Origin of the sequence: Arcobacter lacus, assembly GCF_003063295.1 — a bacterium.
Lineage (GTDB): Bacteria > Campylobacterota > Campylobacteria > Campylobacterales > Arcobacteraceae > Aliarcobacter > Aliarcobacter lacus.
In genome coordinates this window covers 124,062-181,732 of sequence record NZ_MUXF01000019.1, presented here as the reverse complement: position 1 = coordinate 181,732, position 57,671 = coordinate 124,062, and the positions used below count along the sequence as shown (strand labels likewise).

Here is a 57,671-nt window from a genome sequence, read left to right as displayed (position 1 = left end):
CTCTTGAACTTTATCATAATTGATTCTTCCATCAAGTTCAACACCATAATAGAATGCTTGATAGTTTTGTCCAGAGAATGATGGTTTAGAACCATGAGTTAAATGTCCACCATGAGATAAATCCATACCTAAGATTTTATCACCAGCTTTAATTAAAGCAGCATAAACTGCACCATTAGCTTGGCTTCCTGAATGAGGTTGAACATTTGCAAATTTACAACCAAAGATTTTACAAGCTCTATCAATTGCTAATTGTTCTACTTTATCTGCTTGTTCACATCCTCCATAATATCTTTTATATGGATAACCTTCTGCATATTTATTTGTAAATACACTTCCCATTGCTTGCATTACTGCTGGAGATGTGAAATTCTCACTTGCTATCATCTCTAAGTGAGTTGTTTGTCTTTTTAACTCCTCTTCTATGATATCATATACTTCTACATCTGCCTCTTTTAATTTCGCTTCTGTTATATAACTCATTTCTTCTCCTTTTTATTTTTAAAATAGTAACTTAAAGTGAAGGAATAAAACAATCCAAAAATTGCTATTTTTTTAATCTTCTTTTTCGTCATTATTTTTTATAACTTTTACATCAGCAAAAGCCATAATTTCTAAATAAAAACTATCATAATCTTGAGCTGCTGCAAAATCTATTGATTTGATAATATCTGTAAATGGTATCTCTTTTGCTTCTTCTAAAGTTTTTCCAAATTTGCAATTGAATTTCCAAATGTTAAACTCTTCTGGAAGTTTTTTACTTTTTTCTCTTTTTATATATTTTCTAACTTCATTTTTGATTGAATCTACTTGTCTTGCTACATTTTTATTTGTAACTTTTAATTGAAATGTTTTTTTCATAATTTATCCTTTATGCTTGGAATTATATCAAAGTAAATATCAATTTTTGAGCGATATAAAATAACTAAGATAATTTTTGATATAATCGACCAATTTTCAAGGAAAACATAACACAATGAATCATTTTTTAATTACGCTATTTCTTGCTATTTTTGTTTCTACAGTTTTGAATATAATTTTTAAGAGATTTGGGATTTCTCAAATAATTGGATATATTTTAACTGGGACTTTGCTTAGTTATTGGTTTCATTTTAATGGAGTAAATATTGACTCCCTAGAAGCGATTGCAGAGTTTGGAATAGTGTTTTTGATGTTTACTATTGGACTTGAAATAAGTGTTGATAAAATCAAAAGAATGAAAGAAATACTTTTATTAAATGGTTTTTTACAAGTTGCAATTAGTGCTATTTTGATTTATTTAGTTGGATATTATATCTTCGAGTTAGAAGCTGAAGTTGCAGTAATTGTAGCTTTAGCATTTTCTTTATCTTCAACAGCAATTGTTTTAACATATTTAAAACAATCAAAAGATATTCATACTCCTTATGGAGAAAAAGCAACAGCAATTTTAATATTTCAAGATTTAGCTGTAATTCCAATCTTACTTTTAATCTCTTTTTTGACAAATGATACTTTAGCTATTGAGGAAGTTATCACAAAAACTTTGATTTCTGCTATTTTGATTATTTTATATATGTTTGTAATTGGTAAAAAAGTCATAAATTGGCTTTTGAAATTTGCTTCAAATAGTAGTATGGATGAGATATTTTTAGGAGCAGTTTTATCTATTGTTGTTGGTGCTTCACTTTTAGCTGAAGAGTTAGGTTTTACTTACTCTTTAGGTGCATTTATTGCGGGAATGATAATCGCTGATACAGACTTTAGTATAAAAGTTGAATCAGAAATAGCAAGCTTTAAAGATTTACTTTTAGGGACTTTCTTTTTCAGTGTTGGTGCAAAAATAGATATTTTGTATTTTTTCCATAATTTACATTTGATTTTGGCTATTTTTGTAGGAATTATGATAATAAAAGCTTTAGTTGTTTATGTGATAATTAGAAGAAAATCAGATAGAAGTATTTCTGTAAAAACTGCAATTTCTCTTTGTCAAGTCGGAGAATTTTCATTTGTTATATTTACACTTGCTTCAAGCAAAAATATAATACCTGCTCAAACAGCAGACTTTTTAATGTTGATTTCAGTTTTATCTATGATTTTAACACCATTTATTGTAAATAATATCTATAAATTATCAGCATTTATAGCAGAAGACTATTTTGAATCAGATAATATCACACCTCTAAAAGATAAAAATCACGTTGTTGTTTGTGGATTTTCTATCTTAGGAAAAGTAATAGCTATGGATTTAACGGAAAGAAATATTCCTTTTGTAATTATCACAAACGATTTAAGACAAGTTTTAACAGCTAGGAAACTAGGTTATCGTTCATATTTTGGACACTTAAATAAAAGACAAGTTTTAGAATCTTTAAAAGTAGATGAAGCTTCTAGCGTTATCGTAACTGTTAGTGATACTCCTAGAAAAAGATTGATTTGTGAAGCTGTTTTGAATTTTCATAAAGAGGCTAGTATTTTATTAAAAATTGAATCAGTGGAAGAAAAACTTCAATTAAAAGATTTAAATATAAAAAGATTTGTTCATGCTCACACTGAAGTAGGGCGATTGTTGGTTGAAGAAGCAGCAATAGATTATGAAAATTGTAAGAAGTGAAATATTTTCATTTTTTAAATCTACATAGATATAACCTAAATTTTGAATCTTTTAAAACTCTCTATAAAATAGGGCTTTGAACTATCTCAAAGACCTGTTTTATTCTCTTTAGTAACTCTATCTTAAGAAAAGCTTTGTTATTTTAGAAGACATTACATAAAAAGGAGAATTATGAAATCAACAGTTTTAAAACCTGTTTTTATACCCGCAGTCGTCTTTATTACCTTATTGGTAGTATTTACTTTTATCAATCCTGCTTTATCCAAGGATATTTTTACCACCACCAAAAATTTTATAGCTGATAAATTTGGTTGGCTTTATATGTTAAGTGTTGCAATTTTTACTATTTTCGCTCTATTTTTAGCTTTCTCACCATTTGGTAAATTCAAACTAGGTCCTGATCAATCAAAACCCGATTACTCTAATTTTTCTTGGTTTTCTATGCTTTTTTCTGCTGGAATGGGTATAGGAATAATGTTCTGGGGAGTTGCTGAACCAATAGTTCACTATACAAATCCACCCGTAGGTGAACAAAGTATTCAATCTGCAAAAGATGCTATGGGAATAGTATTTTTTCACTGGGGATTAAACGCTTGGGCTATTTATGCAATAGTTGGTTTGGTTTTAGCTTATTTTTCCTTTAGACATGGACTTCCTTTGACTATTCGTTCGGCACTTTATCCTTTAATTGGTGATAAAATATATGGAAAAATTGGACATAGTGTTGATATTATTGCAGTTTTAGGAACAATATTTGGTGTTGCTACAACTTTAGGATTTGGAGTTTTACAAATAAATTCTGGATTAAACTATGTTTTTAACATAGAAGTTGGGCTTAATACACAAATTATTTTAATTGTTCTTATTTGTGCAATAGCTTTAGCTTCGGCTGTATTAGGTCTTGATAGTGGAGTTAAAAAGTTATCTATTCTAAATGTATATTTGGCTTTTTTTTTACTTTTATTTGTATTTATTGCTGGTCCAACATTTCATCTTTTAAATGCTTTTGTTCAAAATGTTGGAACATATTTATCAAGTGTTGTAGAAAAAACTTTTAATTTATATGCTTATGAAGAAAAATCATCTTGGATTAGTTCTTGGACACTATTTTATTGGGCTTGGTGGATTTCTTGGGCTCCATTTGTAGGAATGTTTATATCTCGAATTTCAAGAGGAAGAACCATAAGAGAGTTTGTTGTTGGAGTTTTATTTGTACCTGTGGGTTTTTCTTTTCTTTGGATGACTGTGTTTGGAAATAGTGCTTTATATTCTATAATAAATGAAGGATATACTACTTTAGCATCAGCTGTTTCAAGTGATGTAACTATTGCACTTTTTAAGTTTTTAGAACACTATCCTTTTTCTACAATAACTTCATTTTTTGCAATAATTTTGGTTGGTATATTTTTTATAACATCTTCAGATAGTGGCGCTCTTGTAGTTGATACAATATCAAGTGGAGGAAAGATATATAATCCCGTTTGGCAAAGAGTTTTTTGGGCGCTTTCTCAAGGTGTTGTGGCTATTGCTATGCTTGTTGCTGGTGGGCTTGAAGCTTTACAATCAGCTGCTATTGTGGTAGCTTTACCTTTTGCTATTGTTATGCTTGTTGCTTGTTGGGGAGTTTATAAAGCTTTAAATTTAGAGTATATTAGAAGTGAAAGCTTAAAACATCATATGAATGCAGGAAGACATGGAAGTATAATTGGAAATTGGAGTTTAAGACTTAATAGAATTATAGAATTTCCAAAAGTTAAAGAGGCAAAGAAATTTATAAATGAAGATATAATTGAAGCTATGAATACGGTTAAAAATGAGCTTGAGAAACACTCTTGGATAGTTCAAGTTTCAAATGACAAGGGAAAAGCCATTTCAAAACTAAGAGTTGAACACTCAAATGATTTTGATTTTATATATGAAGTTCGAGCAAGAAATTATGATATGCCAGATTATGCCTATCCAGAAAATGAAAATCCTACCAATGAGCAAAAGAAGTATGCAAGAGCCGAAGTATTTTTGCAAGATGGAAATAAAACTTATGATATTTATGGATATGATGTAGATGCTATAATAACGGATATAATAGATCAATTTGAGAAACATAGACACTTTTTAAACAATACCTCTAGTTTAAATCCAGCTGTTCCTGTTGATTAAAAGAGAGTTTCTCTCTCTTTTAAATTTCTATTCCAAAGTAATATTTTACTAAATACCCAATCAAAAATGAGATTATTGCAACACCAAAAGTTATAGCTGACATTTGTAAAATTCTTTTTGTAAAACTTAAATCTTTTGCAACACTTATATAAAAATTATATGAAACAATAGCAATAAATGCACAAATAAACATTAAAATTAAAGATTCGATAATAGAATCAAATATGAAAAATGGAATTACTAAAATAGCAGTTGTAAGAATATATGAAACTCCAGTATAAAGTGAATACGTTAGAGGTTTTATAAGTTCACTTGGATTTTCTTTTGCTTCAAGATATGCTGAACCGGCCATTGACAGCGAAGCAGCTATTCCCATGATAAGTCCAGTAAGTCCAACAACTAAACTTTTGTCAAAAGCAAAAGCAATACCACTTAATGTCCCTGTTAACTCAACTAAAGCATCATTCATACCTAAAACTATTGCACCTGCATAAATAAGTTTTTTATCATGCAACATATCAATAAGAGCAAATTCATGTTCAGTTTCTTGTTTATAAATATTTCGTGATTCTGGATATATTTCAAAAAGTTCTTTATAAAACTCTTCTGCTCCAGCTTCTCTTTTTTCTAAAGATTTTAAAGCAAAAGATGTACCAAAAATTTTTACAAGAAAAAGATACCAAAATACTATTATATTTTGTGCTTTCAATTGTTTATTTGTGATTTTTACCCAAAAATCGTAGTGACTTTTTTCTTCATTTGCAATTTTTTCAAATATTTTTTTATTTTCTTCATTTTTTTGAAAAAGAGATAAGGCTTTATAAATAGTATAATCATTTATCTCGTTTTGTTGTTGTTTTAGAGCTTTTTTTAGTTTTTCTTTATCTGATGAGATAATATTCATTTTTTCCCTTTATAATACTGTAATTTTATTTTTCCCACTATTTTTTGATTTATACATTGCTTCATCAACTCTTATTAATGCACTTTCTTTAGTTTCTAGTTTTTTCACCATTGTTAAACCAAAACTAGCAGTAACATTAAAAGAACAAATTTCTACCAATTCCATATCTTCTTCAATGACTTTTCTTAAGTCTTCACAAATTATTTTTGAATTTTCAAGTGGTGAATCAATCAAAGCTATGATAAATTCTTCTCCACCCCATCTTGCGATTAAATCAGTTTCTCTAATACCAGAAGCCAAAATATTAGCAACTCTTTTTAAAACTAAATCACCTTTTTGATGACCAAATTGATCATTTATTCTTTTGAAGTTATCTACATCTAAAAATATTAAAGATATTTCAGTCTCTTTTCTTTTTTTCAATAATATTTGATTTTTTAGTTTTTCTTCAAAATCTCTTCTATTTGGAATATTTGTTAAAGGGTCATAAACTAAAAGATACTCTAATTTTTTACTATAGTTTTTTATTATTAAAGAAATAAGAATTGAGATAATAGATGTAACAAAAATTGAACCTAATAAGTTCAAATAAAATACATCATGAGCATCTTTTGTAAAATCACTTAAATTTGCTTCAATAGTTAAATATAAATCTAATTCAGGAATATATTTTGTATTTAAAATATATCTATTTCCTTTATTTGAATATTCAATCGTATTTGCTTTTTTTGATAAAATAACATCTTTATACTCTTTCAAACCTTCATATTCATCTAAATTTTTTTTACTATTTATTTGTCTTTCAGATAGAACAACTTTTCCATCTTCATTAAAAAAAGTAACAATAAACTTATGTTTTGATCTAAAAGATTTTAGTAAATCATCAATATACGAGATTTTGATAGCAACTCCAGTAGCTCCTAAAAAGTGATACTCTTTGTCAAAAATTTTGTAATTTATAAACATAATTAGATTATTTGATAAATGTTCATTGAAATCTAAATTTATTTCATGTTTGTTTTGAGTATTTTTAAAATTAAAATACCACTTATCCGTTGGATTATTTTCATCTACTTTTTCTACAAAACCACTTTGAGTATAGTAATTTTTTGTTTTATCTGACACTAAAAATGTATTAAACATATCATATTTATTTTTGATAGCTTCTAGGTATCTTTCTATTCTTTGATTATTTTCTTCATCATTTGCAAGCCATTCTTGAACGAAAGTATCATTTGCCATCATAGAAGAAACTAAGTATGGTTGAATGATATTTTTTTGTATATCTGTATAAATATTGTCTAAAGATAAGGGTAAAGCTTGTTCTTTTAACTGGCTTTGAGCACTTCTTAATGAAACTATATAATTTATAAATGAAAGTAATATAGAAAAAAAGATTAATAAAACAGTGATTAGTACAACAACTTTGTATTTTGATTTTAACAGCATGTATTTTCTTTTAAATTAGATAGATTAGGATACACTCTTCTTTTATAAAAAAAACTTAATTAAAATAGAACTTTTTTTAATAAATGTATATATTGTATGCATTTTTGAGAAGAATTTGAGTATTAAAAACCTGTAACTATATTTTTATAATTACAAGTTTTTTTAAAAATTAAAATGAATATTTCATGCTTATTATACCATTAACAGGATCACCATAATTATAACTAGACGTACTATATCCAATATAATATGTTTTATCAAATAAATTATTGATATTTAGTTGTGTTGATAAATTTTTACTAAATTTATATGAAGCCATCAAATCAACAACTGCATAAGCATCTTGAGTGATTTCTCTTGTAGCAGATTTACTATATCCTTTACTTTTCCAGTTTATTCCTGCTCCAAAACTAAAATCATTTATTGTATATTTTGTAAAGATATTTATATTATTTCTTGGTATAGTCGTATTCACTTTCTCTTTATTAGCATCTTTTGCTTCAAAATGAGTAAATCCTGCGCTAATATCCCAATTATCAGTGATTTCTCCACCAATTTCAAGTTCGATTCCTTTTGAAGTTACACCTTCCATACTTTTATAAGCTTGTTCTGTTCCTCCTGAACCATTTACAAATTCACCAGGTATTGATTCTGCAACATTATCTTGCTCTAATCTAAATAGAGTTAATCCAGCATTTAACTTTTTATCAAAATATTCCCCCTTGATACCAACTTCATAATTGCTTCCTTCTTTTGGATCTAAGATAGAGCCACTTTTATCTCTAACATTACCTTGTGGTAGAAAAATATCTGTATAACTCATATAAGCTGAGTGATTTTCATCTATATCATAAACTAAACCAACAAAAGGTGTAAATACATTGTCATGGTCATATTTTGTTCTGCTATTTGTATCCCAACTATAACTATCATATTCCCAAGTTGTAAGTCTTGAACCAAGAATTAGTTTTAAATCATCCACTAATTCAAATTTTCCAGTAAGATAAACCGATTTTTGTTCTGTATCTGCATCTTGTCTTAAAATATTTCTCCCCAAATTTGGCTCATTCACAAACTCACTACCATCTTGAGTGAAATAATTAGTAATATTGTATTTTCCTGTAAATTCTGGTTTATACTTTTTATCATTTTCTCTATTATATTGCGTTCCTACAATTATTTCATGTTCTTTTTTTGCTAATTCAAATGGGATAGAAGCATAAATATCTATACTATCTTTTTTAATCTTTTCAGGATATTTACCATAACCAGCAGTTAAACCAGAACCATCTTTATTTAAAGTACCTTGAATATTTGTAAAATTTCTATCTTTTGTATAAATTTCATTATGAGAGTATGCAGCATTTAATAAAATATCATTATCAAAGTAGTGTTTTATATCTGTAAAATATGAAGTTATACTTGTATTCCATTCACTCCAATCGAAGTTATAACTTTTAGAACGGCTAAAATCAGTTTTTGTTCCATCACTATAAAATGCAGGTAAAGAAGAACCTCCACCCATAATACCATCTCTATTATTCTCTTCATAGCTTGCACCAGCTGATATCGTAGTATTATCTGTAATATCAGTATCAACTACACCATAAACTAAACTATTTTCTTGACTAGTTTTATCTACAAAAGAGTTTTTATCTTTATAACTTGCTACTAATCTTGCTCTAACACTTCCATCTTCATTTAAAGGAGTTTGAATATCTGTTTTTAGTTTGTACATATCCCAAGAACCTGCACTTGCTTCTATATCACCTTTAAATACTTTACTATTTGCATGTTTTCTTACCATATTTATAGAAACAGCAGGATTTCCTGCACCTACCATAAGTCCATTTGCACCTTTTACAATTTCGACTCTATCGTAAGCATCCATATTATAATTATTTATTGTATACCAATTTTGTGTTACAGGAAGTCCATCTAGTAAATAATAATCAAGGTCAAATCCTCTTGAATAATAGGTTGCTCTTCCATCAAATCCTTCAGATACTGACACACCAGTTACTTTTTTTATCAAAGAATAAAATTCATCAGTTTTTCTATCTTCTAACATTTGTTGGCTTATTACCATAACAGATTGCGGAGTTTCTCTTATAGATAAATCAAGTTTTGTAGCAGTTCTCATACTTCCTGTTGTATATGAATCACTATTTTCTGTAATATTTCCTAAATATTTATCATTAACTGAAATTGGCTCTAAAACTGTACCTTTACCTTCAATTTTTTTTATAACAATTGTATTGTTTTTTACTACTGCTTCAAGTCCTGTTCCTTCAAACATGAGTTTTAAAGCTTCATCTAAATTTTGCACATTTTGTATTTTATTTGTATTTTTACCATTTAAAATATTTGTATCCACAATAAAAGGTATATTTGAAAGCTCTGATATTTTTTCAATAGCTTTTGTGGCATTTGTAGTATCAACAGTATAATTTGCTGAATATAAGTTTGTAGCCAGAAGTATGGCTAAGCTTGGTGCTATTAATGATTTTTTTAATAGACTCATTTTCTATCTCCTTTGACTTATAAATATAATTATGAGAATTACTCTCTATAAAAGAAGACGAAAAAGTTTACTATCTCTGACATCAAATTTTGAAATTTTTATTTTATAACAATAATATTATCTTTATTTTCAACTTTAACTGGATGTATTATAGGTAAAACTTTTAAAAAGTTATCAAAATGTTTGACTTCAAAATTCCCACTTATTGGGTATAGTTTTGCTTTTTCTTTTTCAAAAACTATATTTATATCTAAATGTTTTGAGAACTCATTTAATACTTCATTTAAACTTGTTTGTTGAAAACTATATTTTCCATCTTTCCATTGGAGCATTTTCTCGATATTTACGCTATTTTGACTAACTAAATTTGCATTTTTATCAAGTTGTAAAGATTGCCCTTTTGTAACTACTGCTAACTCTTTATCATTTTGCGCTTTTGAAACTTGAACTTTCCCTTCTAAAACATTTACTTGTAATTTATCTTCAAGATTTACAACTTCAAACTTTGTACCTAAAACTTTTACATTTATTCGTTTTGTATTTACTATAAAAGGCTGAGATTCATTTGAAGTTACTTCAAATATTGCTTTTCCATTTGATAGATTTATTACTCTTTTATTTTTATAATATTTAACATTTATAGTTGTATTTGCATCTAAATATATTTTTGAATTATCAGGTAATAAAATATCATTTTGTACTTTGTTTGAAGCTAAATACTCTTTTGAATAAGTTGGAAAATCTACAAAAAGCGAAACAGATACAACACTTAAAATACAGGCAGCAACAAGAGGAATTATTCGTCTTAAAAATCTTCTTTTTCTATTTTCTTTTTCTCTATTTAGTTTTACTTCATTTTTTAGTTCTTCTAAAAAATCTTTTGGTAAGGCTTTTATTTGAGTTATTAATTCTTCATCTCGGATATCTTGATTTGACATTAGATTTCCTCTTTTTTTCTTAGTTTTTCTCTTAATTCTATAGTTGCTCTTGAAATATGTTTTTCTACTGCTAAATATGAGATATTCATTATTTTTGCTATTTCTTCTTTTGTATAGCCTTCTAATATATGTAATACAAAAGCTTCTTTTCTTTTTGGTGGTAGTTTTTTTAGTTCTTTCATCAAAATATCTTGTTGATTTTGTTCTATTGCTAAATCTTCAGGTGCTTTCGATTGTGATATGAAATTTTCTTCTTCATAAGAAATCTCTTTGTAATTTTTGTTTTTTCTTAGTCTATCTATGATGATATTTTTTGCCACTTTGTAAAGTAGGGCTCTTTCATTTTCTATTTCTTGAGTATTTTTTATAGATATAACTTTTTCATAAGTTTCTTGAACTATATCTTGTGCATTATCTTTATTTGGAATTTTATCTTTGATATATAAAAGTAGTTCTTTATAATATTTCAACATAGTTTGTTTAAGTTTTTCACTTTCTTATTTTATATAATTGATAATTATAATCAAAAAATAGTGAGTAAAAACTTAAAACAGGAGTACTTATCAGAAATCTTTTAAGATTTCTGATGTTTTATAGAGTAAACCTCTAGCATTCTCATGATAATTGCTGATAAGTAAGGAATACTTTGAATAAATATAGTTACTGCAAATACATAAATTTCTGTAATTCCAGTTTTATTTGTGAAAATTAGTGCAAAAAATGCAATCAATAATAATACAGCTAAGATTGATTCATATTTTATAGGGTTTGCACTTTTTTTAGCTTTTCCACCTTTTTGAGTTCTTTTAAATGGTAAACCATCTTTTATAAACCCATCAAATACAGCTTTGAAAATAATCAACTGTAAACTCATAGAAGCAATTGAACTTAAAAGTATCTCTTTAAAAGTTGCTTTTACTTTTGTTCTATACAAAATAAATGTATGTAAAATATTTACTAAAAATGCTGTAATAATTGGAATAGTAAGTGGAATTGTAGGAATAGTAACACCTACAAAAATAATAACAGGAACCCAAATGATATTCATAACAGCCATTATTGGACCCATTGCATCACTTAACCAGAAGAACCAACCTGTAACAAATTTATTTTTTTGTCTAGGTGTAAGTCTATTTGCACTTGGTTTAAACTCTCTCCAGTGTTTTTTTAGAATTTGAATAGCACCATAAGCCCATCTGTGTCTTTGAGTTTTAAATGCTTCTAAAGTATCAGGAAGTAAACCATAACCATATCTTCTATTTGTATAGTGAGCTGTATATCCTGCTTCAAATAGTCTTAATCCTAATTCACTATCTTCAACAATTGTATCAGTTCCCCAACCACCAACTTCCATCATAGCACTAAGTCTTACCATAACCATAGTTCCATGAACAACTATTGCATTTTCTTCATTTCTATCAACCATACCAATATCAAAGAATCCTGCATATTCTGCATTCATAGCAGCTTTCATAATAGACTCTTTTCCATCTCTATGATCTTGTGGAGCTTGAACGATAGCAACTTTTGGATCATCAAATAACGGAACTAAATCAACAAGCCAAGGTGATTCAACTTTATAATCTGCATCAATAACAGCTACAATTTCAGCATCTTTGTTTGTTCTTTCTAATGCAGCATTAAGTGCACCAGCTTTAAATCCAGTACAAGTAATATTCATAAATACAAATTTATCACCTAACTCTTCACATAGTTTTTCAATAGGTTTCCAGTAATACTCTTCAGGAGTATTATTTATGATAACTAAAACTTCATAGTTTGGATATTTTAGTTGTGATAAACTTCTTAAAGTTTCTTCTAAAACATGAGGCTCTTCTTTATATGCAGGAACGTGTATTGAAACAAGTGGTGCATTTTGTGATTTTAGATCAAGAGGAACAAGTCTTGAAGGTGGCACTCCTATAGAAGATCTAAATAACTCATTTGCTTTTGCTAAAGTTATAATTACAAGAGGTATCATAAGGAAAGTTCCCATTCCCCACATTACCCACATACCAAAGTTCATATAGTTAATAAATGGATAAATTGCAGCCATAACTATACCAAATGCCATACCTTGTGCAGTTACAGCATAAGCTAGTGCATGACTTATATTTACTCTTTGATTTCTAAGTCCCAATAAAGTTATTATTGCTCCAAGGATTGTTGCTACAATCATTTGATACAACCAATATTGATTTAATTCAATGTCTCCATTTAATTGGAATTTTAACTCTCTATTTGAAGTGAAAATACCCCAATATTGACCAACATTTCCTTCATCATAACCTTTCCATTGTTGGTCAAAAGCTTCGATTATATTATAGTGCCAACCATTTTCATTTGCAAGATTTACAAAACCTCTAATAGCCATAGCTTGGTTTTTCAAACTTGGTACTGCACTTCTATTATTATATCCATGACTTGGCCAACCAGTCTCCCCAATTACTATCTTTTTATCTGGATGAATTTTATGTACTAGAGAGTATTTTTCAATAACAAACTCATTGAATCTATCTATAGGTATTTTTTCCCAATAAGGTAAGATATGTATAGTTAAAAAATCAACATGTTTTGCTAAATCTGGAACTCTTTCCCAAACATCCCAAGTTTCAGCTACTGTTATTGGTTTTTTTGTAAATTGTCTCATAAAATCAACATAAGCAAACAGCTCAACGTCATCTAAATCAGCTCTTAAAAGAACCTCATTTCCTACTATAACGCTATTTATTCTATTTGGATACTTTTCAAGTAATTTAATAGCTCGTTTGATTTCTAAATGGTTTTGCTCGTGATCACCACTTATCCAAAGTCCTAAATCAATAGGCATATTGCTATCAGGAGTTGCTTCTAAAACTGCATTTGCTTCTAATGTAGCATATGTTCTAAGTTTATTTGTGAAGTTTTCCAACATAGTCACATCATCATAAATTTGTTGTTTAGATAACAAATTTTTGTTATACCCTTCATATGGAGAGTAAGAAAGTGATTCTATTTTTTCAAATGAATCTTCTTTTAAAGTAATAAGATTATCTTGTGTTAACCAAAAAAACACTTGAAATAATCCTGCCATGATAAGACCTAAGACAATGTATCTCAACTCATTTTCCTTTTTTTATAAATAATCGCTAATATTAACATTTTTTAGTTACAATAAAACTTATTAAATAGCATAAAAAGGACTGAATTTGAATTTTATTTTTCTGGCATTTTTGACTTCTTTAGTTGCAACATTTGGAAGTTTATTTTTTTCTGAAGTTATGTACTTTATCCCTTGCTCTTTGTGTTGGTACCAAAGAATATTTATGTATCCATTAGTTTTTATATTTTTGATGAATCTTTTATATCCTGATAATAAAGTTTTTAAGTACAGTTTACCATTAGTTATTGTTGGGCTAGCAATATCTATTTATCATAATCTATTGATATTAAAAATAATTCCAGAAACTCTTTCTCCTTGTGTTCAAGGAATTCCTTGCTCTGTTGATTACTTAAATTGGCTTGGTTTTATAACAATTCCTTTGTTATCTTTTCTTAGTTATACTGTTATCCTTATTTCATTAATTTTATTTAAAAGGAAAAGTGTAGATGCAAAATAAAAAGTTAGTTTTAGGTTCTTTGGTTGTTCTTATAGCCATATTTGTTAGTTTGGCTTTTTTTTATAAAAGTGAGAAACAAAGTGAAACGGTATCGTCAGTTTCAAATATAAATGAATTATTAGTAAGAGATTACTCTATGAAACATGGTGAAAATAAAAAAAATATTTATGTAGTAGAATTTCTTGATCCTGAATGTGAATCTTGTGCAATATTTAATCCAGTAGTTAGAAAATTATATAAAGAGTATCACGAAGATATTCAAATAGTTATAAAATATTTAGCAAATCATAAAAATTCAGAATTTGCTATCAAACTTTTAGAAGCTTCAAGAGAGCAAAACAAGTATGATGAAGTTTTAGATGTGATTTTTGAAAAACAACCTTTATGGGCACAACATAACAATGAAAAACCAGAATTATTATGGGAACTTTTAACGATAATTCCAAATCTTGATATTGAAAAATTAAAAAATGATATGAATAATCCAAAATACGATGAGATTATAAATACTGATACTTCAGATGCTAGAAAACTAGGGGTTAGAGGAACGCCAACTATTTTTGTAAATGGGGTTGAATTAAAAACTTTATCTACTAAAGCTTTATTTGATTTAGTAGAAGCAGAAATTTTTAAGTAGAAAGAGAAAAAATGAAAAATATTTTAGTAATTGGTTTTATATTTTTAGGATTATTATTTAGTGGTTGTGGTTCTGAATCAATAGACAAAAGTGCTATTTCAAAAACAAAAAAAGAAGAAACAAATGTAAAGTTTCAATCAGAATCTTTTACTTTAATTTCAACAAATGAAAAATTTATTAGTCTTCAAAGTACTCCAAATGGTTTGGATTTTGATGAATTTAAAGGAAAAAAAGCTGTATTAGTTGATATTTTTGCTACTTGGTGTCCTCCTTGTATTGAATCGATACCTAAATTAAGAGATGTAAAAGAGAAATACAAAGATAACTTTGAAATAGTTTCAGTTTTATTTCAAGATGATAAAACAGCTGAAGAGATGAAAAAATTCATAGAAGAGTATAAAATCAATTATACAATTACTATGGGTGGAGATAATCAAAAATTAGCAGATGAATTTAATGTAAAAAAAATTCCTGAAATGTTTTTATTTTCAAAAGATGGAAAATTTGTAAAAAAATTTATAGGTAAAGTATCTCAAGAAGAGTTAGAAAGATATATAAAAGTAGCTATTGAGAATTAATTCAAAATAGCTTCTAACTCTTCGATTGTTTCTAAAAAATATTTAGCTTTTGAAAAGTCTTGTGTTATTGTAAATTTATTTTTTATGATAGCACAATCTATTTTTGCATTTACTGCTGAAATAAGTCCTCTTTGTGAATCTTCAACTACAATAGTTTCTTCATTCTTTGCACCAAACTTTTCTAATCCTTTTAAATATGGTTCTGGATTTGGTTTAGCTTTTGCATAGTCTTCTACACAAAGAATAAACTCCATAAAGTCACTTATTCCTCTATTTTTATGAATTAACTCAAAATCAACTCTTCTTGAAGTTGTAACTATTGCCATTTTATATTTTTTTGAAAGGTTATTTAGAACTTTTTTTACATTTGGAATAGCAAGGTCTTTTGTTTGTAAAAATTCTTGATAATACTCATCACGAATTTTTCTATGCTTTTCTATAACATCATTTTCAATTTGATTTATTTGAGCTAATTCAAAAGCGCTACCACCTTTTATCATTATGCTTTGGTAAAAGTCAAAATCTAAATCTAACCCAAGTTTTTTTAATGCCTTTTTATTCGCTTCATAATACCAGTTTTCAGTTTCTACTAAAACTCCATCATTATCAAAAAGTATATATTTTTTTTCCATTTTATTCCTAGTAATAATTTAAAATAAAAAAAGGGAAGCTTTTTAAAGCTTCCCTTTGACTTGTATATAGTTAGGAGAAAGTTAATTAAGTCTATTAACTCATAAAGAAATTATAAAAAACATCAGTTAATCTTTATTAAATAAATAATTAATAAAGAGTAAATATAAAATTTTTTTATATCTCCCACTTATTTTTAGGTGCTTTATAGCTCATTATTTGTTCTATTAATTTGTCTGCATCATCCGAAACTATCAGCATTTCAACAAAACTTTCTTTAATAAAACCTTCTTTTACACAATTTTTTAAAAATTCAATTAATTTGTCATAATAGCCATTTATATTATAAAAAGCACATGGTTTTTTATGATAACCTATTTGTGCAGATGTAATAACATCAAATATTTCATCAAAAGTTCCATAACCTCCTGGCATAGCAATAAAAGCATCTGAAAGTTCAGCCATCTTTTCTTTTCTTTGACTTACTGTATCAACTTTATAAATTTTTGAAATATTTTCATTTTCTAGTTCTTTTGAAGCTAAATCATAAGTAATAACACCCGTTACAGTATTTTTTAGCTTTAAAGATTCATTTGACATTATTCCCATAAGTCCTTGTTTTGAACCACCATAAACTATATTTATATTTTTTTGTGCTAATTTTTGTGCCAAAATTTTAGTGGCTTTTTCATAAATTTCATTATTTCCAAATGCAGAACCACAATAAATTGCTATATTCATTATAACTTCTCCTTTTTATTATATGGTTTTAGCATTAAAATCATTTTTGGTAATAGCAATAAATCAGCTAATAAAACACTAATCATAACAATACCTGTTAATAGTCCAAAATATATAGTAGGAACTAAATTTGATAACATCAAAATAGAAAAACCAATAACTATTATGATAGTTGTATAATACATCGCATGACCTATACCTTCGTGTGCTCTTTTTATTGCATTCATATAGTTATGGTCAAATTTATATTCTACTTCAAATCTATGAATAAAGTGAATTGTATCATCAACAGCAATTCCTAAAGCAATGGCTGCAATAGTAATAGTCATAATATCAAGGGGAATTCCAATCCACCCCATAATTCCAAAAACCAAAGAAATAGGAATTATGTTTGAAACTATTGCTATAAAAACAATTTTTGATAATCTAAATATCAAAAAAAACATTATTGATAACACTAAAAGTGATGCACCAGCTGTTGCTATTTGCGAATTAAATAAAGATTGGAGCATATTATTATATAAAACCATCAAGTTTGATAATCTATATGTTGTTTCTTTATTTTTTATAATCTCTCTTAAATCTGTTTCAATTTTTGTTAGAAGTTCATTTCTTCTTAATTTTGGATTTGAATCAACTATTCTCATTGTTATTCTAGCTTCATTTGCTTCAATATTTATAAATGGAGATAAAATTAGCTTTTTATAATCATCTGGTAGCTGAGTATAAAATAAAGCTAAAGTTATACCATCTAAATCTTTTCCATTATTTAAAAGTTGTCCTACTTTTAATAAAGTTGCAAGAGATTGAACTTTTCCAATTTCTGGAATTGTTTCTAAATAGTCATGAACAGCCATGATCGTTTGCATTTTATCTTGAGAAAACCAATATTGTTTGTCATCATCTTTTTGTGCAAATTCATTTTCAAAATCATCGATTTCACTTTGTTGAGTTTGATTATTTACATCTGTTTTTTCATCATCTTTAAATTTTATGATAATATCAAGAGGAGTTGTACCACCTAAATTTTCGTCTATTACTTTCATTCCTTTATAAATCTCTGTTGATTGTTTAAAGTAGTTTATAAAACTATTTTCAACAAAAAGTTTTGAGGTACCAATTACTGAAAAAATAGTAATAAAAATACTAACAATAATGATTGATTTTCCATGATTTTCAACTATATATGAGCATCTATTTATAAAAGAAATTGCACGATCTTTTTTATTGTTAAATTCATATTTTTTACCAATAAGCAATAAAATAATAGGAAAAATAATAAAAGATAATATTAACGAAATGACAATACCTATACTCATCATTAAACCTAAGTTTATAACTGGTTCAATTTTTGATAAAACTAAAGATGAAAAACCAACAACAGTTGTAATAATAGCCAAGAAACAAGGCATTAATTTTGATAAAACTGTATTCATTACAAGTTTGTATTGGTTTGCATTTTTATATCTAAAATATAATTCTCTATATCTTTCTATTAAGTGAATTACAATTGACATTGTAATGATGAGTTGAAGTGCTACAAAGTTTGATGATATAACTGTAACTTCCCAATTAAAAAAACCTAAAACACCACCATTTGAAATTATAGAAATAAAACAGATTAATAAAGGAATAACAACCCATCTAATTCGTTTAAAAATAAACCATAAAATAAATATAAAAATGATAATTAGGCTTGAACCATAAATGATTAAATCTTTTTTTACAAAACCTATAGCATCGCTTGCTATCATATTTACACCACCAAGAAATATTTTTCCTTGATTTTCATATTTTTTTATAATAGCTCGTATTTCTTGAATATTTTGGCTATCGTTATGTCTTATAAAATCCCTATAAGCTTTAAATTCTAAAATAGCATTTTCTAATTCTTGTTTTTCAGGTTTGGAAATAGTGTTATTTTTTTCTTTTGCTAAAAGAGCATTTCTTTTTTCTAAAAGTTCAAAATATCTTTTATCATCTTTTAAATCTAAAATTAAAGCAGTTGTTTTAAAATCGCTACTCACTAAAGCATTTGAATAAATTGGTGAAGTTAAAAATTCATTTTTTACCAAAGATTTATCAAATTCTTTTGTTGAAAGAGAATCAATTCCAGAAACTAAATCTGATATTGGACGAATAGGAGATTGTAAAAGTGGAACAGTCAATATTGAATCAACTTTTTTGATGTTTGAAACATTTTCAAACTCTTTTGAAATCTCTTTTATTGTATTTAAACTCTCATTTGAAAGTAAATCTTTATTTGGTGAAAAAGTTACAATTAAAAAGTTTGAATTTTCATACCTTTTATTTACTTCTCTAAAAAACATTAAATCTTTATCATCATCTAAAAGTAAAGTTTCTGCACTTGCATCTATTTCTACTTTTGTTGCATAATATCCTAAAATAGAAATAAATAAACTTGAAAGTAATAGAACTAAAATAGGATACTTAAAAATAAAAGTATCATAGAATTTTTTAAACATTATTGATTCTTAAATTGTTCAAACATCTCATCAAATGTTTTTTCTTTTAAAATACCAGCAAATTGTTGTCTATAAGTTTGAATAATACTTACTCCAACTAAATCAACATCGTAGATTAACCATTCATTAGAATCTTTTGATTTATTATAAAAGTTATAATTTATTTGATAAGTTCCATCTTTTCCTAAAAGCTCAGTTTCAAGTTGTAATCTTGTATTATTATAAGGTTTTAGACCGATAATTTTTACTTTTTGGTCATTGTAAAGTTCAAGTTTTTCGATATATGATTTTTTTAATTTATTTTCAAAAACTTTTGAAAATTCTTTTTGTTTTTCAGTTGTTATTGAAGCCCAAGCTTCTTTTCCTAAAGCTATTTTTGCCATTAATTCATAATCAAAAACATCATCAACAATTTTTATGATATCATCACCTTTTTGTGTATTTGATTTGTCTTTTTGCTGTAAAATTTCTAAAACATTATCAATCTTTTTTGTCATTTCACTTTGTATTTCATCTTCTTTTAAAGCAAAAGCATTTGATAATATTAATGTAATTAATAATAAAATTTTTGAAAAATTATATTTAATCATCTTTTATTCCTCTATTTGTTTTTGTCTAGATTGAGTATAAATATCTCTTAAAAATGGATATAAATCTAGAGCATCTTTTTTTATCATTTCATATTGGTTTGGATTAAATGAGAACTCATTAACTTTATATAAAGATACAAGACCAAACTCTTCTAAAGTGTTATTTGGAATTTTATATTTAAATGTATGTTCTCCTAATGTACTTGTTGGAGATATAATTTCTCCTGCAATTAATCCAGTTAAATCTCTTAAATTTGATGGTCCTAAAAATGGTAAAACTATATGGAAACCTTCACCCATTCCATAAAAACCTAAAGTTTGCCCAAAATCTTCTTTATGAATTTTCATATTAAGTTCATTTGTTGCCGGATCCATAAAACCACCAAGTCCCCAGATAGTATTCATCAAAAATCTACCTAATTCTTCACTTGCATTTTGAAATTTTAGTTGTAATAAATTATTTGCAAATCTAATTGGAAAAAATAAATTTGTAAAAAAGTTATCTATTCCTATTCTTGCAGTTTCTGGAACTACATATGCATAACCTCTTGCTGTTGGTGCTAAAACATATATATAAAATTTGTCATTAAATGATGTCATAACTCTATTATATCCACTAAGAGGATCAAAAACTTCTTTTGTTTTTGAAGTAAACTCTGAATCAAATTCATCTGAAATATCATTTGTATTAGCCTCATTTGCAAAACTAACAAGTGTAAATAGTAAAATAAAAATAATCTTTTTCAAATTTAAGTCCTTAAAAATAAACGTGTATTATATTCTAATATTGTAGAGAGAAACTTTAAAAGAGTTTTTTATAAACATATTATTACAAAATTGGTATAATTGCCAAAATTTTTAAAAATAGTTTGGAGTAATTTAATGGGTAGAGCCTTTGAATATAGAAAAGCAGCTAAGATGAAAAGATGGGGAAATATGTCAAGAGTTTTCCCAAAACTTGCACGTGCTATTGAAGTAGCAGCAAAAACAGGAGTTCCTGATCCAGAAATGAATTCAGCTTTAAGAACAGCTATATTAAATGCTAAAGCTGAAAATATGCCAAAAGCAAATATTGATGCAGCTATAAAAAGAGCAAGTGGTAAAGATGCAGCAAACTTTAGTGAAGTAAATTTTGAAGGTAAAGGTCCTCACGGAGTTTTAATATTTGTTGAAACTGCAACAGATAATAATACAAGAACAGTTGCAAACATAAAAATGTATTTTAATAAAACAAATGGACAAGTTGTTCCTACTGGTTCTTTAGAATTTTTCTTTGATAGAAAAGCAATTTTTGAATTTAATAAACCAAGCAATTATGAACTTGAAGATTTAGAAATGGAATTAATAGATGCTGGACTTGAAGAACTTGAAGAAGAAGATGGTTTATGTTTAGCTTATGCAAACTATACAGATTTTGGAAATATGAATAGTAAGTTTGAAGAACTTGGTATTGCTTTAACAAAAGCTGAATTAAAAAGAATTCCAAATAATCCTCAAGAGTTTACAGAAGCTCAACAAGAAGATATTGGAAAATTAATCGAAAAGCTTGAAGACGATGATGATGTTCAAGCTGTTTATACAAATATAGCTTAGATAAAGAGTTTCTTTTGAAACTCTTTTAAATTTTAATTACATAATATCCTATAAAATCCACACAAATTTCACCATCTTCTATAATCTGTGAATTTATTTTTATCGAAGCACTATTTTTCAAAAGTAATTTATTTTTTAAATTCTCAATTTCATCTTTTGTTGGTTTATATGTATGACAAATCAACTCTTTTGTTACAGGTTTTCTATATGAGTGTTCATTTTTTATAACTACAATATTTTTACTATCAATATTTAATTCCTGAGAAATCAACCAACAAATACTCCATCCAGAAATAATAGTCAATGTTGCTAAACTTCCACCAAAAGCTGTACCTTTATCATTTATGTTTTTATCTAAAGGTGCAGTTGTTATTAACTCTTTTTCATCATATTTTGTAATTTCTAAATCCATAAATTTTGTTAGGGGAATCTCATTATGTAGTTTGTCTTCTAATATTTTTATCATAATTCTCTTTTTATAATTTTTTAAATTCTAAATATACAAAAACATAGTTAAATAAAAATTAAAAATATGTACAATTTCTGAACTTATTAATTTTGGATTTTAAAATCAGTAAAAAGCTTAGCTAGGGTTGTAACTTTTATTTACACAAATAAAAACTTGTACAATTCTTTACAAAAATTGTACATAATTATTGTTTTCTTTGTGATATAATAAAGCCAACTTTCTAAAAAATATATTAAAGAGGAGATAGTAAATGAGTTTATTAGAGAACTATAAAGCACATTCACAAGAAAGATTAAATGAAGGTGGATTACCAGCTTTACCTTTAACGGCTGCACAAACTGCTGAATTAGTAGAGTTATTAAAAGCAAGTAAAGTTGTAGATGCTGAATACGCTTTAGATTTATTTAAAAATAAAATTAATCCAGGTGTTGATGATGCTGCTTATGTTAAAGCTGCATTTTTAAATGATATTGTTCAAGGTAAAGTTTCTTGTTCTGTTATTTCAAAAGTTGAGGCTATTGAAATTTTAGGAACAATGATGGGTGGATATAATGTACCACCATTAGTTGAAGCTTTAAAAATTGCTGAAGTTGCTGATGCTGCTGCAGAACAATTAAAAAATACAATTTTAGTTTATAATTCATTCAACGATGTAAAAGATTTAATGGATGCTGGAAATGCAAAAGCTAAAGAAGTTATTGAATCTTGGGCAAATGCTGAGTGGTTTACAAATAAACCTGCACTTGAAGAAGCAATCACACTAACTGTATATAAAATTCCTGGTGAAACAAATACAGATGATTTATCTCCTGCAACTGTTGCATTTACAAGAGCAGATATTCCATTACATGCAACTGCAATGTTACAATCAAGAATGGAAAAACCATTAGAAAAAATGGCTGAATTAAAACAAAAAGGTCACCCTTTAGCTTATGTTGGTGATGTTGTTGGAACAGGTTCATCAAGAAAATCAGGTATTAACTCAGTTCAATGGCATATGGGAAGAGATATTCCAGGTGTTCCAAATAAAAGAACAGGTGGAGTTGTAATTGGTTCTATTATTGCTCCAATTTTCTTTAATACTGCAGAAGATTCAGGTTGTTTACCAATTCAAGCTAATGTAGATTCAATTGAAACTGGTGATGTTATTACTTTAAAACCATACGCTGGTGTTATTGAAAAAGATGGAAAAGTTGTTTCTGAATTTAAATTAGCTCCAAATACATTAACAGATGAAATGAGAGCAGGTGGAAGAATTCCATTAATTATTGGAAAAGGTTTAACTGCAAAAGCTAGAGCTGCATTAGGATTAGGTGCTTCAACTATATTTATTGCTCCTGAACAACCAGCTAACAACGGTAAAGGTTATACTCAAGCACAAAAAATGGTTGGAAAAGCTTGTGGTGTTGAGGGTATCAAACCTGGTATGTATGTTGAACCAATCGCAACTACTGTTGGATCACAAGATACAACTGGACCAATGACTAGAGATGAGATTAAAGAACTTGCTGCATTATCTTTTGGTGCTGATATGGTTATGCAATCATTCTGTCATACTGCTGCTTATCCAAAACCAGCAGACATTAAATTAAGACACACTTTACCAGATTTCATCAATTCAAGAGGTGGAGTTACACTTAAGCCAGGTGACGGTGTTATTCACTCGTGGTTAAATAGATTATGTTTACCAGATACAGTAGGAACTGGTGGAGATTCTCATACAAGATTCCCAATTGGTATCTCATTCCCAGCTGGATCAGGATTAATCGCATTCGCAGGAGTTACAGGAATGATGCCTTTAACTATGCCAGAATCTGTATTAGTTAAATTCTCTGGAAAAATGCAACCAGGTATTACTTTAAGAGATTTAGTAAATGCAATTCCATATTATGCAATTAAACAAGGATTATTAACAGTTCCTAAAAAAAATAAAAAGAATATTTTTGCTGGAACAATTGTTGAAATTCAAGGTTTACCAGACTTAAAAGTTGAGCAAGCATTCGAATTATCAGATGCATCTGCTGAAAGATCAGCTGCAGCTTGTTCTGTTCAATTAAATAAAGAACCAATTATTGAATATTTATCTTCAAACATTGCTTTAATTGAAAAAATGATTGAAGAAGGTTATGAAGATGCAAAAACTCTTCAAAGAAGAGCTGATAAAATGAAAGAGTGGATTAAAAATCCTCAATTATTAGAGCCAGATGCAGATGCTGAGTATTTAGCTACAATCGAAATCAATTTAGATGATATTAAAGAACCAATCTTAGCTTGTCCAAATGATCCAGATGATGTTGCTACTTTATCAGAAATTTTAGCTGATGATTCAAGACCAAAAAATATTGATGAAGTATTCGTAGGTTCTTGTATGACTAATATCGGATTATTTAGAGCTTTAGGAGAAGTATTAAAAGGAGAAGGTGTTGCTAAAGCAAAACTATGGGTTGCCCCTCCTACAAAAATGGATGAAGCTCAATTAACTGAAGAAGGATATTATGCTACATTTGCAGCAGCAGGTGCTAGAATAGAGATTCCAGGTTGTTCATTATGTATGGGTAACCAAGCACAAGTTGGACAAGGTTCAACAGTGTTCTCTACATCAACAAGAAACTTCGATAACAGACTTGGAAAAGATTCTAAAGTTTATTTAGGTTCTGCAGAAGTTGCTGCAGTTGCTGCACTTTTAGGAAAATTACCAACTGTTGAAGAGTATTTAAGTATTGTTGGACAAAAAATCAATGATAAAAATAGAGATGGAGTTTATAAATACTTAAACTTCAACCAAGTTTCTTCTGAATATTTAACTACATTAGTTTCTTCAAGATAATAAAAAAGCTTAAGGATTTTCCTTAGGCTTTTATTTTTAAATTTTGGCTTCTTTCAAAGTAAACTTATTTTTTATACCTTTCATCCTTATTAAAAATTTGTATATTTATAAAAATTGTTGAAAAACTTTCGATTTCCTTTCTTTGTTTTGATTTAATTTCTTATGAAAAAATTTAAGGAAAAGAAATGAAAAAAAGTAAAATATCTCTCTATGCAAGTGCTTTACTTGTATCTACAAATATAATGGCAGCAACATTGAGTGTCAACTCAGGTGCAGTTTTACCTTATGACTATGATTCAGATAACGATGGATTAGAAATTGTATCAGGTGCAATACTTAACTATACAGCAACTGCAAATACAGCTGCTGGTATTTTTATTGATACAACTAATGGAAATCTAAATGACAATATTGGAATTTGGAATGGTGATATTATCAACAGAGGAACAATCAATGTTACGGATGGAGGAAATAACTACCAAACAAGAGTATTTTCTATTGATGCAATGGCTTCAGGTAGATGGTTGACAAACTATGGAACTATTACAGTTGATTCAATTCGTGATTCTTATGCTATTAATGGAATTGTGAGTGGTTATATCAATAATGAAGGGACAATAACTGCAACCTTAAATGGAGCATTAGATGAATATGGTTATGCATTACTTCTAAATGGTGTAGGACAAGTATTTAATAGTGGAACGATTAATGGTGCAATAGATGTAAATTTAAATAACTTTGAAAATAGAGGAAAAATCAATTTACCAACTTATTCAAGTGGAGCAAGTTCAAATATCAAAAATTTCTACCAATTTGAGGGAACTTTACAAATAAATGTTGATAGCGATAGTGCTGGAAATGCTACAAAATATTCAAGATTAACAGGGGATAATTTACAAATAAGTGGTGGAGAAATATATGTAAATGTCTTGAATCAAAATCTATTGGCAAATCAAACTTTAACGGGAGTTATTTCGGCTTCAAGTACATTGCTAGTATCAAACAACGTGGAAATAAATGATAATTCTGCACTATTAGATTTTAGAGCTTCTCAAAGTGGACAAACATTGGATTTACAAGTAGTAAGTGCAAGTACTATTCAAAACTCTGTAATTGCTGGTGGTGGAAATGGCCCTGCACGAGATGCAGGAAGAGCACTAACAACTATTCAAACTAGTGGAAATACTCAAATGAATTCAGTATTTACATCTTTAAATAACTTATCTTCAAATCAAGCAGTTGCAAATGCAGTTGAAACTACAACACCTCAAATTTCAAATGCAGCAAGTGAAGCTACATCACAAATTTCTAGAAATATTTCAAATATTGTAAATCAAAGACAAAATGTATATTTAGGAAATGGATTAAATTCTGGTGATATGGTTTTTGCAGAAAAAAGTTTATGGGTTAAACCTTTTGGTTCTATGGGTTCTCAACAAGATAAAGATGGATTAAGCGGATTTGATACAAAAACTTATGGATTAGGTTTAGGGATTGAAGGTGAATATGCTGATAATCAAAAATTAGGATTTGCACTATTTTATGCAAATGCAAATGTAGATATGAACAATATTTCTCAAGATGCAGATTTAGATGTATTTAGTGCATCAGTTTATGGAAATGTACCTGTGATTGATGATAAAACACAATTATTATATCAATTAGGTTATTCATTACAAAAAACAGATTCAACAAGAGATATTTCTTTTACTAATCAAACTGCAACAGCTGATTATACTTCAAAAAGTGCAACAGTTGATTTAAGATTAGTAAGAGATTATGAATTAAATGAAAAAGTTTTATTACAACCTATGGTTTCTACAACTTACAGATATTTTAATAGCCCTTCTTATTCTGAAAGTGGAGCAGATTCTTTAAATCTAAATGTTGACAAATTTTCAACTGATGAATTCTTAGTTGGATTAGGAAGTGCTGCACAATATAAAATAGATGATAGTTCAAAATTAATTGGTAATGTAAATTTATATTATGATTTAATTGATGATAATAAAACAGTAACTTCAGCTTATTCTGGTGCATCTGGTGTATCTTTTGATACTAATGGAATTGATAATGGTAGATTATCTCATGAAATTGGTTTAGGTTATGAAAGAAAAATTACTGCATTTAGTAATATCAATTTCTCATATAACTATCAAGGAAAAGGTAGTGATTATAGTGACCATTTAATCTCTGCAAAATATGTATTGAAATTCTAAAATTAGATAGTTCAAAAAAGTAAAAAGTAGTTAAAAATAATAAAGTAAAATATTTTTAACTCTTTTTATTATAAAATATAATAAAATTTATTATGATTTATAATAAAAAGATTAGGAGATTTTTTTTATGAATGATATAAGTGATCTAAAACTGTTGTATGTTGAAGATGAATTAAATACATTGTTGTTATATGAAAAATATTTTAAGTCTAAGTTTGAAGTTGTTTATACTGCAAGAGATGGAATAAAAGCTTTAGAAACATATACAAAATACAAACCAGATTTATTGATATTAGATATTAATATACCTTTATTAAATGGTTTAGAACTCACTAAAAAAATACGTAAATTTGATAATAATACTAAAATTATTCTTCTTACAGCAAGGGATGATAAAGAGACTTTAATTGAAGCTATTGGATTGGATGTTTTTATGTATTTAGAAAAACCTTTGACAAGAAATAGTCTGAAAAGTATGTTTCATAAGATAGAAACATTTTATGAAAATGAGTTATATAAAACGATTATTTTTTATAAAGATGAATTAAATGAATTTACTTGGAATATTACTAAAAAAATTTTATTACAAAATAAAGAGATTATAAAATTGACAAAAAAAGAGGCTTTGCTTTTGGAGTTATTTATAAACAAACCAAATGAAATTATACCTTTTGAAATGATTTATGATAGAATTTGGACTGAAGATAGTTATAAAAATTTTAGTATACCTTCAATAAAAACTTTAGTGAAAAATCTTCGTTCAAAATTACCCGCAAGTACAATAAAAAGTTCTTATGGTGAAGGATTTATGTTTAACTTAAAATGAAAAATTTAAAAATAATAATTATATTTTTATTAATACTTTTTCAAGTTCATGCAAGTGATTCTTTGGAAAAAGTTAAATTACAACTTCAATGGAAACATCAATTTGAATTTGCAGGCTTTTATGCAGCAAAAGAAAAAGGCTTTTATAAAGATGTAGGATTAGATGTGGAATTTATTGAGTTTGATAATGATATAAATATTATTAAAAAAGTACTTGCTAATGAAAATATGTATGGATTGACATATTCAAATTTAATTAGTGAACATCTTAATAATAAATCATCTGTTTTTATCGCCAATTTTTTTAAACAATCTCCACTAGCTTTAGTCACACAAAAAGAGATCTTTTCACCAAATGATTTGAAAGGTAAGAAGATTATGGGTGTATCTGATCAAATTAATAGTTCAATGTTTTTAATTATTTTTAAAAGATTTGATATCCAATCAAATGATTTTATTTCTGTAAAGCCAACTTTTAATATTGAAGACTTTATTAATAAAAAAGTTGATGCAATGACTGTTTTTACAACAAATGAGACTTTTCTTCTTGACAAAATTAAGTATCCTTATAATTTAATAAATCCGACTGTTTTTGGTGCTGAATATTATGATTTAAATCTTTTTACATCAAAAAAGGAGTTAAATGATCATCCTTATAGAATTGAACGATTTAAACAGGCAAGTATTAAAGGTTGGGAATATGCATTATCACATAAAGAAGAAATTATAGATTTAATTTTGTCAAAATATAATTCTCAACACAAAAGTAAAGAATCTTTAATATATGAATCCACAAAAATTGAAAAATTGATGATGCCCAAATTATATCCTATAGGTTCAATTGATAAAAATAGAGTTAAGTTAATTATTGATGATTTTAAAAATTTAGATTTAGTAGACAAACAAAGTAATATAGATTTAGATGAATTTATCTATGAGCATTCTAAACTTTTTTTTTCAAAAGAGGAGTTTAACTATTTAAATGATAAAAAATATTTAAAAGTGTGTATTCATCCAAAATGGTATCCTTTTGAAGGTTTGGATTATAATCAAGAACATATTGGAGTTAGTAAAGAGTATATGGATATTCTTTCAAAGTCAATTCGTAAGAAGTTTATTATAGTACCTACAAGTAGTTGGCAAGAATCATTAGAGTTTATAGATGATAAACAGTGTGATATTCTTTCTACAGCAACACCAAATTTTATGGAGCAAAAAAATTTATTTTACAGTAATTCATACTTTTCTACAGATTTAGTAATGATTGGACGAAAAGACATGGAACATTCTAATTTAGAGAATTTTGGAAATAAAATAGTTGGAATTTGTAAAAATCTAAAACTCAGTAATGAAATTAAAGCAAAATATTCAAATATAAAATTTGTAGATATACAAAATTATGTTAAAGGATTTGAATTGCTAGAACAAAAGAAAATTGATGGATATATCAATGCTTTGCCAGTTATGAGTGATTATTTACAAAATAACTATGCAGGAGAGTTGAAAATCATTACACGATTGGATGAAAAATTGGATTTTTCATTTGCAGTTCGTGAAGATGAAAAAATTTTAGTTGATATATTTAATAAATCACTGAGTCTTATTTCTTCTGAAGAGCACAAACGAATAAAGAATAAATATCTTCTTCCTATTATTGAAAAAGAAAAAGACTTGCTTTGGATAAAAATCTTTTTTGCAATTGTTTTAATTATTATTTTGTATTTATTGTTTAAACAGTACATTTCATATAAAGTTACAAAAATGTTAAAGAATGAAATAGAATTAGAAATAAAAAAATCTAAGCAGAAAGATAACATGATATTTCATCAAAATAAATTAATTGCAATGGGAGAAATGATTGAAAATATTGCACATCAATGGAAACAACCTTTAAATGAATTAAACTGTAATGTTTTTTTAATAGAAGAAGAACTCAGTTCTTTGAAAGTAAAAAACAATGAAATAAACACTTATTTAGATAATATTGAAAGTTTAACTATCCATATGGCAAGAACAATCAATGATTTTAGAAAATTTTATTCTAATGAAAAAACAATTCAAGAGTTTAATATTAATTTGATTATTGATGAGATATTAAAGATTATTCAACAATCATTAAATCAAGATAATATTTGTATTGTGAAAAATGTTAATAATATTTATATTGAAAATTATGTTAATGAGTTTAAACAGGTTATGTTATCTATCTTAAATAATTCAAAAGATGCATTTAGAAATAATGATACTTTAAATAAGAACATTATTATAAATGTTAATGAAGAAAAAAATAAAGTTATCATTAAAATTGAAGACAATGCAGGTGGAATTAAAGAAGAAATTATAGGTAAGATTTTTAATCAATATTTTAGTACAAAAAAAAATTCAAATGGAACGGGATTGGGACTTTATATTTCAAAAATGATTATTGAAGATAGTATGAAAGGAAGTATTAGTGTTGAAAGTCAAAATGGAAGAACAACATTTGTTATAGTTTTACAAAAATACTTAGATAAACAAAAATAGAATAAAATTTATATAAATTCATATTTTATTAATCATAAATGTATTAATATGTAGAAAAATTTTTCCAAAGGATAACACATTTCTAATACTAAAGAAAACAAAAAAAATTCTATCATTGAAAATGCATTAAAACTTTTTTCTCAAAAAGGTTTTTATAATACAACAATTCCTGATATTGCAAAAGCTATGCAAATGAGTGTTGGAAATATGTATAATTATTTCACTTCTAAAGAAGAACTTGCAAAATTTGCAATAAAATATTCAACAAATATTTTAGCTGATGAATTAAGAAAGATTAATAATTTAGAGATTTCTTCAAAAGAAAAGATTTATCTATTTGTTCAAAAATATTTAGAAAATGTTCAAAAATCACCAGAAGTAATTGAGTATTTTTTAAGGGTTTATTTATCAAATAGAGAAGTATTTAAACAAGGTTGTGAAGGATTTTTATGTGTTGGAGAATTTGTAACTGAAGTTATGATTTTACTTGATGATGGTGCGCAAAAAAAAGAGTTTAGAGAACAAGAATTTTTCCCAGCTTTTGCTATGATTATGGGATGTTTGGGCGGTTTTGCTTTTTTAAGTGGTGAAAATGTTCTTGATAAAGATATATTGAGTTATTCAGATGCTGTTGCTGATAATATCTATCGAGCACTGAAATATGAAGAGTGAAAAAAATCCAACTATTGTTTGGTTTCAAGCCATTACTTGTAATGGTAATACACACTCTTTTTTAAGCTCAAATACGGCTAAATTTGAACTTTTTTTAAATAGTTTTAATCTTATTTACCACCCAAGTCTTACAATTGATAAATCTTTAAACGATATTTTAACTGAATCAAAAGAGATAGATTTTTTGCTTGTTGAAGGCTCTATTTCTTCTAATGATTTTATTTTTTCAATATCAGATAATTCTACTAAAAATATTTTAAAAGAACTTGCTTCTAAAGCAAAATATATTGTTTGTGTTGGTTCTTGTGCTTCTTTTGGTGGAATACATGCAAAATTTACTCAAAATGAAGATATTTGTTCTGTTCAAGCAGCTCTTGATATTAAAAAATTATCAAATATGAAACATCAAATAATAAATCTTTCTGGTTGTCCAGTTCATCCTGAATGGATATTTCAAACACTTAATACTTTAAAAATTTATAACAAAATAGCCTTAGATGAACTTGGAAGACCAAAAGAGTTATATAGCACTTTAGCTCATCATGGTTGTACAAGAAATGAGTATTTTGAATGGAAAGTTGAAGGTGAATTTGGAGAAAAAGAGGGCTGTTTATTCTATAATCAAGGGTGTCGTGCTCCTATGACTCACAGTTCTTGTAATAAAATTTTATGGAATGAAGTTAGTTCTAAAACAAGAGCAGGTGTTCCTTGTGTTGGGTGTACTGAAAATGATTTTCCAAGAGCAGATATGTTAGAAACTAAAAAAAACATAGGAATTCCTCAAGATATACCTATTGGTATTTCAAAAAGAGCATATCTAAGTATTAGTGGAGTTGCAAAAACTTTTAAAATAGATAGACTTCATAAAAAGTTAATGGAATAAACATGAAAACAGTAAACTTAGTTGAAAGAATTGAAGGTGAAGCAAAACTTAATTGTTCTTGGAAAAATGGAATAATTATAGATTCAAGAATTGATTTTTTAAATTTTAGAGGATTTGAATATATTTTAGAAGATAAATCACCTTTAGATGCTTTAGTTTACACACCTAGAATTTGTGGTATTTGTGGACAAGCTCACTTAAATGCTGCTGTTGAAGTTTTAGAAAAAGCTTATGAAAATATAGATGAAAAGTTGGAAATAACTCCTAAAGCAAAACTTTTAAGACAAATAGGTTTAAATATTGAAATAATTGATTCTCATATAAAATGGTTTTATATGTTTATTTTACCAGATGTTATTAAATTAAGTACAAATGATTTGAATGTGTATGAACCTTTAAAAGGAAAAAAATGGCTGGAAGCTTGTAAAGTTGCAAGTGAAACTATTAAAGCTTTAGCAATTATTGCTGGACAATGGCCTCACAGTTCATATATGCTTCCTGGTGGTGTAATGAGTGATCCAACTAAAATGGATTTAGTAAATATGCAAAATTACCTTCAAATTGCAATAAATTTTTTTGAAGATAATATTGTTAGTATCCCTTTGGATGATTATCTTTCATTTGGAAGTTTTGATAATTTTGAAAAAATAGGTGGAGACTTAAAACTTTTTAAAGATTTATCATTTAAGTACAATTTACAAAATTTTGGTAAATCTTATAACAAATTTATATCATTGGGAAATACCAATATATTTAAAAAAGGAAAATTTAGGTCAAAATTAGTAAATAAAATTGATTTATCAAAAGTTTTGGAAAATAATGATTTTACTTTTAGTTTAAGTGGAGATAATACTCAAAAACATACTTGGAGTAAAAGTGTTACTTATAATGATTCTTTTTTTGAAACAGGACCACTTGCAAGAGCTATAATATCAAATAGAAAATTTATGAAAGATATTCATAAAAACTTTGATGATAGTGTATTTACTAGAGTTGTAGCAAGGATTGATGAATTAGCTTTTTTACTTGAAGATACAAAAAATCTTATATCAAGAGTTAATATAAAAGAGGCTTCTTTTATAAAACCTAAAATTTCTTTAAATAAGGTAGATAAAGCAGAAGCAACTGCTGTTGTTGAGGCTACAAGAGGCTCTTTATACCATAAAATTGATATTGAAAAAGGAAAAATAAAATTTTATGATGTTATTACTCCAACTGTTTGGAATTTGGGTCCTCAAAATAAGAAAGAAAAAGGAATTGCACAAAATGCAATTATTGGAACATCATCAATAGATATTGCAAAAATAATTCTTAGAAGTTTTGATGTGTGTTCTGTGTGTACAACTCACTAAAATACAAAAAAAAGTGTATATTTGTAACAAAGTTAAAAAAAACTTAATTCACTTGACTCTTATATAAAAATAGAACAAGACACTCTTTTAAATCCTAAAAAATCATAGATATAAACTTATGAAAAAATTAATGCTACTTTTCTGCTACTTTTTATGAAAAATAATTAAGTTAACCTTAAGTTCTTAGTTGATAATTTACAAATAGTGAATGAATATTTATTTAAGGAATAAGAGAATGAATGACTCAATAGATATGGTAAAGAAAGTTTTTACCCAAAAATCAGGTAGAGTTGAAACAAATAAAGGTGAAGTTTATTACAACTCTTTATTTGAAAAAACAAAACAACGATTAAAAGCTTTAAGAGAGCAAGAACCACTTAAAGATATCGATATGATGGATGTTATTGAGAGTGAAGGTGTAAATAGAAGAGATTTTATGAAGTGGGTTAGTGCTACAACTGCTACACTTATGCTTCCTCCTATGTTTGCTCCACTTGTTGCAGAAGCAACTGAACTTATGAATAGAGTTCCAGTTATTTGGATTGAGTTACAAGACTGTGCTGGAAACTCTGAAGCACTTTTAAGAAGTAGTGCTCCAACAGTTGATGATTTATTGTTTGATGTATTAAGTTTAGAATTCCATGAAACACTTCAAGCAGCAGCAGGACATGATGCTGATAAACAACTTGAAGAAGCTGTTGAACATTTTAAAGGTAAATATTTACTTTTTGTTGAAGGTGCAATTCCTATGGCTATGAATGGTCAATATGGAACAATTGGTGCTATGGGAGAGACTTTCCATGAACATTTAATGAGAATGTCAAAAGATGCAGCTGCTGTTGTTGCAGTCGGAACATGTGCTACTTTTGGAGGAGTTCCAGCAGCTGCTCCAAATCCAACTGGTGCAGTTGGAGTTATGGATTTAGTAAAAGGAAAACCTGTTATTAATATTCCTGCCTGTCCTGCAAACCCAGCAAATATGGTTGGAGTTGTGCTTCATTATGTTTTAACTGGTCAAGTTCCTGAACTTGATTCTTTATTAAGACCTAAATTTGCATTTGGATATAGAATTCATGATAACTGTGAAAGAAGAGCTCACTTTGATGCTGGAGAGTTTGTTGAAGAGTGGGGAGATGAAGGTGCTAAAAACAACTGGTGTTTATATAAAGTTGGTTGTAAAGGACCAATGACATTTAATAACTGTTCAATTATTAGATATAACGAAGGTACAAACTGGCCAGTTGGTGTTGGAAGAGGATGTATTGGATGTTCTGAACCAGACTTCTGGGACAAATATGCTTATGAAAGACCAATGGCAAATGCGAAAATTAAAGCACCTACTGGTGGAGTTGAAAAAACAGTTGATGAATTTGGACTTGGATTATTAACAGCAACTGCTGTTGGTATTGGAGTTCATGCAGTAGCATCAGTTGTAGCAGGTAAAAAATCAAATGAAGGAGAAGAAAAATAATGACAAAAAAACATTTAGTAATAGATCCAATTACAAGAATTGAGGGACATCTTAGAATTGAAGCAATAATAGATGAAAACAATGTTGTAACTGATGCTTATTCTTCTTCTACTATGTTCAGAGGTATTGAAGAGATTTTAAAAGGAAGAGATCCAAGAGACTGTGGATTATTGGCTATGAGAATTTGTGGAGTTTGTACAGGAACTCACTATCAAAGAAGTATTGAAGCAGTTGAACACGCGTTTAAAATCACAATTCCAAAAAATGCAAGATTAGTAAGAAACCTTATTCAAGGTGCTTTATATTTACATGACCATATTGTTCACTTCTATCATTTACATGCACTTGACTGGGTTGATATTACTGAAGCACTTAAAGCAGATCCAAAAGCAACTGTTGCTGAAGCTCAAAAATGGGCAAGTGTTTCAGGTCAAAGAGCTTGGAATGCAAGTGAAGATGTATATGCTCAAGTTCAAGAAAGAGTTACAAAATATGTAAAACAAGGAAGACTTGGAGTTTTTGGAAATGCTTATTGGGGAAGTAAAGGATTTAAACTAACTCCTGAACAAAACTTAATAGGACTTTCTCACTATTTAGATGCACTTGAATTACAAAGAGATTTAGCAAAAATGATGGCTATTTTTGGTGGTAAAAATCCACATCCACAATCTTTTGTTGTTGGTGGAGTTACATGTGTTCAAGATATTAAAAATCCTGCAAGAATTGCTGAATTTAAACAAATCCTTAAAAAAGGAAGAAAGTTTACAAAAGAAGCATATTTAAGTGATGTTTATATGGCAGGAACAATGTATGCTGGTGAAGCTTTAGAAGGAATTGGAGGAGGTATAGGAAACTATATGTCTTATGGTGATTTTAGACTTGATGATACTCCATTTTATGAATCAGCTAAACTTTTCCCTTCAGGAATTGTAAAAAATAGAGATTTATCAAAAGTTTTTGAAATTGACCAAACAAAAATAACTGAAGATGTAACTCATGCTTGGTATGAAGGAAATACAAATCTTCACCCATTTGATGGAGTAACAAAACCAAATTATACAGGGTTTGGAAAAAAAGAGAATAATATTGCATATTTAGATACAGATAATAAATATTCTTGGATTAAATCACCACTTTATGATGATGAAAGAATGGAAGTTGGACCACTTGCAAGAATGATAGTTGGTGTTGCTTCTAAAGATGAAAGAATCTCTAAATATGTAACAACATTCTTAAAAAATGGAAACTTACCAGTTCAAGTTCTATTCTCAACAGTTGGAAGAACAGCAGCAAGAGCAATTGAAACTGAACTTATGGCTGATGTTATGATGGAATGGGTTGATGAGTTAGCTTCAAATGTTGCTCATGGAGATTTATCAACTTGGACAGAATTTAATTTTGACAATGTTTCAAAAGATACTCAAGGATTTGGTATGGCTGAAGCTCCAAGAGGAGGTTTAGGACATTGGGTAAAAATTAAAGATGGAAAAGTAGCTAATTATCAAGCTGTTGTTCCTTCAACTTGGAATGCTGCTCCAAGAGATTATAAAGGAAGACTTGGTGCTTATGAATCAGCATTAATTGGTACAAAAGTAGCAAATCCAGATCAACCACTAGAAATTTTAAGAACTATTCATAGTTTTGACCCTTGTATTGCTTGTGCGGTACATATTATTGATACAAATGGCAAAGAATTAGGTGTTTATAAAGTAGATCCAATTGGAGGAACAAGCCGTGCCTAAAATGAAAAAGGTTGAGAGAATGACTCCAATCATGCGAACGATTCACTGGGGGAATGCGATTTGTATGCTTGTTGCAGTCATAACTGGTTTATATATAGGTCATCCATATTATCAAAGCTTTATAGCTGACCCAGCAGTAGACAAGTACGTGATGGCATGGAATAGATGGGGACATTTTATTGCTGCAATTATTTTTGATGTTACAGCAATTTTAATTGGTTATTTATATCTATTTTCAAGATTTGAAAAACCATACAAAAAGATACTTCCTACAAAAAAGAATTTTATTGAATTCTGTGAAGTTTTCTTTAACTTAATTACATTTAATAGAAGAAAAAAATTTAGTTCAGAACATAGTGATAGTTATAATATTATGTTTTTTACAGTTTTTCACTTACTATTAGTATTTATGTTATTTACAGGACTTCAATTATATGTTCATGGATTAGCATCAGGGGAGAGTTCTATTGGAGCTTGGTGGCCTTGGATGTTACACTTTGCAACAGATTGGACTCTTCATGTGTTTGGTGGAAATATGGGAGTTAGAATTGCTCATCATACATCTATGTATTTAATCTTAGTTTGGGTAATGTGTCATATTTATTATCAAATCTGGAGAACAATCTTCTGGCAGGAAAGTGATATTGCAATCGTATTTGGTGGTTACAAATACGTAAAAGAAGAAGATAAAAAAGAAGAAAAATAGTTTAAAATTAGGCTTTGCCTAATTTTAAAACTTTTTTATAAGTTTTCAAAGTTGATTTATAAGAGAGTTTTTAAAAGGGTGTGTTTATGAAAAAAAATATTGTTGTTGGTGTAGGAAATATGCTCTTTAAAGATGAGGGTATAGGAATTTATGCCAGTGAATATATAAGACAGAATTATGAATTTGATGATGAGAATTTGGAAATAATCGATGGTGGTACTTTAGGTTTTAAATTAATGGCATATTTTCAAGAGTATGATAATGTTATTATTTTAGACACAGTTTCGATTGAAGATACAGCTGGAAGTATCTATAGACTACCAAGTGAAGTTCTTTTAGGACTTGGAAATTATAGAAAAACAGCTCATGAAGTTGAAATAGTTGAAATGTTGGAGATAGTTTCTGTTTTAGACTCTCATGCAAACGTTACAATTATGGGAATAATCCCTGAAGATATAATAAGTGTAGAGATAGGTCTTACAGAAAAAATGGAAGAAAAATTTGAAGAATATGTTTTAAATATTATAAAAGAAATTGAATCTTTGGGAATAAAATCAAAAAAAATCAAAAATATAGCTATAAAAGATATTGTAAAAAATATAATAGGTAGCTATAATGGCGAACATTTAAACAGAATTCCAAATGAGGAAGATTTCACGCATGCAATTAATTTATAAAATAGAGTTCAATACTACAAACTTATATTTTAAATATATAATAGAAACTTTAATAAGTGAAGTAAAAATAAATGCTTCATGTAAACAGTATAAAGATTTTATTCTAATTATTTTTGATGAAGATGAAAAAAATATAGAGAGTTTTTTCCTTCTTTTAGAAAAAAAGCTTCCAATGTCGATTTTTATATCAAACTCTTATGTAGTTGATAGTTATGATGAAACTTTGGAAGAAATAGAAAATTTTAATATCAAACAAAATCTTACTTTACTTACAAATGATTCAATAGTAAAAATAATAAGAGAAAATAAAATAGATTTTTTAAATGATATAGAAAAAATCAAAAGTGGTGGAATATCAAGATTTGAAACTCATAATGGTTTAAAAAAACTGTTTTTACCAAATAAAACAATAAGAGAAGAGTTTGAAAACAAAGGTTATCAAGTAAAACTTTTAATAACTGATGTAACAAAACTTGATGAACTTTTTGATTTGAATATGAGAGATTTTCAACTTTTATGTTCTATTGAAAGACCACTAATAAAACTAAAATTTAAACTTTTAAAAAATGCAAATAAAGAGTTTAGTTCAACAAAATTTATTTATGCAAAAATTCCAGATGATAAAGAGACAGTTTTATTTGCAAAAGCATTAAAAGAAAATGGTTTTAACTATATTTTATATGTAAATGATGATGTTTACCAAGATGGATTAAGAGTTACTTATAATAAAGAACAAAATATTATCATCTCAGGAAATAAAGGACTTTTCCCTAAATATGATTTTGTTTCAAGAAAAAAGTTTAACTCTTCAAAAGAGTATTTTAATGAATTTGGTGGAGTTTACAAAGCAACTTTAGCTCAAAGTGCAAAAAGATTAGAACCTAGCGTTGGAGTATATTTTTCTTCAACTACTAAAAGTAGTTCGATTAGTTTAAATATTCCTACAAAAGGACAAAAAGAAGTTATTGTTATTCCAAATATTAGAAATAGTATTACAAATTGTTTTGATGAAATTTCAGCTATTGATGAACATTGTTCAAGATTGATTACTAATTTTATTAGAAAATATCCTGAAGTTGTATCAGCGATTGTACCTACAAATGCAAAAGGTTTTGAATCTATTGTAAATATTTGTGCAAAAGTTTTAGGTTTAAATAGTGCAAAAGAGTTTGAAGATTTAGCACTTGATACAAACCTAAAAAGTGGTATTCAAATAGATATGAAACTTATAAAAGTTAATAAATTAAATGTTTTAGATTATAGAAGAATAGTTCAATCAATTATGTCTTATAAAATGGCAAATGTTGATAACCAAACTTTAGCATATTCATTTTATGAGAGTTTGAGTGAATTTATCTGTAATTATTCAGATGAAATTGCAAAAGAGATAAAAGCAAAAGATATTGTTTTATGTGGAAATATGTTTGCAAATTCTATTTTGTTGTCAAAAACACTTAAAACTTTGAGTAAAAATTATAATATCATTCTTCCAAAAGAGTATCCTCTAGACTACTAATTCATTTTGAAACTAGTTTTAATAAGTAAAACTTAAAACTAGTTTTGATAATATTTATCAAAAATAACAAAGAAACATAAATGTTGAAATATTATGATGAATTAGTCTCGTATGTTCAAAAAATGACAAAAGACAAAGAACAAGCTTTAGAAATAGTACAAGAAACTTATGCAAGAACTTTAGAAAAACAAAAAGAGATAAAGATAGAAAATGAAAGAGCTTTTTTATATAAAGTTGCTAGAAATCTGACTTTTGATTATTCAAAAAAAGTAAAAAATAAAGAATTTATCGAATACAAAGAAGAAAATCATTTTTGTTCTATTGAAGAGCAACCAGATGAAATTGTTTTAGAAAATATCAAAGAAGAGTTATTAATAGAAGCTTTAGAAACTTTACCAAAACATCTAAAACAAGTTTTTGTTTTACATATTTTTGATGGATATGATAAAAAACAAATTGCAAAAATTTTAAATCTTAGTTTAAATACTGTACAAAAATATGTTATAGCTGCAACGACAAAGCTTACAGAGTATATAGAAGAAAAAGAGTGGAATTAAAAAATGAATGAAAATATACAAGAAAAAGCGGCTTATTTTTTTACCTGTAAAAAAGATGGCTTTACAAAAAGTCAAGAACTAGAGTTTAATACTTGGATAAATGAAAATATAGAACATAAAAAAGCTTTTGAAAAAGTAGAAAGATTACAGCTTTTATACTCTTCTTTATCAAAAAATATAAAAGATAAAATCTCACAAGAGGTTCATCAAGAAATCAAAAGTGAAAAAAGTTTCAAAAAAGCAAAAATTTTTAAAATAGCAGCTTCGATTCTTCTCCTAATTGGAGCAAGTTTATTTACAGTAAATGAATACCTAAATTTTGGTATAAAACATACTTTTGTAACAGATAAAGAGATAAAAGATATAGTTTTACCTGATGGTTCAAAAGTAGTGGTAGATGCAAAAACAAAGTTGGATATCAAATACTACAAAGATAAAAGAGAAGTAAATTTGAGTTTTGGAAAAGCTCTTTTTGATGTAGCAAAGAATCCAGATAAACCTTTTATTGTAAATGCAAATATGATAAAAGTAGAAGTTTTAGGTACAAACTTTGAAGTAAAAAATGAAAAAGATAAAATAGATGTAGATGTGATAAGAGGAAAAGTAAAAGTTGAACAAAATAAAAATGATGAGATAAAAGAGTTAGCAATTCTTACAGAAGGAAAACATATCTCATTTGATAAACAAAATAGTAAAGTTAGATTAAAAGATATAGATATAAAAACTATTGCTTCTTGGAAAGATGGCGTTTTGTTTTTTCAAGATGATTCTTTGGAAAAAGCTATAAATGAATTTAAAAAATATAAAGATGTAAATATAGTTATTCAAAAAGAGGCTCAAAAGTATTCTGTTAGTGGCTCTTTTCCTATAGATGATATGGATAAGTTTTTATTTGCTTTGACAAAAATATATCCTTTAAAAGTTGATAAAAAAGAAGATTTTACATATATTTATAAGAAATTTTAAAATTTCTTATAAAAACATATCCACTTTTTGATAGTTCAATCGTCTTATTATACAGAGAAACTAATTCTCATAATTAATAATATGAAAGGAAGACTATGAAAAGTACAACTTACTCAAAAATCGCTCTAAGTTTAGCTTTATCTTTAAGTTTATATGGACAAGATAGCTTTAACTTAGAAAAACAAAATCTTGAGGATGCTATCAAACAAATAGCAAGTAAATCAAATATGCCATATTTAGTAAATGGAAAACTTCTAAAAGGCAAAACATCTTCAAAAATACAAAATATTGAAGGTACTAAAAATGCACTTGATAAGGCTTTGGAAGATACAGGACTTGAAGCAACTATTGAAAATAATACAATTATTATCAAACAAAAAGTAACAAAAGGTCAAGGTACTGTTTTAGAATCTATTTCAATTAATGAAGTTTCATTAAATACAACAGAAGGTACAGGTTCATATACTACTGAGAGAATGAATACAGCAACAAAACTAAATATGTCACAAAGAGATACTCCACAATCAGTTAGTGTTATGACTAGACAACAAATAGAAGATTTTGGTTATACAACACTTGATGATGCCATGAGAAATGTTACAGGTATTTCTATAGACAAAGGTTATTTAGTAGGTGATTCTGGGAATTTTAGTGCCAGAGGATTTGAAATATCAAATATTATGTTAGATGGTGTACCTATAAGTACGGGAGCAAATTCAACTTTTAATGCAGACAATGATTCTTTAGATATTTATGATAGAGTTGAAGTAGTAAGGGGAGCAACAGGACTAACTACAGGTACAGGAACACCATCAGCTACTGTAAATTTAGTTAGAAAAAAACCAACAAAAGAGACAAAAGGAAATGCTAGTATAAGTTATGGTAGTTATGATAACTTTAGAGGAACTTTTGACGTTGGTGGAGCTTTAAATGAAGATAAAACTATAAGAGCAAGAACTGTTATAACAGCTCAAGATTCAGATATGTTTTATGATAATGCTGAACAAAAAAATTATCAATTTTATGGTGTTGTAGAAGCTGATATAACTGATAATCTTATGGCTACAATTGGTTTTCATTATAGAGAAGTTGACAATACAGGTGGATATAACAGATTACCAACAAATGAAGATGGAAGTTTCTTAGATGTAAGTAGAAAAACAAATCTATCAAATGACTTTGATTATTGGAAACAAACAGATAAAACAGTTTTTTCACAACTTGAATATAACTTTAATAATGACTGGAAAGCAAAACTAGCAGGAAATTGGAAAAGACCAGAACAAGATATAATGTTTTCAGCATTTAGTAGAATTTCTGGAGAGTTATATCAAAATACTCAAAGATATAAACTTGATAATAAACAAGACTCTTATGATGTATCATTAAGTGGACCATACTCTTTATTTGGAAGAAATCATGAATTAATGCTTGGTGCTGATTATAGAAAATTTGAAAATAAAAACTGGGGAGGTTGGGCTGATTATGCTTGGACAACTAATGGTCCTTTAGTTGATCCATATAATTGGAACTCTTCTATTGTATCAAAACCAAATATTGATATGACTAAATGGCCATTGCATAGAGAAATTACACAAAAGGGCACATATTTAGCTACTCGTTTAAATTTAGCTGACTCATTAAATCTTATTTTAGGAACAAGACTGAGTTGGTATGAAAATGAAAATTTGGGAACAAATACTACATATAAAGCAACAGCAGAAGTTGTTCCTTATGCTGGAATAGTTTATGATTTAGATGATAATCACTCTATTTATACAAGTTGGACAGAAATCTTTCAACCACAAAATAGTATAGATAAAAGTGGAAATTTATTAGAACCAATTACTGGAACAAATTATGAAGCTGGTATAAAAGGTGAGTATTTTGATGGGGCATTAAATGCAAATCTATCAACATTTCTGATAAAACAGCAAAATAGAGCAACTGATGATTTAACTGGACCAAATCCTTGCCCTGGAACTACTGGTGGATTTTGTAAAAGAGCATCAGGAGAAGTTGAAAGTAAAGGTTTTGAAACAGAAATTAGTGGAGCAATTACTGATAGTTGGCAATTAGTTGCAGGATATACTTATGTAGAAACAGAATATACAAAAGATGTAAATAAAAGTAATATAGGTAAAAATTTTGATTTAACTTTACCAAAACAGCAATTTAAACTTTCAACTACTTATAAATTGCCAGTTGATTCAAATAAATGGACTGTTGGAGCGAATATATATGCTCAAAATGATATAAAATCAAATGACTTTGATAAGATAAAACAAAGCGGATATTATACAGTTGGAGTTAATACAAAGTATCAATATAGTAAAAATCTTGATGTTTTATTAAACGTATATAATTTATTTGATGAAGAATATTATCAATCAGTAGGTTGGGCAACTGGTGGAAATGTTGTAGGTTCTCCTAGAACATTTTTATTATCTATGAATATGAAATTCTAAAATATAAAGGAAGATTTTTTCCTTTATATCTTTATTTTTGATATTTGTTTCTTATTTTATATGCAATTATGATTAGTCTTATCTAGCCATAGAGTTTATGATTTATTAGAAAATAATTATAATTATTTCTTATTTAAATATATAATATCATTTATTATAAATAACTATATTTTAATATTTCATTACAAAACAATTACATTTTGTAAATGCAAAACTTATTTTGTATTAAATTATAAAAAATTATCCATTTAAACAACAAAATTTAAAGATAAACATTATAGAATACCTAAAATGCAAAAAATGAATGATTATTCATAAAAATTGAAGGATAAGTTTTGAAAGATAAAAAACTTTATGATAGATTGGCCAATAGGTTATTGGATTTAGAAAAATTACCAAAGTTTAAAGAAGATAAATCAATAACTTCTCATTTGGAAGAAAAAGGTATCTCAAGAAGAGATTTTATGAAATGGGCAACAGCAATGACTGCTATGTTAGCACTTCCTGCAACATTTACTCCTTTAGTTGCAAAAGCAGCCTCTTTGAGTGATAGACTACCTATTATTTGGCTTCATATGGCCGAGTGTACTGGATGTAGTGAATCACTACTTAGAACAGATGCTCCAACTATTGATTCTTTAATTTTTGATTATATATCTTTAGAATATCATGAAACTTTGATGGCAGCAGCTGGTTGGCAAGCTGAACACAATCTTGAATCAGCTATCGAAAAATATAAAGGAAGATATATCCTAATGGTTGAAGGTGGTATTCCAACAGGAGAAAATGCTACTTTTTTAACTATTGGTGGACATGGAAAAACAGGAGAACAATCAGCAATTGACGCTTCAAACAATGCTTTAGCAATATTTGCAATAGGAACTTGTTCATCTTTTGGTGGAGTTCAAGCAGCAATTCCAAATCCAACTGGAGCAAAAGCTTTATCGAAAGTTACAGATAAATTAGTAATAAATGTTCCTGGCTGTCCTCCAAGTGAAAAAAATATAGTTGGAACTTTACTTCATTATATTCTTTATGGAACTTTACCATCGCTTGATGTTTACAATAGACCAAAATGGGCATATGGATTAAGAATTCACGATTTATGTGAAAGAAGAGGGCATTTTGACGCAGGTGAGTTTGTAGAAGAGTTTGGAGATGAAGGTGCAAAAAAAGGATATTGTTTATATAAAGTAGGTTGTAAAGGGCCATATACTTTTAATAACTGTTCAAAAAATAAATTCAATTCTCATACTTCTTGGCCTATTCAAGCTGGACATGGCTGTATTGGTTGTAGTGAACCAAATTTTTGGGATACTATGGGACCTTTTGAAGAACCAGTTGCAAATAGACTTTATAGTACAGTATTCAAAGGTTTAGGAGCTGATGCAACAGCTGATAAAATAGGAGTTGGATTACTAACTCTTACTGGAATTGGTATTGTAGCACATGCAGCTATTTCAAAATTTAAAAATCCAAAAGATTCGCAAGAAGGAGAACATGATGCCGAATAAAAGAGTAATAATAGACCCAATTACAAGAATTGAAGGGCACTTGCGAATAGAAGTTGAAGTTGATGAAAATAATGTGATTCAAAAAGCATATTCATCTTCAACATTATGGAGAGGTTTAGAAACAATAGTAAAAAATAGAGACCCAAGAGATGCTGGGTTTTTGATGCAAAGAATTTGTGGAGTTTGTACATTTTCTCATTATAGGGCAGGAATTGAAGCAGTTGAAGATGCTTTAGGAATAGTTCCACCTATAAATGCAAAACTTACAAGAAGTTTGATGAATATGGCTTTATTTATGCATGACCATATAGTACATTTTTACCATTTACATGGACTTGATTGGGTTGATGTTGTATCTGCTCTTGATGCAGATGAACAAAAAGCTTCAAAAGAGGCATTTAAATATAGTGATTTTCCAATAGCAACTGGAGAAAATGACTTAAAAAAAGTAAAAACAAGAGTTAAAGAGTTTGTAGAAAAAGGACAATTAGGACCATTTGCAAATGCTTATTGGGGACATAAAACTTATAGATTATCTCCTGAACAAAACTTAATTTTATTAAGCCACTATTTAAAAGCTTTAGAAGTTCAAAGAGATTTAGCAAAACTTATGGCTATTTTTGGAGGAAAACAACCACATCCACAAAGTTTAACAGTTGGTGGAGTAACTTGTGTTATGGATTTATTAGATCCTTCAAGAATGGGAGAATATCTAACTTTATTTAAAGTTGGAGCAGAGTTTATAGAAAATGCTTATCAAGCAGATATCATAATGGCAGCAAGTGTATTTAAAGATGAGTTGTCTGTTACAAGACCAGCTGGAGTTATGAATTTTATGGCTCATCAAGAGATGAGATTAAATAAAACAGAATTTTTATTTGATTCTGGAATTATTTTTGATGGAGATTTATCAAAAGTTTACGATATAAATGAAAATTTGATAACAGAAGAAGCAACTCACTCTTGGTATGAAAATAATGAAGCACTTCATCCTTATGATGGTAAAACAAATCCTTTATATACAGGATTAAGAGATATGGATACAATTGGAATGGATGGAGAAAAAGTTCATTCTAAAGTTGTAGATGAAAAAGGAAAATATACTTGGATTAAATCTCCAAGATATGACGGAAATGCTATGGAAGTTGGACCTCTTGCTTGTATTTTAGTATCTTATGCAAAAGGAAATAAAAAAATAGTTCCAATAGTAGATGAGTTTTTACAAAAAACTGGTTTACCAAAAAGTGCATTATTTACTACATTAGGAAGAACAGCAGCTAGAATGTTACAAGTAAAAGCTGTTACTAAATATGGTTTAGAAGCTTTTCATACTTTAATTGAAAATCTAAAAGTAGATGAGACAACTTTTACTTCTTATAAAATAGATAAAGATAAAGAGTATAAAGGAAGATTTATAGGAGATGTTCCAAGAGGAATGTTATCTCACTGGATTAGAATAAAAAATGGAGTTGTTGAAAACTATCAAGCAGTTGTTCCTTCAACTTGGAATGCTGGACCAATAGATGCAAAAGGACAAATGGGACCTTATGAAGCAAATTTAGTTGGTTTAAAAGTGCAAGATATTTCTCAACCTCTTGAAATTATTAGAATTATTCATAGTTTTGACCCTTGTATTGCTTGTGCTGTTCATGTTATGGATAAAAAAGGTAATGATTTAGGAACATACAAAGTGGATCCATTATATGGTTTTTCTTGCTAATATAAATTGGAGCATACAATTATGATAAAAAAACATTATGAATACTCTTTATGGCTAAGGATTACTCACTGGCTTAGAATGCTTGCTATTACAGTTTTGACTTTTACAGGTTTTTATTTAGCATATCCATTTATATCTCCATCATTAAATGGAGGTGAGCCAACAAACTTTTTAAATGCTTTAATGAGAAGTTGGCATATAATTTTTGGATTTTTATTGATTTGTGTAACTTTTGGAAAAATGTATTTATTCTTTTTTGATAGACAAAGTAAAAAAGAGAGAATATCTTTTTTTGATTTTATCTCGCCAAAAATGTGGATAAAACAGATAAAATATTATATTTTAATAGGTGAACATACTCATTTAAAAGGTGTTTATAATCCACTACAATTTATGGCATATTCTGGAATTTATATATCTTTGATACTTATTTCTTTAACAGGATTGATTTTACATATTCATGTTTATCACGAAGGAATAGGTGGACTTTTATATGGTATTTTAAGACCAATTGAAGTTTTAATGGGTGGATTAGCTATGGTTAGAGAAATTCATCATATTTGTATGTGGATTTTTATAATATTTTTGCCTATTCATATCTATTTGGTTGTTTTCAACTCAGTTTATGGAAAAAAAGGAGATATGGATTCTATTATCTCTGGATATAAATGGGAAGACCACAAATAATGAATATTTTAATTTTAGGAATAGGAAATATCCTATTCCAAGATGAAGGAATAGGTGCACATTTTATTCACTATTTAGATGAAAAGTATGAGTTTATATCACAAGAAAATAGTGTAAGTTTAGTTGATGGTGGAACTTTAGCTCAAAGATTAATTCCTGAAATCATAAAATATGATGAAGTTTTGATTATTGATTGTATTGATGCAATAAATTCAAAAGCAGGTGATGTTTTTTTCTTTGATTTTAAAAAAGTTCCTTCAAATATAAACTGGCAAGGAAGTGCTCACGAAGTTGAGATGCTTCAAACACTAAATATGATTGATATGAATAAAGATTTGCCTACAACACATATTTTAGGAGTAATTCCTAAAAGAGTTGCAGATGATACTACTTTTGAATTAAGCAGTGAAATTATACAAGCTTCAAAAATTATGGAGAAGGTTGTTGTTGATTATCTTACAAAACATCAAATTACAGTAAAACAGATAAAAGAAGTTGATATAAAAGAGATAGCTTTGGTTTCATTTAAAAGAGATATAAAAAATGGTCCTAAAGTTTAAATTTACCTATAAATCAAGTGATAAAACTTTAGTGAAATTTTTAGATTTTGCTTCAAAGCAGTTTGATTGTAGTTATAAAATATATCAAGAACTTGATTTTGTTTTTTTATTTATACAAGCAGATGAAAAGACTTTAGAAGAGTTTTCTTCAAAACTATCTTTGTATGTTCCTATGTCAATTTTTTATTATGGTGTTGAAGTTGATGTAATTGAAAACTTACCAAAAGAGGATTCAACTTCTATTTGTGATGATAAAATGATATCTTTTTGTCCAACTTGTCTAAAAGAAGTCGAAAATGAAAATAGTTTAGATTTTTATAATGCCTTTAAATCTTGTGAAGTTTGTAAAAGCTTTGAAAATGCAACTTTTATTTTTGAAAATGAAGAGATAAAATCACATAAAAAACTTTTTGAGAAGTTAAGCCAACTTATAAATGAAGATAAAAGAATCAAAATAAAAACTTTAAGTGGGACTTTTGTTTTTTCTAAAATCAAAGATATAGAAAATCACAAAGAGTTATTGGTTACAAATTTAGAAAATATCAATACTTTGATTGTAGAAAATGCAACATCTATTGTAGCACTTGCAAGTATAGAAAAGCCACAAATTGAGTTTAAAATAAATGAGATTTATAAACTAAAACATAGTATCAAAAAAGAAAAAATAGATTTGCGATTTGCAAATGATTTGACTTTACATCTTTTATCAATAGAGCTTAAAAAATTAAAAATTGATTTTTTAAATATTGAAGATGAAAATGCTAAATTTGATTACTTTTTAGATGTAAAAAGTTCTAATAATATCTTTTTAGATATTCCAAAAGTAGTATGTTTTGATAATAAAAAACTCATTTTAAACTCGATTTCTTATCCAAAAAAACTAGATACTGTTTTTAGTAAGTTTAAACAAAAAGATAAAGCTCAATTTATGACTGTTTTAGCTGAAAATGAACTCTTTGATAAATCTATTATTAACTTTTATATTAGCTCTTTAAACGATGATAAAATCTCTTATTACTCACAAAATGGTTTAGTTGATATTTTAGAAGATTTATATCTTCCAACTTCAATAAAAGAAGTTTTTGAAACTATAAAAAAAGATACAAAAGGAGAAAAACTTCTAAATAACTATCAAGAAAAATTCAAAGATGATTATGAAATTGCATTAAATACAAAAATAGATTTTTCAAAAAAGTCATTTTCTACTTATTGGCAAATAGCAAAAATAGTGTTAAATTTTAAAGAAGATATAGTTTTAAATGCTTCAAATTCTTTACTTGAAAAAGGACCTAGAATTGACTATAAAATCTTTGATAATAAAAAAGTATTTAATAGAAAATTTGACTATTTACCACTTATAAAAACTGCTATGAGTTTTAAACTTGCTGGTGTTGATGCAGAGACTATTAGTTTAGGATTTATGGAAAGTTTTGCTCATTTTATAGCAAATGAGATTGATATTTTACATAATACTTATGAACTAGAAGGAGTTAGTTTATGTGGAGATATGTTTGCAAATATTAGGTTTAATCAGCTTGTTGAAAAAAGCATAACAAAAAACTTCAAAATCTATTACAATAAAGAGTTTGTCATCCAAAAATAGATATAGTTTTAAACTTATATAAAAAGAAGAGTGATGATAAACAAAAAAATATCTATTTTTGGAATTGTTCAAGGCGTTGGTTTTCGTCCATTTATTTATAATCTAGCTATCAAATATGATATAAAAGGTTGGGTTAAAAATGATGAAAATGGAGTAGAAATAGAAGCTTATTCTACACAAGAAAATATAGAAAATTTTATAAATGAAATCAAATCAAATCCTCCAGTTCTAGCAAAAATCACTAACATAAGAATCGAAAAAAATAACCAAATAAAAGAGTATAAAAACTTTAAAATTATTCAAAGTTCAAGCTCAAAAGATAAAACAACTATTATCTCTCCTGATATAGCAATTTGTGATGATTGTATCAAAGATATAGATGATATTGGTAACTTTAGATACAATTATAGTTTAACAAATTGTACAAATTGTGGTCCAAGATACTCAATTATTAAAACAGTTCCTTATGATAGAGCAAATACTTCTATGAATGACTTCAAATTATGTAAAAAATGTGAAGACGAATATAAAAATCCTTTAAATAGAAGATATCATGCACAACCTGTTGCTTGCGAAGATTGTGGTCCAAATATGACTTTGTATAATATAAATAATAGTATATTATCTTACAATATAAAAGCAATAGAACAAACAGCTAATTTAATCAAAGATGGATATATAATTGCAGTAAAAGGTATTGGTGGATTTCATATAGTTTGTGATGCAACAAATGATAAAGTTGTTAATAAATTAAGAGAGATTAAAAATAGACCAAATAAACCTTTTGCAGTTATGTTTAATAATATAAATAGTATTAAACAATATACAAATACAAATTATCAAGAAGAAGAGATACTTACTTCAAAAGAGAAACCAATAGTTTTAGTAAAGAAAAGACTTAATACAAATCTATCTTCATATATTGCACCAAATATTTCAAAATTAGGTTGTTTTATAGCAAATTGTGGAATTCATCATCTTTTATTTAAATATTTACAAAATCCTATCGTAGCAACAAGTGCAAATTTAAAAGATGAACCAATTATAAGGTCAAAAGATGAAATCGTCGATAAATTGGGGAATATTGTAGATTTTGTACTAGATTATAATAGAGATATTGTAAATTCTAGTGATGATAGTATTATACAAAATGTAGAAAATTATAAAATTAAACTAAGAAATGCTAGAGGATATGCTCCTACTCATATAAAAATAGAAAAAGATTTAAAAAATAAAGTTCTTTGTCTTGGTGCAAATCAAAAATCAACAATAGCTTTAGGCTTTAAAAATAATTTTATTTTATCACCTTATATTGGTGATTTAAACTCTATTTCTTCTATGGAATATTTCAATAGAACTATAAATAGTTTTAAAAACTTTTATGATTTTGTTCCTGATACTGTTGTTTGTGATCTTCATCCAAAATATGAAAGTACAAAATATGCTTTTAAATTGCTTCAAGATAACCCAAATATAAAGCTTATTCAAGTTCAACACCACTATGCTCATATTCTTTCCGTGATGGCTGAAAATGGCTTAGAAGATGAAGTTTTAGGTTTTGCTTTTGATGGAACTGGATATGGAGATGATGGAAATATCTGGGGTGGAGAAGTTTTTATTGCTTCAAGAAAAGAGTATAAACGAATAAATCATATAAAATATTTTAGGCTTTTGGGCGGTGAAATGGCTATAAAAGAGCCCAAAAGAGTTGCTTTAAGCTTATTATTTGATATTTTTACTTTAGATGAAATCCTAACTTTAGATAGTTTTGTAGTAAAAGCTTTTAGTAAAGAAGAGATAAAGACTTTATATACAATGTGGCAAAAAGGCTTAAATGCACCATTTTGTAGTTCTATTGGACGTTTATTTGATGCTATTTCTTCATTTGCAAACATTTTACATACTCAAACTTTTGAGGGAGAAACAGGGCTTTTAATAGAAGAAAATTATGATAATTCTATAAAAGATAACTATGAATATAAAATAGTAGATGAAAATATAGATATAACTACTATGATAAGGCAAATTATCGAAGATAAAGATAAAAAAGTCATCTCTTCAAAGTTCATAAATACTTTAGTAAATATCATCATAGAAATCTCAAATAAACATAAAAATTTACCAGTAGTTTTTAGTGGTGGAGTTTTTCAAAATAAAACTTTACTCGAACTTTTGATAAAAAAATTCAAAGAGCAGGGTAGAGTTTTCTATTTCAATATTGATGTTCCAACTAATGATGAGGGTATTAGTATTGGGCAACTTTATTATCAATATCAATAAATTACAAAATTTACAATAATCCTAAAAAATATCAACTTTATATAAAGAGTATTTGTTATACAAAATATATCTATTAATATAGTATAAGATTTATAAAAAATGTTATAAAAATATTTATAAAGTTCCATAAAATAGATATTTATTAAAAAAATAATTTTTTCTAGAATTATATAAAAATATTAATCAAAATTTCTAGATTATATTTATATGTAATGTATAATTATATTTGTTTGCATAATTATACAATTAAAATATAAAAGATAGATATTTTTTTAAAATTAAGTTTTTATAATGTAAAATGAACAAACGCTCACATATGTTTTTTTAAATATCTCAAACTTAAATATGTAAATGTTTACAAAATAAAATTTAATAAAAAGGATTCGCCATGCCACCTACTACTTTACAAATAATTGCTGCAGTTATTTTTGCTTTAGCAATTATTCATATCTTTTCTGTAAAATATTTTGAGCATCTTGCTCATAGAAGTACAAAACATTCTGGACTTTTTCATTTATTGGGTGAAATTGAAGTTGTTTTTGGTGCTTGGGCTTTAATTTTAATACTATTTATGTTTATATTATCAGGAAAACAAGCAACTGTTGATTATATGAATTCAAGAAGTTATATCGAAGCAATGTTTGTTTTTGTTATTATGATAATAGCTGCAACAAGACCTATTTTGCAAACAGTAGTTTTATTTGTAAAAAAACTATCTACTATTATACCAACTAAAGGTGCTACTGGATTTTATTTTATTGTTATGTTTTTTGTTCCAATTTTAGGTTCAATTATAACAGAACCAGCTTCGATGACTTTAGCTGCTCTTATTTTATCAGATAAACTGTTTTCTCAAGAGATAAGTAAAAAATTTAGATATGCAACATTGGGTACTTTATTTGTAAATGTTTCAATAGGTGGAACATTAACTAACTTTGCAGCACCTCCAATTTTAATGGTTGCAGGAACTTGGGATTGGAATACAACTTTTATGTTTACAACTTTTGGTTGGAAATCAATGGTTGCTATTTTTATAAGTACAAATTTGATGATTCTTATTTTTTATAAAGAGTTAGTAAATATCAAAATTAGAACAACAGTTTCAGATAGAGAAAATATCCCTTTTGGTATTATCTTGACTCACTATTTATTTTTATTTTTAGTTGTTTTCTTTGGACACTATCCAGCTATATTTATGAGTATATTTTTACTTTTTTTAGGAATTACTCATGCTTATCAACAATATCAAGATAGATTGATGTTAAGAGAAGGATTGTTAGTTGCATTTTTCTTAGGAGGATTAGTTATCCTAGGAGGACAACAACAATGGTGGCTTCAAGATTTAATTATGAAAATGAGTGATTTACAAGCATTTTTCGCTGCAATTACAATTGGTTCTGTTACAGATAATGCAGCAATTACATATTTAGGTTCTCTAGTTGAAGGATTAACTGATGAGTTCAAATATGCTTTAGTTGCTGGTGCTGTTTGTGGTGGAGGATTAACTGTTATTGCAAATGCACCAAATCCAGCTGGAGTTACTATTTTGAAAAGTCATTTTGAAGATAGTACAATAGATCCTTGGTATTTATTTTTAGGAGCGTTAGTTCCTACAATAATTTCAGCTTTATGTTTTTTATTTTTGTAAGATTATTTAAAAGGAAAAAATTTATATGGCATCTAATTTAGCAAAATATGCAAGAACAAATAAGAGTCTTATTGTTTTCTCAAATGCTTTTAATCATGTAGAGGCATTTAAAAAATTTTATAACATAAGAGTAAAACCAAAAGAGTTTGGTTATATAAAAATAGATAAAGACAAAATAAACTTAATAGAAGAGAGTCTTTATTGTGATTTAGTAAATGGTAAAAAAAATGAACTTATAAGAGATAGTTTATTACACTCTTGTACAAATCATGCAAGATATATTTTAACTTCATCAAGGTTTGTTATTTTTCCTACGAAATTTAGTTTTAAAAGAGTTGCAAATAGATTGTTTAATGGTTTTGTAATTCAAGGTGCAGGTGAAGTTTTATTTAAAAATGAAAATGGTCGTATAAATATTACTTGTTCGGGTGAAGCAAAAGATTTAAATATAAAAGCAAGAAAAATTGATGAAGAGATTATAAAAGAGGATTTGGAAGCTAATTTTTAAGAAGGAGTATTAATACTCCTCTTCATCTTCTGCTTCTGTATCACAACAATAGATACACTCTTCATCAAAAAATGAATATTCATCATAACAATAAAAACTCTCACAGCTTTCACATTTGAAACAATCATGTTTTTTAGAAAGTATTTGTTCTAATTCTTCTTCGTCCATATTATTAGCTTTAGCATAATCTTCAAAAAGTTTCATAGCATTTGTTGTTTTGCCTGATTTTAACTCTTTTGCTAAATCTTCTAAAGTATCTATTTCCATCTTTTTACCTTTGAATTTAATAAAAGATATATTATGTCAAAAAATGATATAATCGCGACTTAAAAAAATATAGGGTTTTAAAAAATAATGAATAATTCTCAAATCAAAACACAAAAATTTATAATCAAATATTTCACGGAAATAATGATAAAAGGTCAAACAGCAAAAAGACAGATGATTGCACAAGTTTATAACAATCTTGTATCAATCTTATCAAAAATATCACCTGAAATTAAGATAAAAAGATTCTTCGATAAAATCGAAGTTGTTTGCCCCGTTGAAGTAGTTGATAGTGTAAGAGCTAAACTTCTTGAAACTCCTGGAATTGAACAAGTTTTAGAAGCTTTACAATTTGATAATATGTATACACTTGATGATATCAAAGTAAAAGTAAATGAGATGATGAACCATGAGATAAAAGATAAAACTTTTGTCGTAAGAGCTAAAAGAACAGGTGCCCAAGAGTTTAAATCAACTGATATTGAAAAAACTGTTGGTGGATATATGTTAGCTATGAATAGTAAAGATACTAAAGGTGTAACACTAAAAAATGCTGAAGTTACTATAAATATTGAACTTGAACATGCACAGTTAAATATTATTACAAAAAAATATATGGGACTAGGTGGATTTCCAATAGGAACTCAAGGAAGTGTTATATCTTTGATGTCTGGTGGATTTGACTCAACAGTTGCTTCATATTTAACAATGAAAAGAGGAATAAAAACTCACTTTATTTTCTTTAATCTTGGTGGATTAGCACATGAAATAGGTGTAAAACAAGTAGCTTATTATTTATGGAATAAATTTGGAAGTTCTCATAGAGTTTCATTTATTAGTGTTCCTTTTGAAGATGTTGTTTCTCAAATTTTTAAAGATGTAAGTCAACCTTATATGGGTGTTATGCTAAAAAGACTTATGTTACTTGCTAGTGAAAAAATAGCTGATAGTTTAGGAATAGATGCTTTAGTAACAGGTGAAAGTGTTGCACAAGTTTCTAGTCAAACATTAAGAAATCTTGCTTTAATTGACCAATGTACAAATAAATTAGTTTTAAGACCACTTTCTATGATGAGTAAACCTGATATTATAGAAATTGCACAAAAGATAGGAACAAGAAGATTTGCTGAAGCAATGCCAGAATATTGTGGGGTAATTTCAAAAAATCCAGTAACTCATGGAAGTTATGAAAGAATGGAAAAAGAAGCAAGAGGTTTTGATTATTCTATTTTAGATGAAGCAGTTAAAAAAACATCTTTTGTAAATGTTGATGAAATAGATGAAAATGTAAGTGAAATAGGGCAAATGGAAATAATTTCTGATTTAACTGATGGAGAATATACAGTTATTGATATTAGACAAACACCTGATTGTGTAAAAACTTCTGTTGAAACTTTGAAAATTCCTTTTTATGATTTGAAAAAAGAGTTTAAAAAACTTCCTCAAGATAAAACATATCTATTTTATTGTGATAAAGGGATTATGAGCCAACTTCACGCACAATATTTAAGAGATAGTGAAGGTTATAAAAATATAAAAGTTTATAGACCATAAAAGGATTTTCAAATAGATATAGATATAATGGACAACTATGTGGTTCATTTAAGACAATTAAATAAATAATAAAGGAAAAATAGAATGAAAAAAATATTCTTAGGAATAGCTATTGTAATAATAGTTATTGGCGCTATATGTTTGGGATTGAGATCTACTGTTGATAGTAAAATTCAATCAAAAATTGAAGAGTTAAATAAAAATGGATTTGTTGTAAATCAAGAACACTCTTTTGAACACTATAAGACAGTAGGAAAAGGTAAAATAGAAGTTATTTATCCTGATAAAGTTGCTTCTTATTTATTTAGTAAAATAGAAGATGAAGATACAAAAAAATCTTTAGAAAAACAGTATAGTTTACTTGATAGAGCTACAAAAGAGAGACTTTTTGAAGGAATCACTTTTGATTATGATTTTGTTATGAATAATATCTCTTCAACACTTGATTTAAATCTATATTTAACAAATTTATCTCAAAGAACTATGTATAAATTGGAGCAAAATTATTCTTATGCTCCACAAACTAATTGGATGAAAACTCTTTTAGAAAATAAAAAAATCCATTTAAATATAGATGAAAATAAAAATTTCAAATTAGATGATATAAATATTACTATCCCAAATGACTCATTTATTACTATAAGAGGAGTTCATGGAACTGAAAATAGTATTAAAATTGCTTTATTAAAAATAGCAGATGTTTATGATGATAGTTATACAAAAGGAAGTTTATTAATAGATAATTTAGCTTTTGATTATAGTAGTCAAAAAGATAAAAAAAGTTCTAAATTAAATATTGAAAATTTAGAATTTTCAGATTATACAAATGTTGCGAATATCAAAAATCTAATTTTAGATTCTCAATCTTTACAAGATAAAGATAATATTTCAGGAAATAGTAAAATCTCTTTTGATGAGTTTAATTTAATAAAAGATGATAAATTATATCTTTCTAGCAGTTCAAAAAATATTGGATTAAACAAAACATCATTAGATATTGCTTTTGACAAAATTCCATATAAAAAATATGAAGAAATGTTAAATTCTATTTCAGATAAAGATTTTTTACAAAAATATGATGATTTTATGAAAGTAGTAGCACAAAATGGTTTCCAAGTTCTTATAAATGGAGAATCAAATAATTTTAAAATTGATGAAAATAAATATTTTAATACATTAAAATTTAACTCAACTTTTAAAATAAATCAAAAATTTGATTCAATGAATAATATAAAAAGTGTAAAAGATGTTTTTGAAGTTATAAAAGCAACTTTAGATATAGATGCTGAATCTGTTAAATCATTAACTGATTTATTAAAAGATGAAGAGTTTAAAGCAACAGATATTGAAAATAATCAAAAAAGATTTGAAATTGAGTTAAAAGATGATGGAATATATTTTAACAATAAAAAATTCTTAGATCAAAAAGATTTAGAGTTTTCATCATTGAGTTCTTTAGGTAATGCTGCTTTATCAGAAAATGGAAAAGTAGTAAGTTCTTATGAATTGGTAGATAAAAACCTTTTAAGAGTAACTTTTAAATATACTACTAACTTAAAAAATGTTACAGCTGGTGGTTTAGCAGTCTCTTTCCCTCAATTTAAAGATGCTTCAAAAATAAAAGCACACAATACAAAATCTTTTGACAAAATCGATTATTATAAAGAAGGTCAAGAAATTTATAGTGGAATGTTAGGAAAAAATGTAAAAGCTCAATATCTTATGGTTGAAGGTTGGGATACTAACTGGACTGATACAAAACAAGAAAAAGAGTTTAGTTTAGATATTGATATTTCAGAACTTAAAAAAGATAATTATGGGTATTTAGAAATAAATTTAAGAGGTGGTTCTTTAAATGAAAAAGTAGCAACTACTTCAGCTCAATATTCTGAAATTGTTCCAAATGAAAGTCAAAGTTTCACAACTGATCAGCAAAGTTATCCTGTAAATATAGCGGATATTTATTTAACTGATTTAAAATTCGAGAAAAAATAAAAATATTAAGGTTTTTTAAACCTTAATATTAAATCTCTTTAGA

At 27.2% G+C, this 57,671-nt stretch carries 46 protein-coding genes and 1 pseudogene (2 of these 47 cut by a window edge); 31 read left to right on the top strand and 16 right to left on the bottom strand.

Annotated features, from left to right (window positions below):
• A pseudogene (glyA, locus tag B0175_RS11330) lies at nucleotides 1-483 on the bottom strand (serine hydroxymethyltransferase) (its annotated part extends 176 nt beyond the left edge of the window); the annotation flags it as partial.
• Nucleotides 484-555: 72 nt separating this feature from the next.
• Nucleotides 556-861, bottom strand: a complete 306-nt coding sequence (locus tag B0175_RS09625; RefSeq protein WP_108528362.1) for a DUF6172 family protein — start codon at nucleotides 859-861, stop codon at nucleotides 556-558.
• 115 nt (nucleotides 862-976) lie between these two features.
• Between B0175_RS09625 and B0175_RS09620 the strand changes: the two genes are divergently transcribed.
• Nucleotides 977-2,593, top strand: a complete 1,617-nt coding sequence (locus tag B0175_RS09620) for a cation:proton antiporter domain-containing protein (RefSeq protein WP_108528361.1) — start codon at nucleotides 977-979, stop codon at nucleotides 2,591-2,593.
• Nucleotides 2,594-2,764: 171 nt separating this feature from the next.
• Entirely contained in the window at nucleotides 2,765-4,750 is a 1,986-nt protein-coding gene (locus B0175_RS09615; protein WP_108528360.1) for a BCCT family transporter, read from the top strand.
• A gap of 19 nt (nucleotides 4,751-4,769) precedes the next feature.
• On the opposite strand, the gene B0175_RS09610 is transcribed toward B0175_RS09615, so the two are convergent.
• The 6 genes from B0175_RS09610 to B0175_RS09585 form a co-directional block, all read right to left on the bottom strand.
• Nucleotides 4,770-5,654: a VIT1/CCC1 transporter family protein gene (locus B0175_RS09610; RefSeq protein WP_108528359.1), complete on the bottom strand. Its 885-nt coding sequence runs from the start codon at nucleotides 5,652-5,654 to the stop codon at nucleotides 4,770-4,772.
• A gap of 9 nt (nucleotides 5,655-5,663) precedes the next feature.
• Nucleotides 5,664-7,103 (bottom strand): sensor domain-containing diguanylate cyclase, encoded by a 1,440-nt coding sequence (locus tag B0175_RS09605; protein ID WP_108528358.1) that lies wholly within the window; start codon nucleotides 7,101-7,103, stop codon nucleotides 5,664-5,666.
• A gap of 169 nt (nucleotides 7,104-7,272) precedes the next feature.
• Entirely contained in the window at nucleotides 7,273-9,627 is a 2,355-nt protein-coding gene (locus B0175_RS09600) for a TonB-dependent siderophore receptor (RefSeq protein WP_108528357.1), read from the bottom strand.
• Between the two features lie 98 nt (nucleotides 9,628-9,725).
• Complete coding sequence (locus B0175_RS09595) at nucleotides 9,726-10,565, bottom strand: FecR family protein (RefSeq protein ID WP_108528356.1); 840 nt, start codon at nucleotides 10,563-10,565, stop codon at nucleotides 9,726-9,728.
• Entirely contained in the window at nucleotides 10,565-11,038 is a 474-nt protein-coding gene (locus B0175_RS09590; RefSeq protein ID WP_108528355.1) for an RNA polymerase sigma factor, read from the bottom strand. Before B0175_RS09590 ends, B0175_RS09595 begins: the two co-directional genes overlap by 1 nt.
• A 101-nt stretch (nucleotides 11,039-11,139) precedes the next feature.
• The gene (locus B0175_RS09585; RefSeq protein WP_390824736.1) at nucleotides 11,140-13,638 is read right to left on the bottom strand and encodes a glycosyltransferase family 2 protein; all 2,499 of its coding nucleotides are present in this window, start codon (nucleotides 13,636-13,638) and stop codon (nucleotides 11,140-11,142) included.
• Between the two features lie 115 nt (nucleotides 13,639-13,753).
• Between B0175_RS09585 and B0175_RS09580 the strand changes: the two genes are divergently transcribed.
• From B0175_RS09580 to B0175_RS09570, 3 genes are read left to right on the top strand one after another with little or no spacing between them, the layout of a single operon-like run.
• Nucleotides 13,754-14,164 (top strand): disulfide oxidoreductase, encoded by a 411-nt coding sequence (locus B0175_RS09580; RefSeq protein WP_108528353.1) that lies wholly within the window; start codon nucleotides 13,754-13,756, stop codon nucleotides 14,162-14,164.
• Nucleotides 14,154-14,801 (top strand): DsbA family protein, encoded by a 648-nt coding sequence (locus tag B0175_RS09575; protein ID WP_108528352.1) that lies wholly within the window; start codon nucleotides 14,154-14,156, stop codon nucleotides 14,799-14,801. The genes B0175_RS09580 and B0175_RS09575 overlap by 11 nt, the downstream gene beginning before the upstream one ends.
• Nucleotides 14,802-14,812: 11 nt before the next feature.
• The gene (locus tag B0175_RS09570; RefSeq protein ID WP_108528351.1) at nucleotides 14,813-15,379 is read left to right on the top strand and encodes a TlpA family protein disulfide reductase; all 567 of its coding nucleotides are present in this window, start codon (nucleotides 14,813-14,815) and stop codon (nucleotides 15,377-15,379) included.
• On the opposite strand, the gene B0175_RS09565 is transcribed toward B0175_RS09570, so the two are convergent.
• From B0175_RS09565 to B0175_RS09545, 5 genes are all read right to left on the bottom strand, one after another.
• Nucleotides 15,376-16,011 carry an HAD family hydrolase gene (locus tag B0175_RS09565; protein ID WP_108528350.1) on the bottom strand — a complete coding sequence of 212 codons (636 nt, stop codon included), beginning with the start codon at nucleotides 16,009-16,011 and terminating at the stop codon, nucleotides 15,376-15,378. The genes B0175_RS09570 and B0175_RS09565 overlap by 4 nt on opposite strands.
• 175 nt (nucleotides 16,012-16,186) lie before the next feature.
• Nucleotides 16,187-16,750: an LOG family protein gene (locus B0175_RS09560; protein ID WP_108528349.1), complete on the bottom strand. Its 564-nt coding sequence runs from the start codon at nucleotides 16,748-16,750 to the stop codon at nucleotides 16,187-16,189.
• Entirely contained in the window at nucleotides 16,750-19,236 is a 2,487-nt protein-coding gene (locus tag B0175_RS09555; RefSeq protein WP_108528348.1) for an efflux RND transporter permease subunit, read from the bottom strand. Before B0175_RS09555 ends, B0175_RS09560 begins: the two co-directional genes overlap by 1 nt.
• Complete coding sequence (locus B0175_RS09550) at nucleotides 19,236-19,826, bottom strand: Tgt2/MlaC family protein (protein WP_108528347.1); 591 nt, start codon at nucleotides 19,824-19,826, stop codon at nucleotides 19,236-19,238. Before B0175_RS09550 ends, B0175_RS09555 begins: the two co-directional genes overlap by 1 nt.
• Nucleotides 19,827-19,829: 3 nt before the next feature.
• Nucleotides 19,830-20,573 carry an MlaA family lipoprotein gene (locus B0175_RS09545; RefSeq protein ID WP_108528346.1) on the bottom strand — a complete coding sequence of 248 codons (744 nt, stop codon included), beginning with the start codon at nucleotides 20,571-20,573 and terminating at the stop codon, nucleotides 19,830-19,832.
• 135 nt (nucleotides 20,574-20,708) lie between these two features.
• On the opposite strand from B0175_RS09545, the gene B0175_RS09540 reads away from it, so the two are divergent.
• Nucleotides 20,709-21,419: a YebC/PmpR family DNA-binding transcriptional regulator gene (locus tag B0175_RS09540; RefSeq protein WP_108528345.1), complete on the top strand. Its 711-nt coding sequence runs from the start codon at nucleotides 20,709-20,711 to the stop codon at nucleotides 21,417-21,419.
• Between the two features lie 25 nt (nucleotides 21,420-21,444).
• Here the strand turns inward: B0175_RS09540 and B0175_RS09535 are convergent, their stop codons facing one another.
• On the bottom strand, nucleotides 21,445-21,885 hold the full coding sequence (locus B0175_RS09535) for a YiiD C-terminal domain-containing protein (RefSeq protein ID WP_108528344.1): 441 nt from the start codon (nucleotides 21,883-21,885) through the stop codon (nucleotides 21,445-21,447).
• Nucleotides 21,886-22,138: 253 nt separating this feature from the next.
• Here B0175_RS09535 and B0175_RS09530 point away from each other — a divergent pair, with 253 nt between their 5' ends.
• The 23 genes from B0175_RS09530 (at nucleotide 22,139) to B0175_RS09420 (ending at nucleotide 53,812) form a co-directional block, all read left to right on the top strand.
• Nucleotides 22,139-24,715 (top strand): bifunctional aconitate hydratase 2/2-methylisocitrate dehydratase, encoded by a 2,577-nt coding sequence (locus tag B0175_RS09530; RefSeq protein WP_108528343.1) that lies wholly within the window; start codon nucleotides 22,139-22,141, stop codon nucleotides 24,713-24,715.
• 185 nt (nucleotides 24,716-24,900) lie between these two features.
• Complete coding sequence (locus B0175_RS09525) at nucleotides 24,901-26,934, top strand: autotransporter family protein (protein ID WP_108528342.1); 2,034 nt, start codon at nucleotides 24,901-24,903, stop codon at nucleotides 26,932-26,934.
• A gap of 127 nt (nucleotides 26,935-27,061) precedes the next feature.
• Nucleotides 27,062-27,760: a response regulator transcription factor gene (locus B0175_RS09520; RefSeq protein ID WP_108528341.1), complete on the top strand. Its 699-nt coding sequence runs from the start codon at nucleotides 27,062-27,064 to the stop codon at nucleotides 27,758-27,760.
• Complete coding sequence (locus B0175_RS09515; RefSeq protein WP_108528340.1) at nucleotides 27,757-30,282, top strand: ABC transporter substrate-binding protein; 2,526 nt, start codon at nucleotides 27,757-27,759, stop codon at nucleotides 30,280-30,282. The genes B0175_RS09520 and B0175_RS09515 overlap by 4 nt, the downstream gene beginning before the upstream one ends.
• A gap of 78 nt (nucleotides 30,283-30,360) precedes the next feature.
• Nucleotides 30,361-30,954 carry a TetR/AcrR family transcriptional regulator gene (locus B0175_RS09510; RefSeq protein WP_108528339.1) on the top strand — a complete coding sequence of 198 codons (594 nt, stop codon included), beginning with the start codon at nucleotides 30,361-30,363 and terminating at the stop codon, nucleotides 30,952-30,954.
• The gene (locus B0175_RS09505) at nucleotides 30,944-31,837 is read left to right on the top strand and encodes an NADH-quinone oxidoreductase subunit B family protein (RefSeq protein WP_108528338.1); all 894 of its coding nucleotides are present in this window, start codon (nucleotides 30,944-30,946) and stop codon (nucleotides 31,835-31,837) included. The genes B0175_RS09510 and B0175_RS09505 overlap by 11 nt, the downstream gene beginning before the upstream one ends.
• 2 nt (nucleotides 31,838-31,839) lie before the next feature.
• A complete protein-coding gene (locus B0175_RS09500; protein WP_108528337.1) occupies nucleotides 31,840-33,189 on the top strand; it encodes a nickel-dependent hydrogenase large subunit in 1,350 nt (449 codons plus the stop codon).
• Between the two features lie 235 nt (nucleotides 33,190-33,424).
• Nucleotides 33,425-34,660 carry a hydrogenase small subunit gene (locus B0175_RS09495; RefSeq protein ID WP_108528336.1) on the top strand — a complete coding sequence of 412 codons (1,236 nt, stop codon included), beginning with the start codon at nucleotides 33,425-33,427 and terminating at the stop codon, nucleotides 34,658-34,660.
• A complete protein-coding gene (locus tag B0175_RS09490) occupies nucleotides 34,660-36,402 on the top strand; it encodes a nickel-dependent hydrogenase large subunit (RefSeq protein WP_108528335.1) in 1,743 nt (580 codons plus the stop codon). Before B0175_RS09495 ends, B0175_RS09490 begins: the two co-directional genes overlap by 1 nt.
• A gap of 1 nt (nucleotide 36,403) precedes the next feature.
• Nucleotides 36,404-37,108: a cytochrome b/b6 domain-containing protein gene (locus tag B0175_RS09485; protein ID WP_108528583.1), complete on the top strand. Its 705-nt coding sequence runs from the start codon at nucleotides 36,404-36,406 to the stop codon at nucleotides 37,106-37,108.
• Nucleotides 37,109-37,194: 86 nt separating this feature from the next.
• On the top strand, nucleotides 37,195-37,785 hold the full coding sequence (locus B0175_RS09480; protein ID WP_108528334.1) for a HyaD/HybD family hydrogenase maturation endopeptidase: 591 nt from the start codon (nucleotides 37,195-37,197) through the stop codon (nucleotides 37,783-37,785).
• Nucleotides 37,769-39,301 (top strand): Kae1-like domain-containing protein, encoded by a 1,533-nt coding sequence (locus tag B0175_RS09475; protein ID WP_108528333.1) that lies wholly within the window; start codon nucleotides 37,769-37,771, stop codon nucleotides 39,299-39,301. Before B0175_RS09480 ends, B0175_RS09475 begins: the two co-directional genes overlap by 17 nt.
• An 80-nt stretch (nucleotides 39,302-39,381) precedes the next feature.
• On the top strand, nucleotides 39,382-39,858 hold the full coding sequence (locus B0175_RS09470) for an RNA polymerase sigma factor (protein WP_108528332.1): 477 nt from the start codon (nucleotides 39,382-39,384) through the stop codon (nucleotides 39,856-39,858).
• 3 nt (nucleotides 39,859-39,861) lie between these two features.
• Entirely contained in the window at nucleotides 39,862-40,824 is a 963-nt protein-coding gene (locus B0175_RS09465) for a FecR family protein (protein ID WP_108528331.1), read from the top strand.
• A gap of 95 nt (nucleotides 40,825-40,919) precedes the next feature.
• Nucleotides 40,920-43,292 (top strand): TonB-dependent siderophore receptor, encoded by a 2,373-nt coding sequence (locus B0175_RS09460; protein ID WP_108528330.1) that lies wholly within the window; start codon nucleotides 40,920-40,922, stop codon nucleotides 43,290-43,292.
• A 362-nt stretch (nucleotides 43,293-43,654) separates the two neighbouring features.
• Nucleotides 43,655-44,806, top strand: coding sequence for a hydrogenase small subunit (locus B0175_RS09455; RefSeq protein ID WP_407641377.1), 1,152 nt, complete (start codon nucleotides 43,655-43,657; stop codon nucleotides 44,804-44,806).
• Complete coding sequence (locus B0175_RS09450) at nucleotides 44,796-46,526, top strand: nickel-dependent hydrogenase large subunit (RefSeq protein WP_108528328.1); 1,731 nt, start codon at nucleotides 44,796-44,798, stop codon at nucleotides 46,524-46,526. Before B0175_RS09455 ends, B0175_RS09450 begins: the two co-directional genes overlap by 11 nt.
• 21 nt (nucleotides 46,527-46,547) lie before the next feature.
• Nucleotides 46,548-47,213: a Ni/Fe-hydrogenase, b-type cytochrome subunit gene (gene cybH / locus B0175_RS09445; protein ID WP_046995049.1), complete on the top strand. Its 666-nt coding sequence runs from the start codon at nucleotides 46,548-46,550 to the stop codon at nucleotides 47,211-47,213.
• Nucleotides 47,213-47,773, top strand: a complete 561-nt coding sequence (locus tag B0175_RS09440) for a HyaD/HybD family hydrogenase maturation endopeptidase (RefSeq protein ID WP_228156097.1) — start codon at nucleotides 47,213-47,215, stop codon at nucleotides 47,771-47,773. Before cybH ends, B0175_RS09440 begins: the two co-directional genes overlap by 1 nt.
• On the top strand, nucleotides 47,757-49,376 hold the full coding sequence (locus tag B0175_RS09435; RefSeq protein WP_108528326.1) for a hypothetical protein: 1,620 nt from the start codon (nucleotides 47,757-47,759) through the stop codon (nucleotides 49,374-49,376). Before B0175_RS09440 ends, B0175_RS09435 begins: the two co-directional genes overlap by 17 nt.
• Before the next feature lie 33 nt (nucleotides 49,377-49,409).
• Complete coding sequence (hypF, locus tag B0175_RS09430) at nucleotides 49,410-51,656, top strand: carbamoyltransferase HypF (protein ID WP_108528325.1); 2,247 nt, start codon at nucleotides 49,410-49,412, stop codon at nucleotides 51,654-51,656.
• A gap of 388 nt (nucleotides 51,657-52,044) precedes the next feature.
• The gene (locus tag B0175_RS09425) at nucleotides 52,045-53,304 is read left to right on the top strand and encodes a putative Na+/H+ antiporter (protein WP_108528324.1); all 1,260 of its coding nucleotides are present in this window, start codon (nucleotides 52,045-52,047) and stop codon (nucleotides 53,302-53,304) included.
• Between the two features lie 25 nt (nucleotides 53,305-53,329).
• Nucleotides 53,330-53,812 carry a hypothetical protein gene (locus tag B0175_RS09420; protein ID WP_108528323.1) on the top strand — a complete coding sequence of 161 codons (483 nt, stop codon included), beginning with the start codon at nucleotides 53,330-53,332 and terminating at the stop codon, nucleotides 53,810-53,812.
• A 9-nt stretch (nucleotides 53,813-53,821) separates the two neighbouring features.
• Here the strand turns inward: B0175_RS09420 and B0175_RS09415 are convergent, their stop codons facing one another.
• Nucleotides 53,822-54,079 carry a hypothetical protein gene (locus B0175_RS09415; RefSeq protein ID WP_004509651.1) on the bottom strand — a complete coding sequence of 86 codons (258 nt, stop codon included), beginning with the start codon at nucleotides 54,077-54,079 and terminating at the stop codon, nucleotides 53,822-53,824.
• A gap of 87 nt (nucleotides 54,080-54,166) precedes the next feature.
• Between B0175_RS09415 and thiI the strand changes: the two genes are divergently transcribed.
• Together thiI and B0175_RS09405 are read left to right on the top strand one after the other, a co-directional pair.
• Nucleotides 54,167-55,633: a tRNA uracil 4-sulfurtransferase ThiI gene (gene thiI / locus B0175_RS09410; RefSeq protein ID WP_108528322.1), complete on the top strand. Its 1,467-nt coding sequence runs from the start codon at nucleotides 54,167-54,169 to the stop codon at nucleotides 55,631-55,633.
• Nucleotides 55,634-55,717: 84 nt separating this feature from the next.
• Complete coding sequence (locus B0175_RS09405; RefSeq protein WP_108528321.1) at nucleotides 55,718-57,628, top strand: hypothetical protein; 1,911 nt, start codon at nucleotides 55,718-55,720, stop codon at nucleotides 57,626-57,628.
• 28 nt (nucleotides 57,629-57,656) lie between these two features.
• Here B0175_RS09405 and B0175_RS09400 read toward each other — a convergent pair whose 3' ends face one another.
• Nucleotides 57,657-57,671: the end of a DUF3817 domain-containing protein gene (locus tag B0175_RS09400; RefSeq protein WP_108528320.1), read on the bottom strand. It continues 288 nt past the right edge of the window; 15 of the gene's 303 nt are visible here — the last part of the coding sequence; its start codon lies beyond the right edge, outside the window; its stop codon occupies nucleotides 57,657-57,659.

Excerpts from the sequence above, each read along its gene's own strand:
- B0175_RS09505 (WP_108528338.1), top strand. The coding sequence starts at position 30,944 with ATGAAGAGTGAAAAAAATCCAACTATTGTTTGGTTTCAAGCCATTACT.
- B0175_RS09435 (WP_108528326.1), top strand. The coding sequence starts at position 47,757 with ATGGTCCTAAAGTTTAAATTTACCTATAAATCAAGTGATAAAACTTTA.
- B0175_RS09570 (WP_108528351.1), top strand. The coding sequence starts at position 14,813 with ATGAAAAATATTTTAGTAATTGGTTTTATATTTTTAGGATTATTATTT.
- B0175_RS09465 (WP_108528331.1), top strand. The coding sequence starts at position 39,862 with ATGAATGAAAATATACAAGAAAAAGCGGCTTATTTTTTTACCTGTAAA.
- B0175_RS09550 (WP_108528347.1), bottom strand. The coding sequence starts at position 19,826 with ATGATTAAATATAATTTTTCAAAAATTTTATTATTAATTACATTAATA.
- B0175_RS09460 (WP_108528330.1), top strand. The coding sequence starts at position 40,920 with ATGAAAAGTACAACTTACTCAAAAATCGCTCTAAGTTTAGCTTTATCT.
- B0175_RS09470 (WP_108528332.1), top strand. The coding sequence starts at position 39,382 with ATGTTGAAATATTATGATGAATTAGTCTCGTATGTTCAAAAAATGACA.
- B0175_RS09520 (WP_108528341.1), top strand. The coding sequence starts at position 27,062 with ATGAATGATATAAGTGATCTAAAACTGTTGTATGTTGAAGATGAATTA.
- B0175_RS09585 (WP_390824736.1), bottom strand. The coding sequence starts at position 13,638 with ATGGCAGGATTATTTCAAGTGTTTTTTTGGTTAACACAAGATAATCTT.
- B0175_RS09595 (WP_108528356.1), bottom strand. The coding sequence starts at position 10,565 with ATGTCAAATCAAGATATCCGAGATGAAGAATTAATAACTCAAATAAAA.
- B0175_RS09575 (WP_108528352.1), top strand. The coding sequence starts at position 14,154 with ATGCAAAATAAAAAGTTAGTTTTAGGTTCTTTGGTTGTTCTTATAGCC.
- B0175_RS09515 (WP_108528340.1), top strand. The coding sequence starts at position 27,757 with ATGAAAAATTTAAAAATAATAATTATATTTTTATTAATACTTTTTCAA.
- B0175_RS09495 (WP_108528336.1), top strand. The coding sequence starts at position 33,425 with ATGAATGACTCAATAGATATGGTAAAGAAAGTTTTTACCCAAAAATCA.
- B0175_RS09535 (WP_108528344.1), bottom strand. The coding sequence starts at position 21,885 with ATGATAAAAATATTAGAAGACAAACTACATAATGAGATTCCCCTAACA.
- B0175_RS09530 (WP_108528343.1), top strand. The coding sequence starts at position 22,139 with ATGAGTTTATTAGAGAACTATAAAGCACATTCACAAGAAAGATTAAAT.
- B0175_RS09620 (WP_108528361.1), top strand. The coding sequence starts at position 977 with ATGAATCATTTTTTAATTACGCTATTTCTTGCTATTTTTGTTTCTACA.
- B0175_RS09590 (WP_108528355.1), bottom strand. The coding sequence starts at position 11,038 with ATGTTGAAATATTATAAAGAACTACTTTTATATATCAAAGATAAAATT.
- B0175_RS09420 (WP_108528323.1), top strand. The coding sequence starts at position 53,330 with ATGGCATCTAATTTAGCAAAATATGCAAGAACAAATAAGAGTCTTATT.
- B0175_RS09405 (WP_108528321.1), top strand. The coding sequence starts at position 55,718 with ATGAAAAAAATATTCTTAGGAATAGCTATTGTAATAATAGTTATTGGC.
- B0175_RS09610 (WP_108528359.1), bottom strand. The coding sequence starts at position 5,654 with ATGAATATTATCTCATCAGATAAAGAAAAACTAAAAAAAGCTCTAAAA.
- B0175_RS09480 (WP_108528334.1), top strand. The coding sequence starts at position 37,195 with ATGAAAAAAAATATTGTTGTTGGTGTAGGAAATATGCTCTTTAAAGAT.
- B0175_RS09560 (WP_108528349.1), bottom strand. The coding sequence starts at position 16,750 with ATGAATATAGCAATTTATTGTGGTTCTGCATTTGGAAATAATGAAATT.
- B0175_RS09450 (WP_108528328.1), top strand. The coding sequence starts at position 44,796 with ATGCCGAATAAAAGAGTAATAATAGACCCAATTACAAGAATTGAAGGG.
- B0175_RS09425 (WP_108528324.1), top strand. The coding sequence starts at position 52,045 with ATGCCACCTACTACTTTACAAATAATTGCTGCAGTTATTTTTGCTTTA.
- B0175_RS09525 (WP_108528342.1), top strand. The coding sequence starts at position 24,901 with ATGAAAAAAAGTAAAATATCTCTCTATGCAAGTGCTTTACTTGTATCT.
- B0175_RS09615 (WP_108528360.1), top strand. The coding sequence starts at position 2,765 with ATGAAATCAACAGTTTTAAAACCTGTTTTTATACCCGCAGTCGTCTTT.
- B0175_RS09485 (WP_108528583.1), top strand. The coding sequence starts at position 36,404 with ATGAAAAAGGTTGAGAGAATGACTCCAATCATGCGAACGATTCACTGG.
- B0175_RS09605 (WP_108528358.1), bottom strand. The coding sequence starts at position 7,103 with ATGCTGTTAAAATCAAAATACAAAGTTGTTGTACTAATCACTGTTTTA.
- hypF (WP_108528325.1), top strand. The coding sequence starts at position 49,410 with ATGATAAACAAAAAAATATCTATTTTTGGAATTGTTCAAGGCGTTGGT.
- B0175_RS09490 (WP_108528335.1), top strand. The coding sequence starts at position 34,660 with ATGACAAAAAAACATTTAGTAATAGATCCAATTACAAGAATTGAGGGA.
- thiI (WP_108528322.1), top strand. The coding sequence starts at position 54,167 with ATGAATAATTCTCAAATCAAAACACAAAAATTTATAATCAAATATTTC.
- B0175_RS09440 (WP_228156097.1), top strand. The coding sequence starts at position 47,213 with ATGAATATTTTAATTTTAGGAATAGGAAATATCCTATTCCAAGATGAA.
- B0175_RS09625 (WP_108528362.1), bottom strand. The coding sequence starts at position 861 with ATGAAAAAAACATTTCAATTAAAAGTTACAAATAAAAATGTAGCAAGA.
- cybH (WP_046995049.1), top strand. The coding sequence starts at position 46,548 with ATGATAAAAAAACATTATGAATACTCTTTATGGCTAAGGATTACTCAC.
- B0175_RS09540 (WP_108528345.1), top strand. The coding sequence starts at position 20,709 with ATGGGTAGAGCCTTTGAATATAGAAAAGCAGCTAAGATGAAAAGATGG.
- B0175_RS09600 (WP_108528357.1), bottom strand. The coding sequence starts at position 9,627 with ATGAGTCTATTAAAAAAATCATTAATAGCACCAAGCTTAGCCATACTT.
- B0175_RS09565 (WP_108528350.1), bottom strand. The coding sequence starts at position 16,011 with ATGGAAAAAAAATATATACTTTTTGATAATGATGGAGTTTTAGTAGAA.
- B0175_RS09555 (WP_108528348.1), bottom strand. The coding sequence starts at position 19,236 with ATGTTTAAAAAATTCTATGATACTTTTATTTTTAAGTATCCTATTTTA.
- B0175_RS09415 (WP_004509651.1), bottom strand. The coding sequence starts at position 54,079 with ATGGAAATAGATACTTTAGAAGATTTAGCAAAAGAGTTAAAATCAGGC.
- B0175_RS09500 (WP_108528337.1), top strand. The coding sequence starts at position 31,840 with ATGAAAACAGTAAACTTAGTTGAAAGAATTGAAGGTGAAGCAAAACTT.
- B0175_RS09475 (WP_108528333.1), top strand. The coding sequence starts at position 37,769 with ATGCAATTAATTTATAAAATAGAGTTCAATACTACAAACTTATATTTT.